The organism is Aeromonas sp. S2(2024) (genome assembly GCF_041402505.1).
Taxonomy (GTDB): Bacteria; Pseudomonadota; Gammaproteobacteria; order Enterobacterales; family Aeromonadaceae; genus Aeromonas; species Aeromonas media.
In genome coordinates, this window is the sequence record NZ_JBGLRL010000012.1 from 1 (window position 1) to 57671 (window position 57671).

The 57671-nt window shown below is 62.6% G+C and carries 46 protein-coding genes (1 of these 46 running past the window's edge); 25 read left to right on the plus strand and 21 right to left on the minus strand.

Features of this window, described 5'->3' with window-relative positions:
- Positions 1-839: 839 nt before the first annotated feature.
- Positions 840-1094, minus strand: a complete 255-nt coding sequence (locus tag ACB039_RS13295; RefSeq protein WP_371165893.1) for a hypothetical protein — start codon at positions 1092-1094, stop codon at positions 840-842.
- 204 nt (positions 1095-1298) lie between these two features.
- Positions 1299-1724: a CopD family protein gene (locus ACB039_RS13300; RefSeq protein ID WP_226172071.1), complete on the minus strand. Its 426-nt coding sequence runs from the start codon at positions 1722-1724 to the stop codon at positions 1299-1301.
- A gap of 1040 nt (positions 1725-2764) precedes the next feature.
- Here ACB039_RS13300 and ACB039_RS13305 point away from each other — a divergent pair.
- A complete protein-coding gene (locus ACB039_RS13305) occupies positions 2765-5089 on the plus strand; it encodes an Ig-like domain-containing protein (protein WP_041205355.1) in 2325 nt (774 codons plus the stop codon).
- Positions 5090-5286: 197 nt separating this feature from the next.
- Here ACB039_RS13305 and ACB039_RS13310 read toward each other — a convergent pair whose 3' ends face one another.
- Complete coding sequence (locus ACB039_RS13310; protein WP_005328918.1) at positions 5287-7173, minus strand: PTS fructose transporter subunit EIIC; 1887 nt, start codon at positions 7171-7173, stop codon at positions 5287-5289.
- A 674-nt stretch (positions 7174-7847) separates the two neighbouring features.
- On the opposite strand from ACB039_RS13310, the gene ACB039_RS13315 reads away from it, so the two are divergent.
- Entirely contained in the window at positions 7848-7997 is a 150-nt protein-coding gene (locus ACB039_RS13315) for a hypothetical protein (RefSeq protein ID WP_005328920.1), read from the plus strand.
- Between the two features lie 139 nt (positions 7998-8136).
- On the opposite strand, the gene ACB039_RS13320 is transcribed toward ACB039_RS13315, so the two are convergent.
- On the minus strand, positions 8137-8685 hold the full coding sequence (locus ACB039_RS13320; RefSeq protein WP_005328921.1) for a YgjV family protein: 549 nt from the start codon (positions 8683-8685) through the stop codon (positions 8137-8139).
- A 188-nt stretch (positions 8686-8873) separates the two neighbouring features.
- Complete coding sequence (gene manA / locus ACB039_RS13325; protein WP_005328923.1) at positions 8874-10073, minus strand: mannose-6-phosphate isomerase, class I; 1200 nt, start codon at positions 10071-10073, stop codon at positions 8874-8876.
- Positions 10074-10202: 129 nt separating this feature from the next.
- Here manA and ACB039_RS13330 point away from each other — a divergent pair, with 129 nt between their 5' ends.
- The gene (locus tag ACB039_RS13330; protein ID WP_041205357.1) at positions 10203-11078 is read left to right on the plus strand and encodes a helix-turn-helix transcriptional regulator; all 876 of its coding nucleotides are present in this window, start codon (positions 10203-10205) and stop codon (positions 11076-11078) included.
- Between the two features lie 195 nt (positions 11079-11273).
- On the plus strand, positions 11274-12527 hold the full coding sequence (gene icd, locus ACB039_RS13335; protein ID WP_005328927.1) for an NADP-dependent isocitrate dehydrogenase: 1254 nt from the start codon (positions 11274-11276) through the stop codon (positions 12525-12527).
- 94 nt (positions 12528-12621) lie between these two features.
- On the opposite strand, the gene ACB039_RS13340 is transcribed toward icd, so the two are convergent.
- The 3 genes from ACB039_RS13340 to dsdX form a co-directional block, all read right to left on the minus strand.
- On the minus strand, positions 12622-12798 hold the full coding sequence (locus tag ACB039_RS13340) for a hypothetical protein (protein WP_005328937.1): 177 nt from the start codon (positions 12796-12798) through the stop codon (positions 12622-12624).
- Positions 12799-13128: 330 nt separating this feature from the next.
- Entirely contained in the window at positions 13129-14460 is a 1332-nt protein-coding gene (locus tag ACB039_RS13345) for a D-serine ammonia-lyase (RefSeq protein WP_005332623.1), read from the minus strand.
- A gap of 17 nt (positions 14461-14477) precedes the next feature.
- The gene (dsdX, locus tag ACB039_RS13350; protein WP_005332620.1) at positions 14478-15815 is read right to left on the minus strand and encodes a D-serine transporter DsdX; all 1338 of its coding nucleotides are present in this window, start codon (positions 15813-15815) and stop codon (positions 14478-14480) included.
- A gap of 230 nt (positions 15816-16045) precedes the next feature.
- Between dsdX and dsdC the strand changes: the two genes are divergently transcribed.
- Positions 16046-16990, plus strand: a complete 945-nt coding sequence (dsdC, locus tag ACB039_RS13355) for a DNA-binding transcriptional regulator DsdC (protein ID WP_043132497.1) — start codon at positions 16046-16048, stop codon at positions 16988-16990.
- A gap of 408 nt (positions 16991-17398) precedes the next feature.
- Positions 17399-17806, plus strand: a complete 408-nt coding sequence (locus ACB039_RS13360) for an H-NS family nucleoid-associated regulatory protein (RefSeq protein ID WP_005332615.1) — start codon at positions 17399-17401, stop codon at positions 17804-17806.
- Between the two features lie 475 nt (positions 17807-18281).
- Here ACB039_RS13360 and ACB039_RS13365 read toward each other — a convergent pair whose 3' ends face one another.
- The 8 genes from ACB039_RS13365 to recN all read right to left on the minus strand — a co-directional run bounded on the left by ACB039_RS13365 (position 18282) and on the right by recN (position 29365).
- A complete protein-coding gene (locus ACB039_RS13365; protein ID WP_041205359.1) occupies positions 18282-19388 on the minus strand; it encodes a 3-deoxy-7-phosphoheptulonate synthase in 1107 nt (368 codons plus the stop codon).
- A 257-nt stretch (positions 19389-19645) separates the two neighbouring features.
- Entirely contained in the window at positions 19646-20452 is an 807-nt protein-coding gene (locus ACB039_RS13370) for a siderophore-interacting protein (protein ID WP_005332611.1), read from the minus strand.
- 131 nt (positions 20453-20583) lie between these two features.
- Positions 20584-21933 carry an efflux transporter outer membrane subunit gene (locus ACB039_RS13375; protein ID WP_180344977.1) on the minus strand — a complete coding sequence of 450 codons (1350 nt, stop codon included), beginning with the start codon at positions 21931-21933 and terminating at the stop codon, positions 20584-20586.
- A 71-nt stretch (positions 21934-22004) separates the two neighbouring features.
- Positions 22005-24044 carry a MacB family efflux pump subunit gene (locus ACB039_RS13380; RefSeq protein ID WP_139751138.1) on the minus strand — a complete coding sequence of 680 codons (2040 nt, stop codon included), beginning with the start codon at positions 24042-24044 and terminating at the stop codon, positions 22005-22007.
- Entirely contained in the window at positions 24041-25204 is a 1164-nt protein-coding gene (locus ACB039_RS13385) for an efflux RND transporter periplasmic adaptor subunit (RefSeq protein WP_139751139.1), read from the minus strand. Before ACB039_RS13385 ends, ACB039_RS13380 begins: the two co-directional genes overlap by 4 nt.
- 243 nt (positions 25205-25447) lie before the next feature.
- The gene (locus ACB039_RS13390; RefSeq protein WP_139751140.1) at positions 25448-25888 is read right to left on the minus strand and encodes a universal stress protein; all 441 of its coding nucleotides are present in this window, start codon (positions 25886-25888) and stop codon (positions 25448-25450) included.
- A gap of 395 nt (positions 25889-26283) precedes the next feature.
- Entirely contained in the window at positions 26284-27165 is an 882-nt protein-coding gene (locus tag ACB039_RS13395) for a DHH family phosphoesterase (RefSeq protein ID WP_139751141.1), read from the minus strand.
- Between the two features lie 535 nt (positions 27166-27700).
- Positions 27701-29365 (minus strand): DNA repair protein RecN, encoded by a 1665-nt coding sequence (gene recN, locus ACB039_RS13400; RefSeq protein WP_139751142.1) that lies wholly within the window; start codon positions 29363-29365, stop codon positions 27701-27703.
- 323 nt (positions 29366-29688) lie between these two features.
- Here recN and ACB039_RS13405 point away from each other — a divergent pair, with 323 nt between their 5' ends.
- On the plus strand, positions 29689-30849 hold the full coding sequence (locus ACB039_RS13405; RefSeq protein WP_371165853.1) for a diguanylate cyclase: 1161 nt from the start codon (positions 29689-29691) through the stop codon (positions 30847-30849).
- Between the two features lie 39 nt (positions 30850-30888).
- Here ACB039_RS13405 and nadK read toward each other — a convergent pair whose 3' ends face one another.
- Positions 30889-31773 (minus strand): NAD(+) kinase, encoded by an 885-nt coding sequence (gene nadK, locus ACB039_RS13410; RefSeq protein WP_025327679.1) that lies wholly within the window; start codon positions 31771-31773, stop codon positions 30889-30891.
- Between the two features lie 265 nt (positions 31774-32038).
- On the opposite strand from nadK, the gene grpE reads away from it, so the two are divergent.
- The 8 genes from grpE to ACB039_RS13450 all read left to right on the plus strand — a co-directional run bounded on the left by grpE (position 32039) and on the right by ACB039_RS13450 (position 42858).
- Positions 32039-32614: a nucleotide exchange factor GrpE gene (gene grpE, locus ACB039_RS13415; protein WP_025327678.1), complete on the plus strand. Its 576-nt coding sequence runs from the start codon at positions 32039-32041 to the stop codon at positions 32612-32614.
- A gap of 334 nt (positions 32615-32948) precedes the next feature.
- Positions 32949-34877: a molecular chaperone DnaK gene (gene dnaK / locus ACB039_RS13420; RefSeq protein WP_371165854.1), complete on the plus strand. Its 1929-nt coding sequence runs from the start codon at positions 32949-32951 to the stop codon at positions 34875-34877.
- Between the two features lie 112 nt (positions 34878-34989).
- Positions 34990-36126: a molecular chaperone DnaJ gene (dnaJ, locus tag ACB039_RS13425; RefSeq protein WP_005330311.1), complete on the plus strand. Its 1137-nt coding sequence runs from the start codon at positions 34990-34992 to the stop codon at positions 36124-36126.
- 262 nt (positions 36127-36388) lie between these two features.
- On the plus strand, positions 36389-37879 hold the full coding sequence (locus ACB039_RS13430; RefSeq protein WP_371165855.1) for a carbohydrate porin: 1491 nt from the start codon (positions 36389-36391) through the stop codon (positions 37877-37879).
- Positions 37880-37991: 112 nt separating this feature from the next.
- Complete coding sequence (locus ACB039_RS13435) at positions 37992-38969, plus strand: aminoimidazole riboside kinase (protein ID WP_290071718.1); 978 nt, start codon at positions 37992-37994, stop codon at positions 38967-38969.
- 71 nt (positions 38970-39040) lie between these two features.
- On the plus strand, positions 39041-40405 hold the full coding sequence (locus tag ACB039_RS13440; protein WP_290071717.1) for a sucrose-specific PTS transporter subunit IIBC: 1365 nt from the start codon (positions 39041-39043) through the stop codon (positions 40403-40405).
- Positions 40405-41820 carry a glycoside hydrolase family 32 protein gene (locus ACB039_RS13445; protein WP_371165856.1) on the plus strand — a complete coding sequence of 472 codons (1416 nt, stop codon included), beginning with the start codon at positions 40405-40407 and terminating at the stop codon, positions 41818-41820. Before ACB039_RS13440 ends, ACB039_RS13445 begins: the two co-directional genes overlap by 1 nt.
- 27 nt (positions 41821-41847) lie before the next feature.
- On the plus strand, positions 41848-42858 hold the full coding sequence (locus ACB039_RS13450; RefSeq protein WP_371165857.1) for a substrate-binding domain-containing protein: 1011 nt from the start codon (positions 41848-41850) through the stop codon (positions 42856-42858).
- 86 nt (positions 42859-42944) lie between these two features.
- Here ACB039_RS13450 and ACB039_RS13455 read toward each other — a convergent pair whose 3' ends face one another.
- The 3 genes from ACB039_RS13455 to ACB039_RS13465 form a co-directional block, all read right to left on the minus strand.
- Entirely contained in the window at positions 42945-43673 is a 729-nt protein-coding gene (locus ACB039_RS13455; RefSeq protein WP_042649827.1) for an MgtC/SapB family protein, read from the minus strand.
- Between the two features lie 238 nt (positions 43674-43911).
- Positions 43912-44316, minus strand: coding sequence for a hypothetical protein (locus tag ACB039_RS13460; protein ID WP_290071715.1), 405 nt, complete (start codon positions 44314-44316; stop codon positions 43912-43914).
- A gap of 365 nt (positions 44317-44681) precedes the next feature.
- The gene (locus ACB039_RS13465) at positions 44682-44867 is read right to left on the minus strand and encodes a DUF2892 domain-containing protein (RefSeq protein ID WP_043132505.1); all 186 of its coding nucleotides are present in this window, start codon (positions 44865-44867) and stop codon (positions 44682-44684) included.
- Between the two features lie 92 nt (positions 44868-44959).
- Between ACB039_RS13465 and ACB039_RS13470 the strand changes: the two genes are divergently transcribed.
- Genes ACB039_RS13470 through ACB039_RS13510 form a run of 9 tightly spaced genes read left to right on the plus strand, consistent with a single transcriptional unit; the run spans position 44960 to position 54676 of the window.
- Entirely contained in the window at positions 44960-45274 is a 315-nt protein-coding gene (locus tag ACB039_RS13470; RefSeq protein WP_171268779.1) for a helix-turn-helix transcriptional regulator, read from the plus strand.
- The gene (locus tag ACB039_RS13475) at positions 45274-45687 is read left to right on the plus strand and encodes a YeeE/YedE family protein (RefSeq protein WP_371165858.1); all 414 of its coding nucleotides are present in this window, start codon (positions 45274-45276) and stop codon (positions 45685-45687) included. The genes ACB039_RS13470 and ACB039_RS13475 overlap by 1 nt, the downstream gene beginning before the upstream one ends.
- 13 nt (positions 45688-45700) lie before the next feature.
- A complete protein-coding gene (locus tag ACB039_RS13480) occupies positions 45701-46147 on the plus strand; it encodes a DUF6691 family protein (protein WP_371165859.1) in 447 nt (148 codons plus the stop codon).
- A gap of 41 nt (positions 46148-46188) precedes the next feature.
- Positions 46189-47244, plus strand: coding sequence for an efflux RND transporter periplasmic adaptor subunit (locus tag ACB039_RS13485; protein WP_371165894.1), 1056 nt, complete (start codon positions 46189-46191; stop codon positions 47242-47244).
- Positions 47237-50413, plus strand: coding sequence for an efflux RND transporter permease subunit (locus tag ACB039_RS13490; RefSeq protein ID WP_371165860.1), 3177 nt, complete (start codon positions 47237-47239; stop codon positions 50411-50413). Before ACB039_RS13485 ends, ACB039_RS13490 begins: the two co-directional genes overlap by 8 nt.
- A 27-nt stretch (positions 50414-50440) precedes the next feature.
- Complete coding sequence (locus ACB039_RS13495) at positions 50441-51580, plus strand: efflux RND transporter periplasmic adaptor subunit (RefSeq protein ID WP_139751152.1); 1140 nt, start codon at positions 50441-50443, stop codon at positions 51578-51580.
- Complete coding sequence (locus ACB039_RS13500) at positions 51573-52262, plus strand: ABC transporter ATP-binding protein (RefSeq protein WP_182788302.1); 690 nt, start codon at positions 51573-51575, stop codon at positions 52260-52262. Before ACB039_RS13495 ends, ACB039_RS13500 begins: the two co-directional genes overlap by 8 nt.
- A complete protein-coding gene (locus tag ACB039_RS13505; protein WP_290071710.1) occupies positions 52263-53477 on the plus strand; it encodes an ABC transporter permease in 1215 nt (404 codons plus the stop codon).
- On the plus strand, positions 53477-54676 hold the full coding sequence (locus tag ACB039_RS13510) for an ABC transporter permease (protein WP_371165861.1): 1200 nt from the start codon (positions 53477-53479) through the stop codon (positions 54674-54676). Before ACB039_RS13505 ends, ACB039_RS13510 begins: the two co-directional genes overlap by 1 nt.
- Here ACB039_RS13510 and ACB039_RS13515 read toward each other — a convergent pair.
- Entirely contained in the window at positions 54673-57129 is a 2457-nt protein-coding gene (locus ACB039_RS13515) for a diguanylate cyclase domain-containing protein (protein ID WP_371165862.1), read from the minus strand. The two genes, ACB039_RS13510 and ACB039_RS13515, sit on opposite strands and share 4 nt — an antisense overlap.
- A 355-nt stretch (positions 57130-57484) precedes the next feature.
- Between ACB039_RS13515 and ACB039_RS13520 the strand changes: the two genes are divergently transcribed.
- Positions 57485-57671 carry the start of a lipoate--protein ligase A gene (locus ACB039_RS13520; protein ID WP_371165863.1) on the plus strand. Its footprint extends 830 nt past the window's final position, so only the first 187 of its 1017 coding nucleotides appear in the window; its start codon is at positions 57485-57487; its stop codon lies off the right edge, out of view.

Genomic DNA, 57671 nt, shown 5'->3' on the forward strand with positions numbered 1-57671 from the left:
CTGATGGATTACTACAACTGGCGGCGTCCACATCAACACAATGACGGGATCGCGCCAGCAAAAGCCGAGGATCGGCCTAACCAAGTGTCCGGATTTAGTTGACCACTACAACCTGACAATTGCCCACAAAAGGGAGTAGTCATACGGTGACTCCAGATAACACGGTAGGGGTACCGTTTTGTTATCCAGTTTGAGGCCGGTGTCAGGCGATAACTAGATCTGTACATCTCTAAAATCATTCCTTATACATGTTTTTTTGTGCAGAGAGTCATCGTGGTTTCTGACACTGATTCTCCATTAATGCGATAAAAATCAGATGCTTAACCTATTATTTTGAAGCCACACCTCAAATACAAGCTCTTTGCGGGAATGTTGTTTGAAAGGACGTTTAAATCTAATCAGTCAATACTGTCAGTTTCTTGGCAAAATCGGAATGCTGATTCTAATACACTCGGTTAAGTGTCGCTCCGATTAGAACTGTAGGTTCGATTAGCGCAGCGTAATCGGACTTTCGCGAAGACATATTCAAGACCTTCACCTTTGCATCAGACTAAGCTACCGCCCCTGGATCTCAGCCTCCAACTTGCTGCTTTTCATCTGCGATTGACCTGAAATGGCGTGATAGATCTGTGTCATGGATGCGACTCCACAAAGGCATTGGTATCCAAGTGGAACATTTTAATCAAAGCGGTGCGGTAGTAACACAGGGAGCCGATAAAAACCGGCTCGGGATCAACAAATGGCTTGTTCAGGGGGGCGGCCAGCGCAGAATTGGCGGGGCTGACTCGAGTTACCGCAGAGGCGCCAGCCACTTTGTGACATGGCGCTAGGAACAGGGCTCAATACTCGAGAAAGGTCTCGCCGCAGCGTTCGCAGATAAGATGTCGCACATTAGGGTCCAGGTAGGCGAGCTTGTCTCCAAATACGGTGTTGGTGAGCAGGCTGGCGCGAAAGGCTTGCCAGAAGGCCTTGCGCGGCTCTTTGGGCATCACGTCCTGGCTGTGGTCGCGAGGGACCAGCACCACTATATGGCGGGTGCGCTCGCCGCAGCGGTCGCAACGATGGATTTCGCACGGTTCGCTCAAGGTTGTCATACTGGCGTCGCTCTCGAGGTGGGGGGCGCCCATCATAATCTTTTCCACTTGGCTCTCAACTCCCCGTTCAGGGGCTGTGTCACGGCCTAACCGACTTGGGTGGCGTCGGGTTCAACGATTCGGCCCACCCGGCAGTATTGGGGGAGTTAAAGCCGGGATGCTATACCGGGGAATGGATATTTTAGTCCTGCTCATTCCCAAGCATCAATAGAACCACCCGGTTCTGAACGACACGCCGGTGATGACAAACAGGATGGAGATAATCGTCACCGGGATGATATGCCAGGCCATGGTGGTGAGGTTTTTCTCGGACAGATGGGGGATGACTCTAAACCGTGCACTCATGGCGAAGCAGAGCGTCAAGGTCAGCAGCGACAGTTTCAACAGGATCGGGTGGGAGAGGGGATTGGAAAAGTCCAGCCACTGGCTGACATCCGGCAGCATTCGATAGGCCAGAAACAGGCCCGTTATCACCTGGATGATCAGTGCCGGCATGCCGATCTTTTCGTAAACCGACTCAAACTCCAGCAACCTGGCGGGTGAGCGTTCTCTCAATACCTTTGGCAGTACGACCACCGACAGCACTATGTGTCCCCCCGTCCAGATGGTGGCCGCCAGTATATGTAACAACAGTGCCAATCCGTACATCGTCTACCTCAGCTATCTAGTGCCAATAAATCGAGCCATTGATACCGAACATATGGTGACCCTGCGGCACTCTTCGAGCCGTGGCGCCCCCCCCCATGGACATTCCCTCGCCATGGCTGGCGATGAGGTAAACATGTTAACCAATGGCATGATTTTGCAAAACGCCATACTGGATAAATCCTGTTCAAGATCAATAAATTCCCCGAGACAAGGGCCCTTGGTTGCGAGGGGCGCGGACGGCGTCTGCACCGGGATGCCTTATCGATGGCAAGTGCAATCCTCTTTGTGACAAGGGACGGGGGGCTGGCGGGGCAGCAGAGGAGGGCAAGCGCGCCAAGCCGATCGTGCCGGGCTCAGGGCTGCCCTGGGGACAGTATGCCCATGCTGGCCAATACCCGGGCGGCGTTCTCCTCGCACGACATCTCGTCGGGGTTGGGCTCCTCCGGCGGGAGCAGGCCTGCAACGGCAGCTTGTTCTGACGCAGTCGAGCCTCCCGTGCCTCGATATCGCTCACCTTGCTGAGCAGGCTTCTGGATTCGTAGAAACGGATGGCTGATGTCGCCATCTCTGTCTGGCCCTGTGTTCTCATGGGATGGCAGATGTCACCTATTCACATGCCCGATGAGGTCAGAGGCTTTGTCTGTCTGGAACCCCGGAGTCACGCAGCCAATGCCCACCACCTGGCCGGTCACCCCGGCTTGCGCCTGCTCGGCCGAGGGGATCGCATGAGCCTTGGTATGACACTCAGCCTGCGCCCGGCGCCATGAGTCCTGATTGGCAATGACAGGGGCCCGAAAGGGCCTCATTCATTGGCGTACGCCGGGGGCGGCGATGGACCAGGGGCGGATTGCCTGGTTTCATCGCGGTTTTCTTAACCCAGCCTGTCTTCGCCGTGGCTTTCGGTGGACGGCAAAATGCCCCGTTGTTCTACTCCCCGCCAGGTTCAAACAGCCGTAGCGACAGGCGGCCCCGGCTCACTCTGGGCGAGTCGGACAAGGGAATGGTTTAGGGAGAAATGGGTAATGGCATTGGGCAAGTTTTTGATAGCAGGATTGGCAGCCCTGGCGCTGTTGGGGTGTGGCGGCGATGACGATGAGGGTTCAACGGGGGAGGGTTCCTCCCTCGCCTCGCTGCAGATAAGTCCCAAGGAGGCCAGGTTTCCCGTCGGCGTCGAGCAGCAGTTCCAGGCGCAGGCGACCTGGGATGATGGTGCTGTGCAGGACGTGACCCGTCATCCTGACATCGTCTGGACCAGCAGCGACACCGCCGTGGTCACCGTGGATGAGCAGGGCCTCGCCACCGGGGTTGGCCCGGGCACGGCCACCATTACCACGACGGGCACTGTCAATGGTGAATCTCACAGCGCCACCGCCAGGGTGGAGGTGATCGATGCCTATGTGACCGAGCTGCAACTGACCCCGACCATGGCCAGAGTACCGGTGGGATTGAGTCAGACCTTCGTGGCCATCGCCACCTTCTCCGACGGCCAGTCGCGAGACGTGACCAACGCAGCAGGCCTGCAGTGGCGCAGCAGTGACGAGGGCAGCGCCCTGGTCAGCAACGACGCCGGCAAGAAGGGCGTCGCCACCGGGGTAGCAGTCGGGGAGCCGAACATTGAGGCCAGTGGCACCCTCAACGACGCGTCCTTCCAGGCTTCTGTCCCGCTGGCGGTGACGGATGCCGTGATCACCGGGCTGGATATCCATACGCCGGAGGATCCGTTACCCATGGGATTGAGCGCGCAGGTGCACGCATTTGCCGCCCTGTCCGATGGCAGTGACCCCATCGAGGTGACCGGACATGACGCCTTGACCTGGAGCAGCAGCGATCCGGCGGTGGCGAGTATCAGCGAGACCGGGCTGGTCACCGGGCTGACACCGGGGAGTGTCACCATAGGAGTGAGCGGCATGGTGAACGGAGTTTCTCTCGAGGCGACCGAGTCGCTCAGGGTGAGCTCGGCCGCCGTCATCGGGATCGAGGTGCAATTGATGGGGGGTGACATTGCGGTCGGTCTGCAAACACAGGTTGCCGCCACGGCCTATCTCACCGATGGGACCTCGTTCGATGTCACCGACAACCCCCTCATTCAGTGGCAAAGCAACCAACCCGGGATTGCGAGCGTCAGCAACCAGGCGGGGAGCAAGGGGCTGGTGACCGGCCTGGCGGTGGGAACTGCCACCATCATGGCGAATGGCACGCTCGACGGTGCAGCCTTCACCGATTCGGCCCCGGTGACGGTATCATCCGCCGTGGTGACCAGCCTGGACGTGACGCCACCGGATGCCTCCGTGATGGTGGGGGACAAGGTGCAGTATCAGGCCATGGCCACCCTCTCCGATGGCAGCAACCAGGATGTGACGGACGACGAGGCCACCTTCTGGTCCTCCGATGCGTCTGCCGTCGCGCCCATCAGCAATGCCTCTGGTAGCCGGGGGGAGGCGATCGGTCTGAGCGAGGGGATGGCGCTCATTACCGCCAATCTGGGCGGTGTCACCAGCACGTCGGCGCAGCTCACCGTGATGCCGATGGCCCCTGAGGCCCCCATCGTCATCGAACCGCGGCAAAACCAGATAGCCTCGTTGCAACTGAGCCCGGAGGCGTTCGCATTCTGGAATGCGACCTCCATCAACTCCCCCGAGGGGCAGGCGGCGCTGAAAGATCTGACCGGGCGGGTCTATGGCCAGTTTCAGGACCAGTTCGACTTTATCACCGTGCTGATGAACAACGAGGCGAAGCCCCTGGGTATGCCCACCGGCGAGTTCACCCACATCAAGAACGACGTCTCTGGTATCGGGCTCTCTATGTTTGATAACACGGCGGTGTTTCACTCGGACGGCAAGCTGCAGGGCATTTCCTTCTTGTACAAGAAGCAGTATCTGTCGACCTCCACCTACGGGCCCATCCTGCATGAGATGACCCATCGCTGGGCAAACTGGGTGGTGCCGACCAGCTATCCTGGCCACTGGGGAAACGAGCTTGGGATCAAGGGGCAGTTGAACGATGTGAGTGCGAATTACGCCGATATCGAGCTCTACCTGATGGGGTTGATGGACGCCTCCGAGATGACGGATCCCGCCAGTCTCTATGCCTATGCCCTGATCCCGGCCGACCAGAAACCCAGGGTGCCGAGCGCCGTTAACTCGCGGAAGACGTTCCGTGTTCTGCTGCTGATCCTGTCTGATCGGCCACTCACCGCCACCGAGATCCAGAACTACAACAACGGGGCCACCCTGCTGGCCAGGACAGACAATCCATCCCAGCAAGGCACCAACTTCCACAAGATGACCCGAGGCAGAGGCACCCTGGTGGTGAGCGGACTCGATACCCTGGTCAAGCCGACCCCCTGATCCTGCGGCGCATAGACCAGACAAGCCAGCCTGGCTGAGCAGTCACCACGACCTATCCGGCGCCCACCATTGGCGCCGGATTGCTTATGGGGATGGCAAGGCGTGGTGCAGGGGCGGTGAGCTCGCAACCGCATCTCCTGCCACGGCAAAAAGGGGCCTCGGGGCCCCTTATGTTCAGCACGGCTAATTCAGCCTCGTCAGGCTACCTTGCTGCTGCCTTCCAGGGTGCGGGCCAGCAATCCATCTGGATTGTGGATAGCATCCTTCGTTTTGACATCGATGATGTCGATATTGGCGAAGCGATCCCGGTGCTTGATGGCCACGTCATGGGCCAGGATGACGCAGCGGGCGTTGGCCACGTCCTTTGCCGTGATGCGGTTGATGATGCCGTTGGCGCCCTGGGTCTCCACTTTCAGCTTGATCCCCGCCTTGGCGGCCGCCTTTTGCAGGCTCTTGGCGGCGAGGAAGGTATGGGCGACGCCGGAGGGGCAGGCGGTGATGGCGAGTACGTCAGCTTCTCCTTCTGCTTCGATGGCCTCATAGCCGCCATCCGGGGTGGTGACCTCTTCCTCGTCGGTCACCGGCTTTTTCAGCAGGTTGACGACAAGGGCCGTGGTCAGGGCACCGAGGATGGTGCCGAGGATATAGCCCATCTTGCCTTCCACCACCGGCAGTACTATCCAGCCGCCCCAAGGGGCGTGGTTGATGCTGTGCATCATGAAGCCGGTGACGTTGCCGACGATGCCGCCCGCGACGATGGCCGGGATGACGCGCACCGGATCGGCGGCGGCAAAGGGAATGGCCCCCTCGCTGATGCCGATCATGCCCATGATGGCGGCCGCCTTGCCTGCTTCACGCTCCTCCTTCTTGTAGCGCTTGGGCGAGAGCAGGGTCGCCAGCGCCATGCCGAGCGGCGGCACGCAGATGGCGATGCCGACACCCCCCATCAGCCAGGGTTGGGTGTTGACCTGGGTCTGGGCGAACAGGGTGGCGACCTTGTTGATGGGGCCGCCCATGTCAAAGGCGGTCATGCCGCCGAGGATGGCGCCCAGCATCACCTTGCCGGAGCCCGCCATGCTGGAGAGCCAGTGGTTCATCCCCTCCATCATGGCGGCGATGGGCGCCCCGATGACCCACATGACGATGCCGCACACCAGGAAGGTGCCGATCAGCGGGTAGATGAAGATGGAGCCGAGCGAACTCATGGAGTCCGGCAGCTTGATGCGTTTGAGCTGATTGACGATGAGGCCGGCGATAAAGCCCACCAGGATGGCGCCGAGAAAGCCAGTGTGGAACTGCTGCACCGCAATCCAGGAGCCGATCATGCCGGGGGCCAGGCCCGGTTTGTCCGCCATGGAGTAGGCGATATAGCCACCGAGCACGGCGGTAAACAGGGTCAGCCCCGCGATCCCCATGTCGGCCATGTCCTTGAGTACCCCGGCCTCGGGTACGGCACCCTTGCCGCTCATCATCACCGAGAGTGACAGCAAGACGCCCCCCGCGACGATGAAGGGGATCATGTGGGAGGTGCCGAACAGCAGGTGCTGCTTGAGGGTATTGAGCTGGCCCTTGAGGCTGCGATCGACCGGCTCTGACGGCTGGGGTTGAACTTTTGTCTGTGGTCGGAGGCTGGTCGGAGGCGCCGCCGCCAGCAGCTTGAGCACCTCTGCCTTGCTGGTGGCAGCCTGCATTCCGGCAATGAAGCCGGGCTCCAGCAGCTTGGTGGAGAGCTCGGCCAGCACCTCGATATGGTGGTTGGCGCCCCCTGCCGGGGAGGCAATCATGAAGAACAGCCTGGAGGGCAAGCCATCTTCGGCGCCGTAGTCGATGCCCTGACGGCTGATGCCGATGACGATGGCGGGCTGCAGCACCGCCTCGCTCTTGGCGTGGGGCAGGGCAACTCCCTGTTCAAACCCTGTGTTGTCGAGGTTTTCTCGCGCCCAGAGGTCGCGCACGAATTGATCCTGATTGGCTATCTTGCCGCTGGCCTTGAGCCGGGCAGCCAGCTCCACAAAGAGCCCCTGTTTGTCATTGGCCGCTATGTCAAGGCAGATCAGTCCTTCGTCTATCAAGGAGGTGAGCATAGGTGTCTCCTGGCTCCTTCTTGGAGCCGTTGTGATGAGTAACAATTGACCCGCCTATTGTTTCGCCCTTACCCCCGGGTCGAAATCGGACATATGTGCCCTTTACTGGATTTTTGTGTCGCCCACCTCATCCTGTGACCCCGTTCGCATTTTGATATCGTCTTTCCAGAACGGAGGATTATTTTTTATTTCTTTTTAAAACAGATGGTTGATTTGTTTTTTGACGATCTTATCAGAAGGTGGCGGCGACATGCCGACCCAAAGTCAGGCGAGAGGATTGGAGATTTGTGCGCCATGGCCGCGCCCTGAAATGTGAGCCATCCGGCAAAAGTGTGGCCCGGGAGCGGTTGTGCACCGGCAAGGCGGAGTTGAGCGGAGGGCGTGAAAAAATATGTGCATAACCAGATGGCCTCGAAAAGGGCGGCGGAAAGGTCGGGTGTTGTGAATTCAAGTAATTGATAATTAAGCTAAATGTGTGTTTTTGTCGCGCCTGTTCTGGAGGGTTTAATATGGTCTCACAAGAGGCTTTTTGCTGTTTTATAGATTGGCTTTTGCATAATAAATCGTTTATTTAGTTGGACAATCGGGGAATAATTGGTGTCCAATCGAATAGAGCAGGTTGGCCAACAGCGCCGTCAGCCAGTGTGTAACCCGAGATACAAGGAGACATCCTGATGGAAAAACTTGACCAAGAAATCGACACCATGCGCCAGGAATTCGAGTCACAAGGGCAAAAACAGGCCCATGACAAATGGCAAGCCAGGGTCGATGAACTGCAGCGGGAACGCTCGGAAGCTCCCCAGCCGGAAGCGGCAGAACACTAGCCCCCGACGGCCGTGATGGCCATCGGTTGAGCAGATAATGAAAAACCACCGCCCTGACTCAGGGCGGTGGTTTTTTTCAAGGCCGCTATCGGCCTTCCTCATTCCTTGACTGCGGCCAGCGACACCTGAGGGCAAGGGATCAGGCAGGGCTCGACTGCGGTTGTCGCCACATGCGGTACATGGTGTGGCAGTTGACGAACAGGAAGCTCAGCTCAATCAGGCTGCCGCCGATGGAGCCGATCAAGATGTTGTGGCTGGTCCAGCACAGGCCACCCGCCAGCATGCTGAGTCGCAGCGTGATGCCCTGGGCCCGAAACAGTCCCCAGGTGCCGATGGTGGTACCTATGATGGGCAGCCACTGTACCGCGCTGGTGATCCCGGGAATGCCGAGCCCCCAGACCAGAAGCAGGAACAACAGCATCACCCAGGGGCTGCGGGTGTACCCAGAGGCGGTGGTGCGAATGCAACTGAGGCCTGCACTGAGGGCCGCGGTGCCGGCCCCCATCAGGAAGAAGTGGAGGGCGATGGCCGCCTGATAGAGGCAGAGCCGCAACCGAAAGCGCCCGTCATCCCGTTGCCGGAAGGCGCTGATCCCGACCAGCATGGCGGCGAGGCCGATGCCCTGTGCCAGAGGTTGTTGCTGGAACAGCGTCCAGAGCGGCATCAGTCCGCCGAGATCCAGGCTCACAGGCCACCCCGGCGCAGGAACCGTGTTCGCACCCAGCGTTCATTGCGCGGGCTAAGAATTGGCTGCGCCTTGGGAAGCTGGGCGGTGAGCGGGACTGATGGAGTCAAGGGATCATGCATGGGGAAGCCTTCGAAGCGAGGGCCATCAGAAGATGGCCCTCGTCTATTCACGATGTTGCTGATGATGTCTTAGCAGCGGTTGCCAGCACGGGCGACCCGGCCATCGGCCAGCAGCTGGTAGCTGCCGGTGGCGGCGGGGATAAAGGCGGATTGCCCTTTCTCCAGGCGCAGTGACTGCTTACCTTGCTGAAGGATGACGGTGCCATCGATGGCAAACAGGATCTCGGCGCTGGCGGTGGTGAGTGCATGCTCACCAGCCGGGTAGACGCTGAAGGTGAAGTCCGGTACGGGGACGTCGTAGTGCTGCACGGCGCCTTCCATGCGGGGACTGAGCAGGATCTGGTCGTCCGGCTTGGCCAGGCAGCGGGTGCAGTCCAGCAGCTCGGCCACGTCTATGTACTTGGGGGTCAGCCCGGCGCGTAGCACGTTGTCGGAGTTGGCCATGATCTCGAGGCCGGTGCCGCGCACATAGGCGTGGGGGGTGCAGGCATCCAGATACATGGCCTGACCCGGCTGCAGGGTCACCACGTTCAGCAAGAGCGGCGAGAAGAGGCCCACATCCCCCGGATACTGGGCGGCCAGACTGGTGACGAGGGCAAAGGTCTCCTCGTCCTGATGGGCGGCGGCATAGGCCAGCAGACCCGCCAGGGCGTCTTCCTTGCGTGGCCCGGTCAGGATCAGCAACTGGTGGAAGAAGTGTTGCAAGCCCGCTTCGTTCTGATTGGCGGCAAGGTCCGCGACCAGATCGGCGATGGTCGCCAGCTTGACCCGCTCGAACAGCGCCAGGATGGCGGGAATGGCGCGAAAGCCGTTCATCGCCTGATAGGGGGTGAGGGCAAACACCAGCTCCGGCTTGTGGTTGGGGTCCTTGTAGTTGCGATTGCTCGCCTTGATATCGATGCCGGCGGCCTCTTCCCTGGCAAAACCGGCTTCAGCCTGGGCCTTGCTTGGGTGCACCTGGATGGAGAGGGCATTTTCGGCGCACAGCACCTTGAACAGGAAGGGCAGGCTGCCGAAGCGGGCCTGGGTGGCGTCCCCCAACACGGCGGCGGGGGCGCTGTTTATCAGGGTCGAGAGTTTCTGCACATCCCCCGCCAGCACCACCTCGGAGCAGCCGTTGGGGTGGGCCCCCATCCAGAGTTCCGCCTGGGGTTTGCCAGTTGGATTGGGGATGCCAAACAGGGTGGTCAGGGCGTCATGGCTGCCCCAGTCGTAGCCTTGAATCGGATTTTGCATCAACAAAAAGGAGGGCAGATCGCGACTGCTCATAAGGGACGCCTCATTTGGTGTGAAGAAAGTCGGGTGAAGAAAAGGGTGGAATTGACGGTCCGGCCCGGACTATAACATGGGCGGCCTTTGCCGCCGCAATCGCTTGCCTCTCTCTTGATCGGGATCATCATGTCACTCATCTTCAGCCAGCTGCTCGACGGCGCTCTCCACGACCAAGTTCCCTTCGAGCAGATCTGGTTCGCCCAGGATCAGGGGGTGCCCCCCGGCTTCAGCTATCAGGTCAACTTCCCGCGCCTCGAGCTGGTGTTCAGCGGTGAGTACCTCAACCAGATCTGGGACAGGGAGTCGGGTTGCCAGGAGGTCAGCGTGTTGCCGGGGCAGGCGCTCTACATCCCCCCCAACGGCTGGAACAAGCCGCTCTGGACCACGGACTGCTCTGTGCTGAGCCTGCTGTTTGGCAAGCGTCAGCTCGGTTTCAGCCTGGTGAGCAAACGGCGGGAGGACCCGGATTTCTTCGACGTGCAAAAGCACAGCATCATGGCCCGGGCCGGTCATGTGAACGAACACATACTGGCGGCCCTCAACGTGCTGGTGGAAGATCAGGGCCGCTCCCCCACCGACAACCACCTGTTGCAGGCGCTGCTCACCAGCGCCCGTCAACTGCTGACGGAGTCCGCCTTCGAGCGGCCGCGAGGGGCTGAGCTGTTTCACGGCATCTGCATCTATATCCAGGAGAATTTTCACCGCCCCATCAGCCGTGATTCCATTGCCCACCGCTTCAACGTCTCGGCGAGCCACCTCTCCCACCTGTTTCGCGAGCAGGGCCACATGCGCCTGGCGGACTACATCAGCTGGGTACGCATCGATAGGGCCAAGTTCATGCTGAAAAAATACCGCTTCCGTCTCGAAGAGGTGGCGAGCCGCTGTGGTTACATGGATGTGAACTATTTCTGCCGGGTGTTCAAGCAGAAGACCGGGCTCACCCCCTCCCAGTACCGCGCCCTGAGCCAGCCCCAGGGGCAGAGCGAGAGCCTGACGCCATGACAAAGGCGGGCGCCATGCCTCGATGGCAATGGCAGGATCCTCATCCCGGGGGGAGAGGGTGGGCATTGTGATCCAGTACTCGACTATGGTCGGACATGCACGCCCGCCATTTGATTATGCAAATGGATGGGCTAAGATGGCCGCGCGCAACGATCAACGATCAGATTGATAACAAACGGAAGTTAGGAGATGCCGATGGAAAGCAAAGTAGTTATCCCGACCCAGGGTCAGAAAATCACCGTCGATGCCAGCGGCAAGCTGCAGGTTCCCCACAATCCCATCATTCCGTTTATCGAAGGGGATGGTATCGGTGTGGACGTGACCCCGGCCATGCTGAACGTGGTGAACGCTGCGGTCGAGAAAGCCTACAAGGGCGAGCGCAAAATCGCCTGGATGGAGATTTATACCGGCGAGAAATCGACTCATGTCTATGGCGAAGGTGCCTGGCTGCCGGCCGAAACCCTGGATTTCATTCGTGAATACTGCGTGGCCATCAAGGGCCCGCTGACCACCCCGGTCGGTGGCGGTATTCGCTCCCTCAACGTGGCCCTGCGTCAGGAGCTGGATCTCTACATCTGCCTGCGTCCGGTTCGTTACTACGAAGGGACCCCGAGCCCGGTCAAGCACCCCGAGCTGACCGACATGGTGATCTTCCGCGAGAACGCCGAAGACATCTACGCCGGCATCGAGTGGAAGGCGGACAGCGATGAAGCCAAGAAGGTGATCGCCTTCCTGCAAAACGAGATGGGCGTGAAGAAGATCCGCTTCCCCGAGTCCTGCGGCATCGGCATCAAGCCCATGTCCAAGGCCGGTACCGAGCGTCTGGTCCGTGCCGCCATCGAGTACGCTATCGACAACGATCGCGACTCCGTGACCCTGGTGCACAAGGGCAACATCATGAAGTTCACCGAAGGTGCCTTCAAGGATTGGGGCTATGCCCTGGCCCAGAAAGAGTACGATGCCCAGCTCATTGACGGCGGCCCCTGGTGCTCCTTCAAGAACCCGAAGACCGGCAAGACCATCATCGTCAAGGACGTCATCGCCGATGCCTTCCTGCAGCAGATCCTGCTGCGTCCGGCCGAGTATGACGTCATCGCCTGTATGAACTTGAACGGTGACTACATCTCCGACGCCTTGGCCGCTCAGGTCGGTGGTATCGGCATCGCGCCTGGCGCCAACATCGGCGACGGTGTGGCCCTGTTCGAGGCGACCCACGGTACCGCGCCCAAGTACGCCGGTCAGGACAAGGTCAACCCGGGTTCCCTCATCCTCTCCGCCGAGATGATGCTGCGCCATATGGGCTGGGTCGAAGCGGCCGATCTTATCGTCAAGGGCATGGAGGCAGCCATCGCCAACAAGACCGTGACTTATGACTTCGAGCGTCTGATGGAAGGTGCCACCCTGCGCTCCTGCTCCCAGTTCGCCCAGGACATGGTCGACCAGATGTAATCCGGTTCTCTTAATGCAAAAAATGCAAAACCGGCGCCCTGAGCGCCGGTTTTTTTATGGGTGACAGGCCGCTGGCCTGAAGGTGCACCTGTAATCAGGTGGTCTTTTCCACGTGCTGTTGATAGAGCTGTTGCCACTTGCTGCTTTCGGCTTCATCGCCCTGCGTCTGCCAGAACTCGCAGATGGAGTTGGCGAGCTCGGACGCCATGGCGTGATCGCCATCGCGACGGCTCATCAGATATTGTCCAAGCCAGCTTTGATACTGTTTCATAGCCCGATCTCCTTATCTAAGGTGCCCCTGGTGTCGTGTCGCTCGCTGGCACAGGTCGCCAGCATTGACTCAACCGGGTCACTTGTGGTGCTGCGCCGCCGCTCGCTGTGCCCACCGGACTAGGTGGTGATCTTGCAGGATCAAGGCGACAACGGGGCGCAGATGTCAAAAAACGGCCCCTATCGTATCACAAAATAACCAACTTGGGGGGATTGACGGCAGGAGGAGGGGTGAGGGGGACGGCAAAGCTTGGGCAAAGAGCATGCCATCTTGCTGATCCCAGAAGAGAAAAACCCGCCAGGGTGGCGGGTTTTTCAGTTGAAAAAAAGATCAGAGATGGGCAGTGGCGAGGTATTTTTCCATCTCCTCGGCGGGCACCATGCCACCGCCGGTGGCCCAGACCAGGTGGGTGGCCTGCATCATGCGTCGGGCATCCAGACCGTGCGATGTCTGCCACTCGCCATCGGCACTGACCCGCCAGGGGCCCGGCATGCCTGCCAGGGCGGAAGGCTCGAGCTTGATCTGTTCGTCCCGCGCCAGCAGCCCCAGCAGGTCATACATCTCCTGATCGCTCAGGGTGTAGAAGCCTGACAGCAGCCGCTCCATGGCGCGGCCGACGAAACCGGAGGCGCGCCCCACCGCGAGACCGTCGGCGGCGGTGAGGTTGTCGATCCCCAGATCCTGCACTGCAATGGCATCGTGCAAGCCGGTATGGACCCCGAGCAACATGCAGGGGGAGTGGGTCGGCTCGGCGAAGAAGCAGTGCACATGGTCCCCAAATGCGAGCTTGAGGCCAAAGGCCACGCCGCCCGGGCCGCCACCGACGCCGCAGGGCAGGTAGACGAACAGCGGATGCTCGGCATCCACTTTGATGCCCATCTCGTCGAACTGCTTCTTCACCCGCTCACCGGCCACCGAGTAGCCGAGGAACAGGGTGCGGGAGTTCTCGTCGTCGATGAAGAAGCAGTTGGGATCGCGCTCGGCTTCCTTGCGACCCTGCTCTACCGCTACCCCGTAATCTTCGGCATATTCCACCACGATGACGCCATGTTCGCGCAACTTGCGCTTCTTCCACTCCCGTGCATCGGCAGACATGTGGACGGTGACGGTGAAACCGAGCTTGGCACTCATGATGCCGATGGACATGCCGAGGTTGCCGGTCGAGCCCACCGCAATGCTGTACTGGCCGAAGAACTGGCGGAACTCGTCCGTGAACAGCTTGCGATAGTCGTCCTCTTCGCAGAGCAACCCGGCCTTGATGGCCAGCCGTTCGGCGTGGGTCAGCACCTCATAGATGCCGCCACGGGCCTTGATGGAGCCGGAGATGGGCAGGTGGCTGTCTTTTTTCAGCAGCAACTTGCCGGTTACCTCGATGCCGTAACGCGCATTGAGCGTTGCCTGCATGGCCGGGATGGCCGCTATCTCGGACTCCAGAATGCCCTTGCTGACGCGGGTCTCGGGGAAGGCGTCGCACATGTAGGGGGCGAAGCGGGCGAGGCGGGCGGAGGCATCCGCCACATCGTTGCCATCCAGGCCCACATAGGGCAGACCGATCGCCAGCGTGGTGGCCTTGGGGTTGAACCAGGTCACGGGTTCGAGTGCGATCAGGGAGCGAACCAGCGGGAATTGGGTAATGAGTTGTTGGACGTCGATGTTTTTCATGGGATGTCTCGGTCTTGTTACACGATATAGGAGAGCAGGAAGGTACCGGCCAGCGCCATCAGGGAGGCGACAAAGGTGGCACTGGTGTAGTACTTGAGCGTTTCGTTCAGGGTGGCACCGCAATACTGTTTGACCAGCCAGAACAGGGAGTCTGTCACCATGGTGCAGCCGATGGCGCCTGAGCCGATGGCGAGCGTCATGATCTCGGGGCTTATCTCGGGGTAGTGCACCATGATGGGGGAGACGATGGCGGTGGCCCCCATCATGGCGACGGTGGCCGAGCCCACGGCGGCGTGCAATATGATGGCGACCAGCCAGGCCAGCAGTATGGGGTGCATGTCCAGCTGGGAGAGGATGGTCGCCAGGCTGTCCCCCAGGCCGCTGGCCTTGAGTACGCCGTTGAAGGCGCCACCCGCGCCGATGATCAGCAAGATGTTGGCAATGGAGGAGAAACACTGCTCTGTTTGGTCCAGCAGCCCTTCCATCTTCATACGCTGACGGATTCCCAGCACGTAATAGGCGGTGAAGGCGGCGATGAACATGGCGGTGATGGGGTTGCCGATAAACTCCAGCACGGTATAGAGGTGGCTTGCGTGATCCATGTTGAGCTCGGCCACCGTCTTGGCCAGCATCAGCAGTATGGGCAGCAGCACGGTGAACAGCGAAGCGCTCAAGGTAGGGAGGCTTGCCTCATCGCGGGCCTGGATGTCGGCAAAGGCGGCGGGCACCTCCTTGAATGGCACCCGCTTGCCGAGCAGCTTCAGAAACAGCGGGCCGCCCACCAGGGAGGCAAAGAGTCCGACCGCGAGACCATAGACGATGACGGATCCCACATCGGCACCCAGCTGGTTGGTGACATAGAGGGCGGCCGGGTGGGGCGGCACTATGCAGTGCACGGCCATCAGGGCGGTACAGAGCGGAATGGCCAGGGTCAGCAGCGAGGTTCTGGTCTTGCGGGCGATGGAGAAGGCCAGCGGAATGAGCAGCACCACCCCGACCTCGACAAACAGCGTGATGCCGCACACCAGACCGACCAGCACCATGATCACCTGGGGCGAGAGCCAGCGGCATGTTTGCAGGGCGAGGCCGATGCGCTCCGCCGCCCCTGACACCTCCATCATCTTGCCGAGTATGGTACCAAGGCCGATGACGGCGGCGAGAAAGCCCAGGGTGCTGCCTATGCCCTCTTCCATGGCATTGACCATCTTGACGGGGTTCATTCCCATCATGGTGCCCACATAGAAGCTCGCCAGCAGCAAGGCGAGGAAAGGATGTACCTTGCCCTTCACTATGGTGACGACAATCAGAATGATGCTAGTCAGCAAGGTACCGACGACCCACACTTCAGAATTCATACTGCGCCTCGACAAGGATGATTAGAGATAAATGATGGGCCTATTGAACGGGAAGGGCGTCGGGCTGACAAATGATGAAAATGGCCTCTTGGATGAGCTGAGTTGATGCAAATGTGCCACATTCATCACATTTAGCGGTATTTATGTGACTTGGGTTCGGTTGCCTCACCCTGAATCAGGTCATCCGGGATATCATGACGGCGATGTTGAGCCTGTGACGGGGAAGGCGGATGTATACCGAAGACAACTACGTATCGAGAAACAAGCTGCTCAGCGGCTATCAGCTCTCCAAGCTGCACACCTTCGAGGCGGCGGCCCGCCACAGCTCCTTTGCCCTGGCGGCGGATGAGCTGGCGCTCAGCCCGAGTGCGGTGAGCCACAGGATCAGCGCGCTGGAAGAGGAGCTCGGCTTCAAGCTGTTCCAGCGCTTTCATCGCAAGGTGGTGCTGACGACGGAGGGGCAGCGGGTGTTCTGGGCGCTCAAGTCATCGCTGGAGTTCATCAACCAGGAGATCCTGGAGATCAAGAATCAGGAGCTGTCCGGTTCCCTGACCGTCTACTCCCGTCCCTCCATCGCCCAGTGCTGGCTGGTGCCGCGGCTCGCGGATTTTTCTCGCCTGCATCCCCAGATCGATCTCAACATCATGACAGGCAACGAGAACGTCAATCTGCACGGCTATGGTATCGATCTGACGATCTATTTCGATGACAAGGTGCCGGAGCGGCTCGCCATCCACCCGCTGATGGATGAATACATGGTGCCGGTGTGCAGCCCCGAATATGCCGAGCGACACCAGTTGCTGAATAACCCGGATAACTTGAACCACTGTCGCCTGCTGCACGACAGGCAGGCCTGGGGATATGACTCGGATACCGACGAGTGGTGCAGCTGGGCTCGCCAGGCCGATGTCTCCCTCGATGGCTGCCAGTCGAGCATGGGCTTCGATCGTTCCGATCTCGCCATCATCGCCGCCATGAATCACGCCGGCGTGGCCATGGGCCGCAAGAACCTGGTGCGCCAGCGGCTGGAGCGCAACGAACTGGTGGAGCCCTTCCCGGGCAAGGCGGTTCGCTGCAATCAACGTTACTACATGGCCACGCTCCCCCATCGCCAATGCCCCAAGATCCAGGCATTCATCGAATGGATAAGCGCCCAGGCAAAGGAAATTGGCTGAGCCAGGGAGAAGAGTGCCCTTGATGCATGGCGCTGCACGGTTTGGCTATGGTGCTTTTTCATCCGATGCCCGGATGGTGCGGCCAATATTTGTACATGGAACACCGAGCTGTGTTGATGGCGAAATGGGGTGGGATATATACATGGCGGTGCTTGGATGGCACCTCTTTTATCTGGCTGATGAATACTTTGGGAAACTGGCACCGATTAAGCTGTGTTGAAGAAATAATGTCTGTTGAGTGGACCATCTGATAAGAGTGACGGCGTGAATTAACCACAGGGAATAATGACATCCAGGTGCCAGGAATTGCTCCGGCACTATAAAATCATTATGTTGTTATCGAGCGGACATGCTATTCTCAGAATGTGTAATCCCTGTGACATACAAAAATAATTCTGTGAGGAAGTAATGAACGAGTTTCTGAAGGTTCTGCTGAACATTCGCAGCTTGCGTGCTGCCATTCGTGAACTGCCGTTTGAGCAACTGCAAGAAGCGAAAGAAAAGTTTGATCTGGTATATAACGAGCGTGCCGAGTCCGTAGAGCAAGAGCGGGCCGAGCAGGAAGAGCGTCAGCGCAAGCTGAGCGAGTTTACCGAGATGCTGCAACAGGCTGGCATCGATCCGCGCGAGCTGATCGGCAGCGTGGCCGCTCCGGCAGCTGCTGGCGCGACCAAGAGCAAGCGCGCTCCGCGCCCTGCCAAATACAAGTATCAGGAAGATGGCCAGGAGAAGACCTGGACCGGCCAGGGCCGCATGCCCAAAGCCATTGCCGAGCAAGTTGCGCTGGGCAAGGATCTGAACGACTTCCTGATCTGATTGCCAGGATCGCTTCATCAATAATGCCGCCCAAGGGGCGGCATTATTATTTTCAGGATCCTGTTGTTCTATTGTCCAGAGAAGATGACACCGAATTACGATTACCTATCCGGAATAGCCATGACCATCATGGGCCAATAAAAAGGATCCATTAGCGGGAAGCTAATCTCTGTGGCGTGTTGTCAGCCACACGATGAGGACTCATACAGCCCATTTGTTATCTCTGATGGCACAAGACAACAAATTAGCGGGCGTCACGATGGGATTAAATAGGTGGGGTTGCCGGTGTATCTCTCGCTCTGCCTGTCTGCCCATTTTTCTATCATGGGGAGACATTGTCCCTCTTGTACCAATTTCTTCCCTCATGACTGCTCTATTTGGCACCCTTGCCAGGACAATATGTGAATGTCATTTACCCAGGCCGAAGATGTGAATCGGGGTCTGGCGACCCCGCTGTGGAGAAATAGGCAATGTGTTAGCTGACAGGCTGGCTGACTTCATTGCGAAGGGGAATGGCGCGCCTGTTTGAACATTGACGACGCGCCTCGATGGCATCGGCCAGCATGGCCAGCAGGGTTTCACTCTCCTCCCAGCAGAGGCAGGCATCGGTGACCGACAAGCCATATTGCAGCTCACTCAGTGGCGCCGGTTTCTGGCTGCCCCCCTGCAGGAAGCTTTCGACCATGACGGCGGCGATGGTATTGCTCCCGCCCCGCAATTGGCGGCAGAGCTCCTCGGCGACCCGAAGCTGGTTCTGGTGCAATTTCTGGCTGTTGCCGTGGCTGCAATCCACCATCAGCCGAGGGTTGAGCCCCTGGCGCACCAGGCGCTCGGCCGCGTCCATCACGTCGCTCTGGTGGTAGTTTGGCAGGGTACCGCCACGCAATATGATATGGCCGCTTGGGTTGCCCTCGCTCTTGATCACCACCATGCCCCCCTGGCTGCCGGGGGCGGTGAACAGATGGGAGGCCTCGCTGGCCAGGATGGCATCGATGGCCACCCGGATGTTGCCATCCGTGCCGTTCTTGAAGCCGACCGGACAGGGCAGGGCCGAGGCCAGTTGTCTGTGTACCTGGGATTCTGTGGTGCGAGCACCGATCGCTCCCCAGCTGACGAGATCCGCCAGATAGAGGAAGCTGGTGGTATCGAGAAACTCGGTGGCGGTGGCCAGCCCCAGCCGGTTGATGTCGAGCAGCAGCTGGCGGGCCAGGCGGAGCCCGTGACCGATGTCGTTGCTGCCATCGAGATGAGGATCGAAGACCAGCCCCTTCCAGCCGACTGTGGTGCGCGGCTTCTCGAAATAGGTGCGCATCACTATTTGCAGCCTGTCCTCATAGGCGACGGCGAGCCGTGCCAGCCTCTTGGCATAGTCGAGGGCGGCGACGGGATCATGGATGGAGCAGGGGCCTATCACCACCAGCAGGCGATCGTCTGCCCCACTTAGGATCTGGCGCACCTGGTGGCGGTGGTGGTCAATGTGCTGCGCCATGTCGGCCGAGCAGGGATGCTGTGCCAACAGGTCGGCAGGGGTGGGGAGCGCCTCCACCGCGAAGGCGCGCATTACCGAATTCAAAACAGCCATCTGGGATTACCTTGCTGTGCAAATGGGGTCGACGACGTGTCTGGAACGCTCGGGCGTTTGGATCTGGGATCTGCGTCCGGCACACATCATCATTGTTGAGAGTGATTATCATTATCTTGCTGTCCGTCTCAAATGCAAGCACTACCGAGAGGATCACCAGAGATGGGGGGCGGGCCGTAAAAAGGAGGGGCGAATGGCAACCAGGCCCGCTCCCGAGCGGGAGAAGGCCTGATAAGTGCAAGGAATACAGGGTGTTATCAGCTATCCATCACGACGTGACGATCCTGATGGTAGGCGTCTTCATCCTTGCCGCTGCGCCAGTAAGGCACCGCATAGACCTGTGAACGATCTATCTCCAGCGCACGCCTGACATGACGGCGCAGAGGCACCACCAGACCCTCTTCCCCCCCGAACCAGAAATAGCTCCCCTCGGCGGCCATGGGCAGGGTGGTGAAGTGCTCCACCAGAGGGCCGGTCTGGTCCGGCGTGCCGACAAACCAGCGCAGGCTGACCCCTTCGGGCAGCGACAGATCCTGCACATCTTCCTGATGGGGCACCAACAGCGCGATATGGCCCCGGGCCTCTGCCGGCATCACCTCGGCCATGGCGCTGATGGCGGGCAGGGAGGTGAGATCGCCTGCCATGTAGTAGTGCTTGGCCACCTGCAACATGGGGTCCGGGCCGCCCGGGCCCGAGATGGCGAGCCTGTCCCCCGGCTTGGCGTGGAGGGCGAAACGGCTGGCGGGGCCGACATCGCCGTGCAGGGCGAAGTCGATGTCGATCTCCAGGGTCTCGCGGCGGAAGGCGCGGATGGTGAAAGTGCGGATCACGGGTTTCTGGCTCGGATCTTCCCAACGGGGCCCCTTGGGGGTCGGGGTTGGCAGCACTACCTCGCTCTGGCCCGGCCGGGGCAGCATGATCTTGATATGGGCACCGCCACAGCTGAAGGGGTAATCCGCCAGTTCAGGGCTGGTCAGGCAGACTCGGCGCAGATGAGGGCTCACATCGTGGACATGCTTGACGGTGAGCAGGCGAGGGCGATTGACCGGGGCGGACTGTGACATTTGAGTACTCCTGACAGACGAGAGCGCTCATTTTTCATTAAATGAAAATTATTATCAATTGCTTTGTGGCGGGTGAGGGCAAGGGTAGCCAGCATGGAGGCCATGCTGGCTGCCGTGGGGTTGACCTGGCTCTAGCTCCGATCGCTGCCTCCCAGCGCCCGGTAGATCCCGGCCATGGTCTTTAGCTGGCTCTGTTGCTGGGCCAGCACGCCGAGCTCGGCATCCCACAGTCGATTCTGCTCGTCCAGCCAGGGCTGAACCCCGGTGGCGCCTGCCAGGAAACGGGCCCCCGCCAGCCGCTCGGCCTCTTTGGCATAGGCCAGCTGCTGCTCGAGATAGCGCAGACGCTGCTCCCCCTGCTGGCGAGCGGCCAGGCCGTCTTCCACCTCCAGCAGGGCCGTATAGAGCTGCTTGCGAAACTCGGTCTCGGCTATCTGATAGTCAATCTCGGAGCTCGCGATGGAGAGCCGGGTCTTGTTGTACTCGAGGAAGGGGAGCGCCAGGGTCGCACCCAGGGTCCCCACCGGGTTCTGCAGCACCTGGGTCAGGGTGTCCGAGGTGGTGCTGGCGCCGCCGGTGAGGCTGAGGGTGGGGTAGAAACCGGTACGGATCTCGTCCCCCCTGGCCAGCGTCTTGCGAAGGCGCAGCTCGGCGGCCCGCACGTCTGGGCGCCTGCTCAGCACATCGGCCGGTATGCCGACCGCCAGCGTCGGAATGGGACCCATGGCGAGGGAGGTCGGGGCGAACTCCAGCGGACCGCTGCTGCGGCCGAGCAGCAGGCGCAGGGCATTGCCGGCCTGCTCCCGTTGCAGGGTGAGGGAGGAGAGATCCGCCTGTTTGCCGGCTTTCTGTTGGCTGGCCTGCACCAGATCGAGGCGGGTGACGGCCCCGGCGTCATATTTTGCCCGGGTCAGCCGCTCTATCCGCTCGTAGTTGGCCAGCTGACGCTCGCCCAGGGAGATGGCCGAGCCGAGGTAGGCCAGCTGCCAGTATTGCTCCAGGGTCTTGCCGATGAGCAGCAATCGGGTGGCGGCCAGATCCTGTTCGCTGGCTTGTGCCTCCCAGCTCACCTGATCCCTTGCCGCGGCTAGTCTGCCCCAGAGATCCACTTCATAGCTCAGGTTGAAGGAAGGGCCAAGGTTGCTGCTGGCGCTGCCATCCTTCATGTTCTTGTTGCCGCTCGCCCCCAGGCTGGCGTTGACCGACGGGGTGAGGTTGGTGTCGGCGAGATCGGCACCGAGCAGGGCGCTCTTGAGCCTGAGCCCCGCGACCTGCATGTCCGGGTTGGCCGCGAGCACCTTATCGACCAGCTGGTCGAGGGCGGGATCCCGGAACCCCTGCCACCAGAGCCCGGCCTGCTGGCCGCCAAGATCCCGGGCATCCTGCTGCCACGCTGGCGCCACGTCCAGTTCGGGCCTGTGGTAGGTGCTCTGCTGGCTGCAGGCACCGAGGCAGGTGGTGAGCACCAGGCTGAGCGCCATTCTCGACAAGAGGCTGCGCTGTTGGTTGGATGAGAGGCGAAGCCTCCTCGGGCCGGACAAGTTGTGCATCATCATTCCCTCGCCAGTGCCTCGACCGGATCGAGCCGGGCCGCATTGCGGGCGGGCAGGTAACCAAACAGGATCCCGATGAGCGAGGAGCAGCCGAAGGCCATCAGGATGGAAAAGAGCGAAAAGCGCATCTGGAAACTTTCCACGAGCAGGGAGAAGACAAACCCGATGAACATGGCAAGGCCGATACCGAGCAGGCCCCCCAGCAGGCTGACCATCACAGCCTCGATCAGAAACTGCTGCAGGATGTCGGACTGGCGGGCGCCGACGGCGATGCGGATCCCTATCTCGCGGGTGCGCTCCACCACGGACACCAGCATGATGTTCATCACCCCGACCCCACCGACGATGAGGGAGATCACCGCAATGGCGGAGACCAGCAGCGTCAGGGTGGCCGTGGTCTTCTCCACCGACTTGACGATGCTGTCGCTGCTGAAGGTGAAGAAATCCTTCACCCCGTGGCGCTGGGTCAAGAGCGCCACGGCGGCCTGCTCGGCCAGCGCGGGCTGGACCCCGTCCTTGACCCTTATGGTGATCTGGCTGAAGTGGCTCTGGGAGATGAGGCGGCTCATCACGGCGCTGTAAGGCAGCCAGACATTGACCGACTGGCTGCTGCGGCCGAAGCCGGTCTCCTGGCTGACGACCCCCACGATGCGCACCGGTAGGGTGCCGACCAGCACCACCTGGCCGACGGGATCCGTCTTGCCGAGCAGGCTCGTGATGGTCTTGCCATCCACCACGGCCACCGCCGCCCGGCTGCGGATGTCCCGCTCGTCGAGCAGTCGGCCCTGGGTGAGGGTCATCCCCTTGACCCGAAAGAAGTCGCTGCCGACCCCCACCACGCTGCCGCTGCTGGTCTTGTTGCGATAACGGAGCTGACCCGAGGTGGCGATCTGGGGGCTGGCCCCCTCCAGATAGGGCTGGCCGAGCAGGGCGTCGAGATCCCGCTCGTTCAGGGTCTGGATGCTGGCGGCCTTCTCGTCACCCCAGTCCCTGCCGGGGAAGATGTCGATGGTATTGGTGCCCATGGCGTTGATGTCGTCGATCACCTTGGCGCGGGCCCCCTGGCCCAGCGCCACCACGCTGACCACGGCGGCGATACCGATGATGATGCCGAGCATGGTGAGGAAGGTGCGCATGCGGTGGGCCAGCATGGCGTGCAGGGCCATGCGACCCGCCTCCCGGTAGCGATCCCAGCCCTGACTGCCGCGTCTGGCGACTGAGGCCATGGGGATCCGGCCCTGCGCTGCCTCGTGGGCTTTCTGCCCGGCGGCTGGGTCGGTGGCGGCTTGTGCTATCTGCTGACGCTCTTCCACCCCGTGGGCCTTATCCGGGGAGATGGGGGAGCTGGCAGCCAGCCGGCCGCTGTCTTCCACCACGCGTCCGTCCCGCAGGGTGATGATGCGATTGGCGTGGTTGGCCACCGCCATGTCGTGGGTCACCAGAATGATGGTGTGACCCTGCTCGTGCAGCTCCTTCAGGATGGCCATCACCTCCTTGCCGCTGTGGCTGTCGAGGGCGCCTGTGGGCTCGTCCGCCAGGATCACCTCGCCGCCATTGGCCAGCGCCCGGGCTATGCTGACCCGCTGCTGCTGGCCGCCGGAGAGCTGGCCCGGCCTGTGGTGGCTGCGATCGCTCAAGCCCAGGCGAGTCAGCAGGGTGCGGGCACGTATCTGGCGCTCGGGGCGGGAGGTGCCGGCATAGATGGCGGGGATCTCCACGTTGGCGGCCGCATCCAGATGGGGCAGCAGATGGTAGCGCTGGAAGATGAAGCCGAAGTGGTGGCAGCGCAGCCGCGCCAGGGCCAGGGCATCCAGGCCGGCGGTGTCCTGACCACGAAACAGGTATTGGCCGCCGCTCGGGCGATCGAGGCAGCCCAGCAGGTTCATCAGGGTGGACTTGCCGGAGCCGGAGGCACCGACGATGGCCACCATCTCCCCCGCCGCTATGGTCAGATCCAGCGGGTGCAGCACCGTTACCTCGTGCTCCCCGCTCTGGTAGCGGCGCTCTATGCCCTTGAGCCGGATCAGGGGCTCGCTCACGGTGCCATCTCACTCTCATCGTGCTGGACGGGCTTGCCCTGATCCAGGATGACCTTGTCCTGCTCGTTCAGGCCGCTCACCACCTCTATCTTGATGTCATCCTTCATGCCGGTCTTGATGCGGCGGGTCTCTTTCTGCCCGTCCTCCATCAGCAGGGTAACCTCATATTCGTGCTCCCCCAGCTTCTTGCCGAGGGCGGTCTGGGGGATGGCCAATACCTGTTTGCGTTCACCCAGCACTATGGTGACCTGGGTCGTCATGGCGACCCTCAGCTGATGGTCGGGGTTGGGCACATCGAACAGGGCGTAATAGTAGATGGCGGCATTGCTGGTGGTCGTGGTGTTGGCGCTCTGCTCGTTGATGTTGGTGGGGGCCAGCTCGACTGTGCGCAGGGTGCCGTGATAACGGCGGTCCGGGTCTCCGATCAGGGTGAAGTAGACCGGCATGCCTGCCCTGACCTTGGTGACGTCCGCCTCCGAGATCTGCGCCTTGACCGTCATGGTGTCCAGGTTGGCGAGCTTGAGCAGGGTCGGGACCGTCTGGCTGGCGGCCAGGGTCTGCCCTTGGCGGGTCACTATGCTGACGACGGTGCCATCCATGGGGGCCTGAATGCGGTTATAGCCGAGCTCCGTCTTGGTGCGCTCCACCTTGATTAGGGCGTTGTCGATGTCTGCCTGGGCGCTCTGCAACTCGGCCCGGGTGACGGCCAGCTGCGCTTCGGCGCTCTCAAGATCCGCTCGGGAGCTCGCCTCCTGCCGGAACATCTGCTGCTGGCGGCGCCAGGTCAACTCGTTCTGCTTGAGCTGGGCCTGCTTGATCTTGAGCTGGGCACGGCGGCTGACCAGTTCGGCCTCCGCGGTCTTGAGGTTGTTCTGGGCGATAAGGGGATCTATCTCTGCCAGCAGATCTCCCTGCTTGACCTGTTGCCCGGCTTCCACCGCCAGATAGGTGACCTGACCCGAGACTTGGGCTCCCACATCCACCTGCTCTATGGCCTGTAGTACACCGCTGGCCAGCACCGTCTGCTCCACATCCTGACGAGTCACTGTGGCGGTTAGCACCGGGCCCTGGGTCTTGCCGGGCCAGGCCAGCCAGACCACGAGGGCCAGCAGTGCCAGGGCAAGCAGGGCATATTTGCCTGGTTTTGGAAGAGTCTTCATTTATCACCTGAACGAAACGCGCGAAGGCGTGCAAGGGCGATATCCTGCAGCAAATGGCACTTAAAAAGAAGCGAGCAATGTGTAAGAAATCATGTAGATGAAGTTGTCAATTAAGGGGCCGGGTGACCGCCGGAGGAGAGGGGGAGACCGGCATGATACCCGCTGGGGGCAGTGCAAGGGGCCGTGAGGTCTACCGAGGGGAGAAATGCAGGGAGCCCGCTCATTGAGCGGGCTCCCGGGTACTCAGCCGACGGCCTTGAGCTGCTCGGCATAGGGCTCGTGGCAGATCTGGATATCGACGGGCAGCTTGTAGATGAGCAGACGCGCCAATGAGCCCTCCATCCAGTGGTGGCGGCTGCCGACCAGCAGGAGCGAAGTCGGGTGGGTGCTCAGCCACTGGCCCAGATCCCTGACCACGTCATCGACCACCAGGCAGTGGTAATCCACCGGATGGGGCAGCAGGGTGATGAGTTCGCTGATGATGGCCTTGGCATCCAGGGTTCCCTGGGCACTGCGCTCTTCCTCGGACAGCGACAGGCTCTTGCGGCGCACCTTGCTGCTGTGCGTCAGGTGCAACAGGGTCAGAGCGCACCCCAGCCCCTGTGCCAGGCGGCTCGCCTTGGCCAGCGTCTCCTGCTCGTAATCCTTGCCTTCCAGCAACAGCACTATGTTGGTGTGGGTCATCAGCAGTTCTCCTTGGCATGGCGCGGGTCACCGGGGACAAAGGATCTGCCCCCTACCACAATGATCCCGCCCTGTATTGCATGGTTCTCACTCGTCTGTCTTGAGCGCCAGACTTCATCCTTTGTCGGGGAGGGCGCGCAAGATCACCTTTGTTTACATCAGCATAACAGACGCAGTTGAATGGAAAATGAAGACATGCCGTCCATGGCCCCCTTGATGGAGGAATGAGATGGGTAAAGGGTCCATGGGTAGCACAGCCGTGGGGTTTGTCTTGGCTGTGCCTGGTGATCATGCTGCTCGCCCGGCTTCGAGCCAAGGTGCAGGGATCCGATGTCTAGGGGGAAATCCCAGTGGCGGTCGGCAGGCCGCCACTGGGACAGGGGCTGGCTGGGGGCTTATGACAGCTGTCGGGTCAACCAGGGAAGCCCCTCTTTCTTGCGGCTGAGGGCCCCCGCCAGGTGAACCGGCTCGGCTGGCAGTATGCCCCTGCTGGCAAAGTGGAGCTCACTGCTCCCCCTGGCCAGATCGGTCAGCATCAAGACATAGCCGTCCAGCGAGTCCAGGGTCAGCCTCTGTGCCATGGCGTGATGCAACTCCTCCATCCGGCTGTGGATCTGGCTCGGGTCCATCACGCAGATCTGGCTGACCATGAGGGAATGGCTCGCTATCTGATAGGCCTTCTCGTCGGCAACGATCAGCTCACACAGGGGGGTATCGCCCAACTGGGTGCGCCGCTCCAGCAGGGTCTGGGCAAAGGGGGCCAGGACCAGATCGGCGATGGGCAGCAGCCGCTCGACCGCGAGCCTGTCCTCTGCCGTGGTGGTGGGGGAGGTGAAGTTGAAGGTGTCGCTGATGATGGCCCCAAGCAACAACCTGGCCTGGGTGCGGGACAGATTGTCATGGCCCATCAGCTCCAGCAGCACTGTGGCACTGCACCCGACCGCCCTGATCCAGGCGTCGAGGGGGCTACGGGTGATGAGGGTGCCGATGCGGTGGTGATCGATGAGGCCTTGCACATCGGCCTCGGCCAGCCCCTCCGGCCCCTGCTCCAGTTCGCTGAAATCCACCAGAAAGACCGGCTTGTTGGCGACGCTGCCCGTCAGAACCGGGGGGGCCGCCACGCCCGCCGTCTCCAGGATGAAGCGGGTCTCGGCAATGGGTTCACCCAATGTATAGGCCTGGGCGGGACGACCCTGACGATTGAGCCAGTCGGCGGTGACCAGCGCGGTGCAGATGCTGTCGCTGTCGGGATTCTTGTGGCCAAAGACATGAAGCATGAGGTGGTTCCTGATGTCGGGTGATGGTCTCGGCCGCATGTCGCGGCGCCGGGCCAGAGGGGGCCATGGGGCCCGAGTCGGTTCCACTCTACTGTCTGGCGGCCAGGGGGGCAAATTCGGCCTCTCTTCGCTTGGGGCGCCGAGGGCTGGGGGAGGTGCCAGGTGCACGCCATCGACCCAAGCCCTTGGTGGCACTTGGCGCCTGGCTGCCAAGGCATAGGGTGGCCCTGTGCTAGTGCCGGGGCCCATCGCCCCCTGGCAGATTGCCGGGGGCGATGGCTCGGCGCCTCGGGCAGGCCGTGCAATGAGGCCAGGATCCGCTGCTTTGGGCAGGCAACCGGGGAAGTTGATCACTGACCCCCGTACCGGCAGCTGGGTGGCTCTCCCTCCGATCAGGTCACCATGAAGGTTGATGACATGCCACTTAGGGCTGGCGTCGGAAGGTTGATGACTCACTTACGCTCATGTCGACGAAGACTGGATGGCTCGCCGCCCCGGAGGCGGCGAGCGGCGTCGATGGCTTGCCGCACCGCCCTCAGGAGGCAAGCAGCTCGCGGGCATTGGCCAGGGTGTTGTCGGTGATCTGATCCCCACCCAGCAGACGGGCCAGCTCGTTGAGGCGGGCACCCTGGTTGAGTGCCTGCATCTGGGTCTCTGTGGTCTTGCCGTCCGTGTGCTTGCTGACCACCATGTGCTGGTGGCCCTTGCCGGCCACCTGGGGCAGGTGGGTGACAACCATCACCTGGGTGGATTCGCCGAGCTGGCGCAGCAGGCGGCCCACCACGGCCGCCGTCGGGCCGCTGATCCCCACGTCCACCTCGTCGAAAATCAGGGTGGGGGTGGAGATCTTGCGGGCACTGATCACCACTAGGGCGAGGCTGATGCGCGACAGCTCGCCGCCGGAGGCCACCTTGCCCAGCGGCTGGATAGGCTGCCCGGGGTTGGTGGTGACCATGAACTCCACCCGGTCTATGCCGAGGGGGGAGAGGCTGCTCTGGGCGTCGGGGCGGACCTCGATGGCGAAGCGGCCATCGGGCATCGCCAGTTCGTGCATGCTGGCGGTCACCTGGGTGGCCAGCTCCAGGGCATAGCGCTGACGGCTCTGGCTGAGCACCTCTGCCGCCTGGACAAAGGCCTGACGGGCCTCGGCCAGTTCATCCTCCATCCCCTCCAACCGCTCCTCATCTGAGTGGAGGCGGGCGAGATCGCTGGCCAGCTCCTGATGGTGCGACGGGAGATCCGCCGGCTTGACGTGGTGCTTGCGGGCCAGATTGATCGCCTTGGAGAGGCGGGCCTCCAGCTCGTTGAAACGCTCGGGATCCAGTTCCAGCAGATCCAGATAGCTGCGCAGCTCGCTGTGGCTCTCCTGCACGCCGATCAGGGCTTCGTTCAGCATGCCGAGCACGTTGCCAAGGCGGCTGTCCATGCCGACCAGGGTCTCGGCCCTGTCCACCGCCACCTGCAGCAGACCGGCTATGGTGGTCTCCTCGTTGTCATAGAGCAGGTCGAGGCAATAGCCGCACTCCTGCATCAGCTCGGTGCCGTTGGCGAGGCGCTGGTGCTCCTCTTCGATGGCCTCAAATTCCCCGGGTTGCAGGGCGAACTCGTCCAGCTCCTGCACCTGATACTCGATGAGCTGGCGACGGGCCTCCCGCTGCTGCTGCTCGGCCTTGAGGCGGTTGAGCTCGTTCTGCAGCTGGCGCCACTGCTGATAGTGCTGGCGCACCTCATCGAGCAGCAGGTGGTGACCGGCATAGCCATCCAGCAGGGCGAGCTGATAGTCAGGCTTGAGCAGCAGCTGATGCGCGTGCTGGCCGTGAACGTTGACCAGCAACTGACCCAGGCTCTTGAGCTGCACCAGGGGGACTGGGACGCCGTTGATGTAGCTGCGCGAGCGCCCCTCGGCGGAGAGTACCCGCCGAACTATGCACTCACCGTCGTTCTCCAGCTCGTTGGTGGCGAGCCAGGCGCGGGCGGCCGGGTTGCCGTCCAGCAGGAAACGGGCACTGACTTCCGTCTTGTCGCTGCCCGGTCGCACCATGCTGGCTTCGGCCCGCTCGCCGAGGCAGAGGCCGAGGGCGTCGATGGCAATGGATTTGCCTGCCCCCGTCTCCCCTGTGATGCAGGTCATGCCGGATTGCAGATCGAGTTCGAGAAACTTGACGATGGCGAAGTTGTTGACGGTCAGCTGGGTCAGCATGGTCTCATCCTGTATGGGTCAACATTACTGTGTATGCATCCAGTATATACTGGTCTTATATACAGTAAAGTGTGCGGGGCGGGATTTTTTGCCGGGCAAAGGGGGTGAGGGGCTGTGCGAGGTGCCACACCTAGCCGTCATGGCATCCCATGGGCGATGTGTCCTTAGGGGCCAGGTGCGCGATCAGCCTGTATTGGTTCACCTTTATGGGGTCTTGTCGAGGCAGTGAACTTGTGGAGTCGGGGTGGCTGAGACACACTCGAGACAGGCATGGCTCGGGTTCAACGGGCAGGCCACCATGCTTTCACCAAGGATGCATCTAGATGATCCACACCCCGACCCTGCTGTTGATCTCCCTGGCAATCAATCTGATGTCGGCACTGCTCATGTTGTTCATCCATTTCTTGAAGCCTGGTCGGCGCAACTTCCTGTTCTGGTCCCTGTCGGCCTTCCTCTTCTCCTTCTCCATCTTGCTGCTCAGTCTGGGGATAGGGAGTGGTTATCCGGCCCTGGGGATCAGGGTCGGTGGCCTGGTCTCCCTCATGAGCATATTGCTGTTGTTGGCCGGCTTTTATGCCCTCTATGGCCTGTCCTGGCGCCCCCGCACCCTGTGGGGAGGGGTTGCCCTGCTGTTGGTTGCCTATCTGGGGCTGTCGAGCCATTTCGAGGTGCGCATGGTGCTGGCCCTGATGGAGTCTGTGGTCTACCTCTGGTGTGCTTGTCTCATCGTCTCCCTCAGCCGGCACCAGAAGCGGGTACTTCATGCCGTCGCCGTCATCTACCTGCTGCATTTCACCATACTGCTGAGCCAGGGGTTGCTGCTCCTGCTGGGGGCCACTGGCCCCGTGAGTGAGGGAGACTGGCTGCTCGATGGGATCTTCTTCATGCACATGGTGTTGACCATAGGCTCGGTATTGCTGCTGCCCCTGGTGGCCTATGTGGAGGCGGAGCAGGCGCTGCTGGCCCTCTCGGAGCGGGATCCCCTCACCGGGGTGCTCAACCGGCGCGGCCTGTTCAGGCAGGGGGAGCGGGCGCGGCCAGGGCAGATGCGCTGCGTGGTGGTGCTCGACATCGATCACTTCAAGCGCGTCAATGACCGATTTGGTCACGGCTGCGGTGATGAGGTGATCCGGTACGTGGCCAGGGTGCTGGTGGCCGAGACGCGCAAGGATGATCTGGTGGGGCGCATAGGTGGCGAGGAGTTCGCCATCATCATGGGAGGGGTGAACGGCCAGATGGCCCATGACATTTGCGATCGGATCCGCCGCCAGATAGAGACTGGCTCCCGTCAGGGGACCTGCCCGCCGTGCGAGGGGGTGACGGTCAGTGTGGGGGGCGTCTGCGCGGGCGCTGAGTCAGGGCTGGCGCACTTGCTGACGAAGGCCGATGAGGCCATGTACAGGGTCAAGGCGGCGGGGCGAAATGGCGTGCATCTGCAGCTCGAGCCCGGACCGCTTCGGCTGGTTGAGGGCGGCGAGGGCTAGGCTCTCGCCGCCAGGCTTGCTGCGGCCCGGGCCCGCCTTCTAGAACAGCTTGCTGCCCCAGCCGAGCTTGTTGCGCAGCACGTGGAAGTAGCTGTAATCCAGCGGGTGCACCAGATGCAGCTTGTGCTGGCTCTTCTTGATGAGGATCTCGTCCCCCGGGTGGACCGCCAGGGTCACCTGGCCGTCGCAGCTCACCTGCATGGCGTCATCCTGATTGTCGGGGGAGACCAGCAGCCGCACCTCGCTGTCCGCGTCCAGTACGATGGGACGGCTGCTCAGGGTGTGCGGGAACATCGGCACCAGCGTGATGGCGTTGAGCTTGGGGGTGAGGATGGCGCCCCCCGCCGACAGGGAGTAGGCGGTGGAGCCAGTGGGGGTGGCCACTATGATGCCGTCCGAGCGCTGGCTGTACATGAAGCTGCCATCGATATAGACCTCGAACTCGATCATGTGGGCTATCTTGCCCGGGTGCAGCACCGCCTCGTTGACCGCCAGGTTGCTCGACTTGCGCTCGCCGTGGCGATAGACGGCGGCCTCCAGCAGGAAGCGGTGCTCGCTCTTGAAGTGGCCGGAGAGCACCTGCTCCAGGGGCAGCAGGTAATCCTGGGGGGAGAGATCGGTCAGGAAGCCGAGGTTGCCCCGGTTCACCCCTATCACCGCCACATCGAACCGGGACAGCACCCGGGCCGCCCCCAGCATGTTGCCGTCACCGCCGACGACGATGGCCAGATCCGCCTGCTCACCGAGCTGCACCAGATCCATCACGTTGTCACCCAGCATGCCAAGGGTCTGGGCGACCCGGCTCTCCAGCAGCACCCGAAAACCGCGGGTACTCAGGTATTGATACAGGCCGCTGAGGGTCTGGTTGGCCCCTTCATGATGGGGCTTGCCGATGAGGGCAACGGTTTTGAACGGAGAATCCATAGGTTATCGGGTCTGGGGGAAGTCTTGCGGGGAGTATACCGCGCTTTGCCGGGGATTTGTCTGTCTCCATGGCCCTTGGCGCAATCGGCCCCGAAAAGCGGCAAGCTGGCCGGCTGGCGGCAGGCATTGTGCCTGATATGGCCTTTTCCCCTTGAAAGCCGGGGCTGCGTCCCCATAATAGCGCCAACACAGGGTCCGTTGACGCGTGTCGCTTACCTGAACGTCAGCAACCCCTCATAAGTAACCCCTGAATATTGGAGATGTCATGAGCCACGAAGAACAAAAGGTTGAAGCGATGGAGCAAGTGGAAGTCCAGCCAGTCGAGCCGACCGATGTAGACAGTGAAGTGACAGCCGAGCAGGCCCGCATTGCCGAGCTGGAGGCCCAGTTGGAGGCAGCCCAGCAGGCATCCCTGGAAGAGCGTGAGCGCGCCGTGCGTGCCGTCGCCGAGATGGAAAACCTGCGTCGCCGCGCCGCTCAGGACGTGGAGAAGGCACACAAGTTCGCGCTGGAGAAGTTCGCCGCCGAGCTGCTGCCGGTGCTGGACAACCTGGAGCGTGCCATCGAGCTCGCCGACAAGGAGAGCGAAGCGCTCAAGCCGATGATCGAAGGGGTCGAGCTGACCCTCAAATCCATGCAGAGCTCGGTGGCCAAGTTTGGCCTGGTCGCCCTGGATCCGCAGAACCAGCCGTTCGACCCCAACGCCCATCAGGCCATGAGCATGATAGAGAACGCCGAGCTGGCGCCCAACACCGTCATCGCCGTGATGCAGAAGGGCTATGAACTCAACGGTCGGGTGATCCGTCCGGCCATGGTGATGGTCTCCAAGGCCCCGGCCTGAGCTCCGTCCCTGTGCTGAGCCCGCCGCTCGGCGGGCTTTTTATTGGTAGCGGCGCCATCAGGGTATTTGTTGGCGCCATTTGGCAAGCACTCTTGCGCCCAAGGGGCAAGAATGCGCGGTTTTTTAAGGTCAGGGCTTGAAGCGTCGGCTTGAGACCCCATATAGGTGGCAAGGCCACGGCGGCATCTGATTTCAGTGGCATGGAAATTTAGGTGACACGGAAAGAATTTGATGTCGGGTGCTTGAAAGCCACAGTGGCAGGCCCCACCTAGCCGTTAACGTATTTAAGGCGAGCCCCTCGCCAGTTTATTCAAAGTATTTGGAGATTCGTCAAATGGGTAAAATCATCGGTATTGACCTGGGTACTACCAACTCCTGCGTTGCTATTCTGGATGGCGACCATGCTCGCGTGATCGAGAACGCGGAAGGCGACCGTACTACTCCGTCCATCATTGCCTATGCCGATGACGGCGAAATCCTGGTTGGTCAGCCGGCCAAGCGCCAAGCCATCACCAACCCGAAGAACACGCTGTTCGCTATCAAGCGTCTGATTGGCCGTCGTTTCGAAGATGAAGAAGTACAGCGCGATCTGAAGATCATGCCGTACGCCATCGCCAAGGCTGACAACGGTGACGCCTGGGTAGAAGTCAAAGGCAAGAAAATGGCACCGCCGCAGATCTCTGCCGAAGTGCTGAAGAAGATGAAGAAGACCGCCGAGGATTACCTGGGCGAGCCGGTGACCGAAGCGGTCATCACAGTACCGGCCTACTTCAACGACGCCCAGCGTCAGGCCACCAAGGATGCCGGTCGCATCGCTGGTCTGGATGTAAAACGCATCATCAACGAACCGACTGCTGCGGCCTTCGCCTATGGCGTGAACAAGGTCAAGGGCGAGCGCAAGGTTGCCGTCTATGACCTGGGCGGCGGTACCTTCGATATCTCCATCATCGAGATCGACGAAGTGGAAGGTGAAACCACCTTCGAAGTACTGGCGACCAACGGTAACACCCACCTGGGTGGTGAAGACTTCGACAACCGCGTCATCAACTACCTGGTAGACGAGTTCAAGCGTGAGCAGGGCATCGACCTGCGCAACGACCAGCTGGCTCTGCAGCGTCTGAAAGATGCCGCCGAGAAAGCCAAGATCGAGCTCTCTTCCGCCCAGCAGACCGACGTCAACCTGCCGTACATCACCGCAGATGCCACAGGTCCGAAGCACATGAACATCAAGGTGACCCGCGCCAAGCTGGAATCCCTGGTGGAAGACATGGTGAAAGACTCCCTGGAGCCGGTTCGTGTCGCCCTGAAAGACTCCGGTCTGGCGGTTGGCGAGATCGACGACGTCATCCTGGTGGGTGGCCAGACCCGTATGCCGCTGGTTCAGAAGACCGTTGCCGACTTCTTTGGCAAAGAGCCGCGTAAAGACGTCAACCCGGACGAAGCCGTGGCCATGGGTGCCGCCATCCAGGGTGCCGTACTGTCCGGTGACAAGACCGACGTACTGCTGCTGGACGTGACCCCGCTCTCCCTGGGTATCGAAACCATGGGTAGCGTGATGACTGCGCTGATCGAGAAGAACACCACCATTCCGACCAAGAAGTCCCAGGTGTTCTCCACTGCCGAAGACAACCAGTCTGCCGTGACCATTCACGTGCTGCAGGGTGAGCGCAAGCGCGCCAGCGACAACAAGTCCCTGGGCCAGTTCAACCTGGAAGGCATCCGTCCGGCACCGCGCGGTCTGCCGCAGATCGAAGTGACCTTCGACATCGACGCCAACGGCATCCTGCACGTCTCTGCGAAAGACAAGGAGACCAACAAGGAGCAGAAGATCACCATCCAGGCCTCCTCTGGTCTGTCTGATGACGAGATCGAACGCATGGTACGCGAGGCGGAAGCCAACGCGGCGGAAGACAAGAAGTTCGAAGAGCTGGTGCAGACCCGCAACCAGGCTGACGGTCTGGTCCACTCGGTACGCAAGCAGGTGACCGAGGCCGGTGACGCCCTGCCTGCGGACGACAAGACCAAGATCGAGACTGCACTGTCCGAGCTGGAAGCCGCCATCAAGGGTGACGACAAGGCTGCCATCGAAGCCAAGCAACAGGCCCTGATGGAAGCGTCCCAGAAGCTGATGGAGATTGCCCAGCAGCAGGCTCAGGCGCAAGGCGCCGCGGGTGCTGATGCCGGTCAGTCCTCTTCTTCCGCCAAGGCTGACGACGACGTGGTTGACGCCGAGTTCGAAGAAGTGAAAGACGACAAGAAATAAGCCCAACCCAGATGGGCAGAGCAGACTCTGCCCATCGGCTCAGTCAATGATTTCACGGGCGTTGGGTAACCAACGCCCGTCTGCATAACGGCTCAAGTAGAACAGGATGAGTATGTCGAAGCGCGATTTCTACGAAGTGCTCGGGGTATCGAAAGGTGCCGACGAGCGCGAGATCAAGAAGGCGTACAAGCGTCTGGCGATGAAGTATCACCCGGATCGCAATCAGGGTGATGCCGCATCGGAAGAGAAGTTCAAGGAGGTCAAGGAAGCTTACGAGGTCCTGACTGACGAGAACCTGCGTGCCCGCTATGACCAGTACGGTCATGCCGGCGTGGATCAGAGCCAGGGCGGCGGCCATGGCGGCTTCGGCGGTGGTGCCGATTTCGGTGACATCTTCGGCGATGTGTTTGGTGACATCTTCGGCGGTCGTGGCGGTGGTCGTCGCGGTCCGGCCCGTGGCTCCGACCTGCGCTACAACATGGAGTTGACGCTGGAAGAGGCGGTGCGCGGGGTCTCCAAGGAGATCAAGATCCCGAGCCAGGTCCACTGCGAGGTGTGCAACGGGTCCGGTGCCCACACCGGCAGCCAGGCCCATACCTGCCCGACCTGCCACGGCTCCGGTCAGGTGCAGATGCGCCAGGGCTTCTTCGCGGTGCAGCAGGCCTGCCCCCACTGTCATGGTCGCGGCAAGATCATCAAGGATCCGTGCCGCAAGTGCCATGGGGAAGGGCGCTACCAGAAGACCAAGACACTGTCGGTGAAGATCCCGGCGGGCGTCGATACCGGGGATCGCATCCGTCTCTCCGGCGAAGGGGAAGCGGGGGAGGCCGGCGCACCGGCCGGGGATCTCTACGTACAGGTCCACGTCAAGGAGCACGAGATCTTCGTGCGTGACGGCAACGATCTCTACTGCGAGGTGCCCATCAGCTTTACCACTGCGGCGCTGGGCGGTGAGATCGAAGTGCCGACCCTGGATGGCCGAGTCAAGCTCAAGGTCACGGCAGAAACCCAGACCGGCAAGCTGTTCCGCCTGCGAGGCAAGGGCGTCAAGTCCGTGCGCTCCGGCCAGGTCGGGGATCTGATGTGCAAGGTGGTGATCGAGACTCCGGTCAAGCTGACCGAGACCCAGAAAGATCTGCTGCGCCAGCTGGACGAGTCCTTCAGCGGTGCCGCCGCCAAGACTCACAAGCCGAAATCCGAAGGCTTCTTCGAAGGGGTGAAACGCTTCTTCGACGACCTGACCAAGTAACCGCGACCTGCGTGACCCAAGCCGGCCTTCAGTGCCGGCTTTCTTTTTGCCTGCGATTTGCCCCGGATCCGCCCTATTGAGTGGATCCCGATGAGGGATCCTCCTCACAACTCCCGTCGGTTTTCCCTGTGCAAACGTTACGCTGATCACAAGTGGCTGAAACGGTTTAGCTGGTATATTGAGTTAGCTAAAGCGGTTTAGCTATTCTCTGCTCGTCCATAACAACAGCGCCCGGACGGGCGGCAGATGACAGGTGAGGAAGATGACGATGTTCAAGAGCAAGTTGGCGCTGGCGGTAGCGCTGGGATTGGGGATGAGCAGCCCGCTGTGGGCGGCCGAGGGCGGTATAGAGGCGCGTATGGCGGCGCTGGAGGCGCGAGTGCAGGCGGCAGAGTCCCGCGCCGCCGCCGCCGAAGCGCGGGCAGATGAGGCCCAGAGCAAGGCGAGTGAGGCCCGGGAGACAGCAGTGGTGGCCAAGGCCCAGAGCGAGAAGGTGGACAAGCAGACCGCCGGTGCCCAAGGCTTCGAGTTTCACGGCTACGCCCGCTCCGGCCTGCTGGTCAACAGCAACGGCAACGGCGGGCGCGGCGGTCCCTACGTGACGCCAGCCGGCTCTGTGGGCGGGGCCGTGGGTCGCCTTGGCAACGAGGATGACACCTACATGGAGGCCAACCTGCTGAAGACCCAGACCTTCGACGATGGCAGCTGGGCCCGCTACAAGCTGATGCTGGCGGACGGGGTGGAGACCAGCAACGACTGGACCGCCAGCGATTCGAGCCTCAACACCCGCCAGGTGTTTGCCGAAATAGGCGACCTGGCGAGCTTCAGCGGCCCCTTCCAGCACTCGGTGCTCTGGGCGGGCAAGCGCTTCGATCGGGACAACTTCGACATCCACTGGCTCGACTCGGACGTGGTCTTCCTGGCCGGGACCGGTGGCGGTGTCTACGACGTGCAGCTGGCCGACAGCTGGAAGGCGAATTTCTCCCTCTACGGGCGCGACTACGGCGACATCAGCGCCAGCGGCCTCTCGGACATAGAGAGCTACATCCTCACCATGAACAACCGCTTCGGCAACTGGCAGTGGATGCTGAACGGCCTCTCCGCCAAGGACAACGAGGCGCGCATCAACGACGGCGGCGTTGGCAGCGAGGCGGCGAACAAGGGGGCGCACACCCTGGTGGCCTACCACGCCGACAGCTTCTTTGGCATCAACCCCGGCTTCTCCAAGGCGGCGGTGCTCTACGGTCATGGCCTGGGGGCCGAGCTCAAGGGGCTGGGCTCCGACAGCGAGTTGCTGCCGGACGCCGATGCGGTGCGCCTGGCAGTGTTCGGTGCAACCGATCTTTCTCCGCGCTGGCGTGTCGCCCCGGCCCTGCTGGCGGAGCAGAGCCAGGATCGCTACGTGAAGGGGGACGAGTATCAGTGGCTGACCCTCAACACCCGGGTGGCCCAGGTGCTGAGCCAGAACGTGGAGCTGGTCTACGAGGCCGCCTGGCAGTACATGGACCTGGATCCCAAGGGCTACAAGGGACGGCAGGCGGTGAGCGGCAACTTCACCAAGCTCACCTTCGCGCCCACCTTCAAGGCGCAGACCGCCGGCTTCTTCGAGCGGCCCGAGTTGCGGGTATTCGCCACCTGGATGGACTGGTCCTCCGAGCTCGACAACTACGCCAGCGACGACGCCATGGGCCAGAGCGATTTCACCGCCGGTGGTGAGTGGAACTTTGGCGTGCAGATGGAAACCTGGTTCTAGTTCGTTATCCCGATCACAAAAATGGCAGCCGGCGCCGGGATCTATTGGTTAGCTAAAACGGTTTAGCTGATAATGCCGACCAAGAGAACAGAGCCCGGCTCTGGCAAATCCTGTGCAGCAGTGGAGTAGCAAGGTGACGAATCGTGTGTGGGTAATGGGGGATGCGGTGGTGGATCTTATCCCGGAAGGGGAGGTGCACTACCTCAAGTGTCCGGGCGGTGCGCCCGCCAATGTGGCGGTCGGGGTGGCACGGCTTGGTGGCGATGCGGCCTTTATCGGCCGGGTCGGCGCCGATCCCTTCGGCCGCTTTATGGCCGAGACCCTAGTGGCGGAGGGCGTCGATATCCGTCATCTGACCCAGGATCCGGCCCATCGCACCAGCACAGTGCTGGTTGCGCTCGATGACGAGGGTGAGCGCAGCTTCACCTTCATGGTGCGCCCCAGTGCCGATCAGTTCCTGAGCCCCGCCGATCTGCCGGTCTTCCTGGCCGGGCAGTGGCTGCTGACCTGCTCCATCGCCCTGGCCAACGAGCCGGTGCGCACCAGCTGCCTGCACGCCATGGCGGCCATCAAGGCGGCTGGCGGGCGAGTCTGCTTCGACCCCAACCTGCGCCCGGAGGTGTGGGGCAACCCGGCCGAGATGCTGCCCGTGGTGCGCGAAGCCATCGCCCTGGCGGACGTGGTCAAGCTCTCGGTGGAGGAGCTGCAATTGCTGAGTGGTCTGGACGATCTGGCCGCGGGCTTGGCCACCATACAAGGGCCCGCCCTGGTGCTGGTGACCCGGGGGGCGGCCGGTGTGGTGGCCCGTTTGGATGGCGAGTTGCTGGAGTGGGTGGGGCCCAAGGTGACCCCGCTCGACACCACGGGGGCGGGGGATGCCTTTGTCGCCGGTCTCCTGGCGGCGCTGGCCGGGCGTTCGTCGCTGCCGACGCTGGTCGAGCTGCCCGCCATCCTGGCTCAGGCCCACGGCTGCGGGGCGCTCGCCACCACCGCCAAGGGGGCCATGACGGCGCTGCCCACCCGCACCCAGCTGGATGAATTTTTGCTATTGGGCGCGATCGAGCGCAAGCGGCCGTTGATCTGCGGCTAGAACCGCAGCTCAACAGCCCTTAATCTCATATGACAAGGGCCCGCCAACTGGCGGGTCATAAGAGGAATAATATGAATATCAGTGCGATAGCCAAGGATCTGGTGCCCCTGCTCGGGGGCAGTGAGAACATCGTCAGTGCCGCCCACTGCGCCACCCGGCTGCGGCTGGTGCTGGCGGACGACAGCAAGGTGAACAAGGCCGCCATCGACAAGCTGGACGGGGTCAAGGGGTGCTTCAGCAACGCGGGTCAAATTCAGGTGATCTTCGGCACCGGTCTGGTCAACAAGGTCTATGCGGAGTTTGTGGCGTTGACCGGCACAGGCACCGCCAGCAAGGCGGAGTTGACCGACATGGCGACGGCCAAGCTCAACGTGGCCCAGCGCCTGGCGCGGACGCTCTCCAACATCTTCGTCCCCATCATTCCGGCCATAGTCGCCTCGGGTCTGCTGATGGGGCTGCTCGGCATGGTGCGCACCTACGGCTGGGTCAATGCCGACAGCGCGCTGTTCGTCATGCTCGACATGTTCAGCTCGGCGGCCTTTATCATACTGCCGATCCTGATCGGCTTTACCGCGGCGCGGGAGTTTGGCGGCAACCCCTACCTCGGGGCAACGCTGGGGGGCATTCTGACCCACCCGGCCCTGACCAACGCCTGGGGCGTGGCGGGCGGCTTCAAGACCATGGACTTCTTCGGGCTGGATGTGGCCATGATCGGCTATCAGGGCACCGTCTTCCCGGTGCTGCTGGCGGTCTGGTTCATGTCCCATCTGGAAAAACAGCTGAGAAGGCGCATTCCGGACGCCCTGGATCTGATCCTCACCCCGTTCTTGACCGTCATCATCACCGGCTTCGTGGCGCTGCTCTTTATCGGCCCGGCGGGTCGGGTGCTGGGGGATGGCATCTCCTTCGGTCTGAGCGCCCTCTATGAGCAGGCGGGCTGGCTGGCGGGGCTGGTGTTTGGCGGGACTTATTCGCTTATAGTCATCACCGGCATCCATCACAGCTTCCACGCTATCGAGGCGGGGCTGCTCACCAATCCGGCCATAGGCGTCAACTTCCTGCTGCCCATCTGGGCCATGGCCAACGTGGCCCAGGGCGGTGCTTGCCTCGCAGTCTACTTCAAGACCCGCGACGTGAAGATCAAGGCCATTACCGTGCCGGCGGCCATGTCCTGCCTGCTCGGCATCACGGAGGCCGCCATCTTTGGCGTCAACCTGCGCTACATCAAGCCCTTCCTCGCCGGCCTGTTCGGCGGGGCCTGCGGCGGTGCCTACGTGGTGGCCGCCAAGGTGGGCATGACGGCGGTGGGTCTGACTGGCATCCCCGGCATGGCCATCGTCCAGCCCATGAGCCTCATCCACTACGTCATCGGGCTGGTGATCGCCTTTGGCGCTGCCTTCGCAGCCTCCTACCTGCTCAAGTACAAGGTGGAGTGATGAAGGAAAGCCATTTTCTCAACCAGGTTGTCCGGTCCCTGCTGGCCGGACAGCTCAAGGCGGCGGCCGATCCCCATCGGCCCCGCTGGCACCTGGCAGCTCCAGTGGGGCTGCTCAACGATCCCAACGGCTTTATCGAGCACAACGGGCGCTATCACCTCTTCTACCAGTGGAACCCGCTTGGCTGCGAGCATCGCAACAAGGGCTGGGGCCACGTCAGCTCCACCGATCTGCTGCACTGGCAGCACGAGCCGGTGGCGCTGTTGCCCACCGAAGCCTATGAGAGCCACGGCTGCTATTCGGGTTCGGCGGTCAGCGACGAGCAGGGGCGCCTGACCCTCATCTACACCGGCAACGTCAAATACCCGGATGGCAGCCGCACCGCCTTCCAGTGTCTGGCTCGCGCCGACGGTGAGGGCGGTTTTGCCAAGCTGGGACCTGTGCTCAATTTACCTGAAGGCTACAGCGGCCATGTGCGAGACCCCAAGGTGTGGCACGACGGCCAGCAGTGGCTGATGGTGTTGGGAGCGCGCACCCTGGACGACAAAGGGGAAGTGCTGCTCTATCGCGGTGATGCGCTGGATGCCTGGACGCTGGTGGGCCCCATCGCCGGCAGCGGGCGCGGCGGTCTTGGCGAGTTTGGCTACATGTGGGAGTGCCCTGATCTGTTCGCGCTTGGTGAGCGCCATGTGCTGATCAGCTGCCCGCAGGGGATTGCCCCGGTGGGCGAGGATTATCGCAACCTCTACCAGTGCGGCTGGCTGGCGGGCGACTTCGACGGCGAGCGCTTCGCCCACGGGGATTTCCACGAGCTGGACAGGGGCTTCGAGTTCTATGCGCCGCAAACCACCCTGGACAGTCAGGGGCGTCGCCTCTTGTTCGGCTGGCTGGGTCTGCCGGAGGAGAACGAGATGAGCCAGCCCACTATCCCCTATGGCTGGATCCACCAGATGAGCTGCCCGCGGGAGCTCTTCTGGCAGGACGACTGGCTCTGCCAACGGCCGGTGGTGGAGCTTGAGGCGCTCAAGGGAGAGCAGACCCATTTCGAGGGGACGCTCGGCGAATTTCCGGGGCTGGCCATCGACTCGGCCTGGCTCGATCTGGATCTGTGCGGGGAGGGTAGCCTCTGGTTTGGCGCCGTGGCCGAACTGGTGTGGCAGCAGGGGCGCATCAATTTGCGGCGCCAGAACTGGCAGAGCGGCGCATGGGAAACCCGCAGCAGCCCATGGGCTGGCGGGCGGATCACCGTGTTGTGCGATCGCTCCAGTCTGGAGTGTTTCATCGATGAGGGGCGTCACAGCCTGTCTGCGCGCTACTTCCCCGGAGAAAAGCCGCAACTTTCATCGGGTAACGGCGATGATGGCTGCAAAATTTGCCTTGATCACTGGCCGCTGGCGGCCTGCCTAGTACAATAGCCCGGTTCTAGTCAGCCGGGAGGCCAGGTGGAGAAGAAGAAACGGATCACGATTGCCCAGATTGCCGAACTGGCGGGGGTGTCCAAGGCGACCGCCAGTCTGGTGCTCAACGGCAAGAGTGCGGAGTACCGGATCGCCGACGATACCCGCAAGCGCATTCAGGCGGTGGCGGACGAGTGTCACTACCTGCCGAGCTTTCACGCCCGCTCCCTGCGCGAGACCCGCAGTTACACCTGGGGCTTGGTGATCCCCGATCTCACCAACTTCGGGTTTGCCAGCATAGCGCGCGCCCTCGAGGCCCACTGCCGGGAGGCGGGCATCCAGCTGCTCATCGCCTGCTCCGAGGATGATCCCGCCCTCGAGCAGCGGGTGGTGGACAACCTCATCAGCCGTCAGGTGGATGGGCTGATTGTTGCCTCCAGCGGCCACAGCGATGACATCTATGCCCGCATTCACGACCGCCTGCCGGTGGTGCAGCTCGACCGTCACATCGGCGAGTCGCGCCTGCCCATGGTCATTTCGGACGCCTGCAAGGCCACTGCCGAGCTGGTGCGGGACATGGCGAGCGAGTGCGGCAAGGAGATCTACTACTTCGGCGGCTTGCTGGATCTCTCCCCCAGCCGTCACCGGCTGGCCGGCTATGAGCTGGGGCTTCACCGCGCCGGGCTGGAGGCAGACCCGGCCCGGGTGCGCCATAGAGACTATCAGCCGAGCTCCGGTTATCAGCTGATGGCCGGGCTGGTGGCCGAGCTCGGCGCACCGCCCCGTGGACTATTCACTGCCTCCTTTACCCTGCTGGAAGGGGTGCTGCGCTATCTCAACGAGGCGGGATTGATGGAGACGGGGATGCGGCTCTGTACCTTCGACGATCACGACCTGCTCGACTGCATTCCCATGCGCATCGACTCGGTGGCCCAGGATTGTCCGGCGCTGGCCCGCGCTGCCTTCGAACTGATGCAGCAGCTGATTGTGGGTAACCCTCCTGCGCAGACTGCGCAGGTGATCACCCCCCGGGTGCGCTGGCGCAGTCGCCGCTAGTCACGCCGGCTCGTCAGTCCGATATGAAAAAGCCCCGCCAATCCTGGCGGGGCTTTTTGTTGGCCGACATGGCGGGGCTGCACCCTTCAATCCGTGGTGCTGGCACGCCAGAAGATCTGCTTGATGCGGGGATGCTCTCCCAGCGTCTTCATCAAGGCGTCGAGCTCGTCGCCGTCGATGGAGGTGGCGAGCAGCACCGCCGAAATCTCGATGTCCTGGTCCCCGAACGGCTCGATATCCAGCTCGCTCAGGGGGTAGTTGGCCTGCTCCAGCTTCTGCTCCAGCCAGGGCAGCACCTCCTTCTGATGAGTGCGGCGGATGAGTGCCGTGACGCGGTAAGTCACCTCGGTGTCGGTATTGTCCACCGGATGACGGTTGATCTGATTGACCAGAGGACGCAGCAGGGTGTTGGCGGCCAGCACAAACAGGGCGCCGAGCACCGCCTCCATGGCGAATCCGGCGCCGCTGGCCGCCCCGACCGCCGCCACGCCCCACAGGGTGGCGGCGGTGTTGATGCCGCGGATGTTGCCCGATTCGCGCATGATGACGCCGGCACCGAGAAAGCCGATGCCGGAGACGATGTAGGCCACCACGTGCACCACTCCGTAGCTGCCGCCGTACAGGTCATAGATGCGTTGGGCCAGGTTGACGAACAGGGCAGCTCCCACGGCGACCAGCACGTTGGTGCGAAGGCCGGCGGTACGCTGTCGGTACTGGCGCTCCAGTCCGACCAGGCTGCCCAGCACGAAGGCGAGCAACAGGCTGGCCAGGGTGTCGAGCAGGGCGAGAAAATCGAGTTGTTGCCACATTCTCATGAGGTACTCCTTCTGATCAGTGATGGCCTCGCGCAATCCATGATGGCACGCCAGGTGAGATGGCGGATGAATCGCAAGGATGTGCGTGCGACAGGCCTGCATGAAAAATGCACGCTGGGACGCGGTTCGAATGCCCCTTGGCTCTGGCTCCGGGCATGCCAAGGGGGAAGGGAGCCTGCCTGGCCGGCCCCCGATAGTGCCGATGACCCGGATTACTGCGTGGGCAAGGTGAGCGCCGTCAGGTGCGCTCGGGATCGCCGCCGCGGCGCGGACGCAGTTCCCAGCGTACCGGATGGTCTGCCCCGACCTGATGGACAAATTGCACCAGATAGCGCCGCTGGGGCGGGGTGCACTGGAGGTTGAGCACCAGCTCACGCCCGCCGCTGCGACCCGGTGTCATGGACTGCATGGGGTGCAGCCCGGCCGGTTGCAGGGTGTGGTTCACCATCTCCAATACCTGCTCCAGATCGGCGCGATCCTCGCAGCGGATCTGCAGCCGGTAGTGGTGCTGGCGCGGTTTGCCGCCCAGCCAGCGCGGCAGCATGCCAAGGCCGAGCTTGCTCAGCAGGGGATGAGCCCGGGTAGCAACGGAACCTGTTGCGACCGCGCGATCCGCAGCGGGTTTGATTGAGATAAAACGCATAGCAGCCTCCTTGTGGGAAGCAGAAACTATGCAGGCAAGGCGCCCGTGGCGGTTGGCCAGGGTCACCCGACGTCAAGTGTAAAAAGAGAAGAGGGGAGTGGATTTCCGCTTCTCGCAGGGTTGCGAGTTGCGGCAGAGGGACTCTGCGGCTAGCTCGCGACCGAGGTGCCGACGATGAGGGTCGGCGTGCATCTGTCACTTGATGAGTTGCCCACCGATGGTCTCCGCTAGTGATAAAGAGGCGATATGGTAGCCGATGTGGCAACTGGGGTAAACCCTGGGGCTCTGACAGCAACATATTGAAACAAAATGGGGTTTTACCACGAGGGAGCCATAGCTCCCTCGTTTTCATCGTCCGGTCTAGGCTATTTCATGCCCATGCGCTTCAGGATCATGGCGGCGGGGCAGAAGCCGGTGAACGCACTCTGTATCAGGTTGACCCCGACAAAGACGCTCAGCCAGACGAAGCCCGGGTGGACCCAGGCAGTGAGCAGCAGCGACAGCAGCAAGATGCAGCCTGCGACCACTCTAACTCCGTTATCGACTGTCATGTGTCTCTCCTCTTTTTTGGTTATTTAGTGGTTGCTAATTTAGTGTTGATTTATACAATAGACTAAATATCAGCAATTGCTAATTTATGCTTATGAGCCCATTCGACGAGATGCACAGACACGCGACGGCGGCCGCCTCCCTGCTCAAGGCGTTGGCCCACCCTGAGCGCCTGATGGTGCTCTGCCAGCTGGTGGAGGGGGAAAAGGGGGTCGGGGAGCTGTTGGCCCACAGCCAGCTCGGGCAATCGGCCTTCTCCCAGCAACTGTCGGTATTGAAGCGCCATGGCCTGATCCGTTCGCGCAAGGTCTCCCAGCAGATCTACTACTCGCTGGTGAGCGAGGCGGCCGCCGATGTGCTGGGGGCGTTGCAAACCCATTTTTGTCACTCAGAAAATAAGGAATCTTGATGATGGAAAGCCAATGGCTGCTCTCGTTGGGCGGCGGCATGCTGGCGGGGCTGTCGGTCCTGATCCTGATGTTGTTCAACGGCCGGGTTGCCGGGATCAGCGGCATTCTGGCCGGTGCGCTGCAACACCGGGCGCCCTGGCGGGTGCTGTTTTTGCTGGGGCTCGGGGCGGGCGCCTGGTTGGCGCTGACTCTGGGCTGGGCCAGCATGCCCGCATTCACCACCCTGCCCGGCTGGCCGGTGGTGCTGCTGGCCGGTCTGCTGGTCGGGGTCGGTACCCGTCTTGGCAATGGCTGCACCAGCGGCCACGGCATCTGTGGCATGGGGCGGCTCTCCCTGCGCTCCATCGTCGCCACCCTGACCTTTATGGCGGCAGGCTTCATCACCGTCTTCGTCACTCATCATCTGCTGTAAGGGGCTGATCGCCATGAAGTTGCTGACAAGTTTGTTTGCGGGCCTGCTGTTCGGGCTGGGGATGGCCATCTCTGGCATGGTGGATCCCGCCCGGGTCACCGGTTTTCTCGATCTGGCGGGGGCCTGGGATCCCAGCCTGGCCTTCGTGATGGGAGGCGCCCTGCTGGTCTTTATGCCGGGTTATTTTCTGCTGGTGAAACCCCGTCGACAGAGTGTGCTGGGTGAGCCCATCGTCGCCGTCCCCACCCCCAGGCTGGATCGCCGCCTGATCGGCGGGGCCGCGCTGTTTGGCATCGGCTGGGGGCTGGTGGGCATCTGCCCGGGGCCAGCCTTGAGTCTCATTTCCAGCGGGCAGCCCATGATAATGTTGTTTATAGCGGCCATGGTGGCCGGGATCTTGCTGGTCGACCGGGTGCTGGTTCCCGCATGGAACAAGGCTTGCCAGCCCCATACCGCCTGATCCCGTGAAGTGACTGATGACGCCAGGGAAGGAGAGTGATGATGGAAAAGATCCGGTTGCTGGGGATCACCTTGTTGGTGATGACATCGCAGGCCATGACATCCACCCAGGCCCTGGCCGCAGCAGGGGAGCCTATTGCCCCACTGACAGAGCCCCCGCTGACAGTGGCGCCACAGCCGGTGACCGACTGGCTGACGCTGGATGGCACCGTCAGCGCCATCCATCAGGGGACGGTGGCGGCCCAGACCAGCGGCCGGGTCTCCCGCATGCTGGTGGATGTGAACGATCAGGTGCAGGCGGGGCAACCGCTGCTGGAGATCAGCGGCAAGGAGCAGTTTGCCGCCGTCACGGGGGCCGAGGCGCGGCTGGCCCGGGCGCAGGCCCAGCAGGTGGAAGCAGAGCGCCAGCTCGCCCGCTTTCAGGCGCTGATCGCCAAGGGGGTGATCACCCGCGCCCAGCTCGATAATGCCCAGGCGACTGACCGCGCCGCTCGCGCCGAGGTGAATGCGGCCGATGCGGCCCTCACCCAGGCCCGCGAGGCCTACGGTTATACCCGCATTCTGGCCCCCTACGCCGGTGTGGTGACCAAGCGGCTGGTAGAGCTGGGGGAGACGGTGGCCCCGGGTACGCCGCTGCTGTCGGGCTTCTCCCTCGACACATTGCGGGTGGAGGTGGAGTTGCCACAATCCGCCCTGACGCTTGCTCGTGAGCCTGCGGATGTGCAGGTGCTGCTGCCGGATGGCAAAACCGTTACCCCCGCCAAACTGATCCGCTTCAACTATGCCGACAGCCAGAGCCACGCCTTCAGGTTGCGCCTCGACCTGCCGCCGCAAACCGCCGGGGTATTGCCCGGCATGTGGCTCAAGGTGCAGCTCAAACAGGGTGAACGTCAGGTGTTGCAGGTGCCGGTACGTGCCCTGCTGCGGCAAGGGGAGTTCAACGGCGTCTATCTGCAGCAGCCCGTTGGCTGGGCCCTGACGCCGGTGCTGGTCGGTCACTGCTTGGCGGGGCAGTGCGAGATCCTGGCCGGGCTGCAAGCCGGTGACAAGCTGGCCCCCGATGCCTGGGCGCAGCAGCAGGAGGCGGCCCATGAGTAGCGAGCTGAGCGGCAACAGGGAGAGGCTGGGGCCTGCCGGTCGGCTGGCTGCGCTGTTTCAGGGCTCGGCCATCACCCCGCTGCTGGCGCTCGTGGGGCTCTTGCTCGGTCTGTTTGCGGTGCTGGTGACCCCCAAGGAGGAGGAGCCGCAGATCGATGTCACCTTCGCCGATGTCTATATCCCCTTCCCGGGGGCCAGTCCGGCGGAGGTGGAGTCTCTCGTCACTACTCCTGCCGAGCAGGTGGTCTCCCAGATAAAGGGGATTGATACGCTCTACTCCTTCTCCCAACCCGATGGCGCCCTGCTGGTGGTGGTGTTCAAGGTGGGGGTGAGCCGCGAGCAGGCCATCGTCGATCTCAACAACCAGCTCGACTCCCACCGCGACTGGTTGCCACAGGGGATCGGGGTCGGTCAGCCGCTGGTGAAACCCCGGGGGATCGATGATGTCCCCATCGTCAGTCTCACCTTATGGAGCAAAGAGTGGAACAAAGAGGGGAGCAAGCAACGGGGTGCCCCCGAGCTGACTCGGGTCGCCCATGAGTTGGAGACCGAACTCAAGCACATTCCCGGTACCCGCGATATTTACACGCTGGGCAGCCAGAGCGCCGTGCTGCGGGTGATGCCGGATCCGGCGGCCCTCAGCGCCCACGGCATCAGCTGGGGCGAGCTGAGCAAGCGACTGGCGGCCGCCAATGAGGTGGGCACAACACAGACCATCGAGCAAGACAACAGTGAGATCAAGGTGCAGGTGGGGCAGTTCCTGCAAAGCGAGCAGGAGGCTAGAGAACTGGTAGTGGGGCTGCACGACGGCAAGCCGGTCTATCTGGGGGAGGTGGCCAGTGTCTCTCTGGGTCAGGAGACTCCGACCAAGCGCAGCTGGATGGGGATAGGGCAGGCCAGTTATCCGGCGGTGACACTGGCCATCGGCAAACAGCCTGGCCAGAACGCGGTCGAGGTGGCCAAGCGGGTGGAGGCGCGGGTCGAGAGTTTGCAGAACCGGCTTATCCCTGCCGGGGTCGAGGTGACGGTGACCCGTGACTATGGCGTCACCGCCGAGACCAAATCCAACACCCTCATCGGCAAGCTGATCTTTGCCACCACGGCGGTGGTGCTGCTGGTGCTGGTGAGCATGGGTTGGCGCGAGGCGCTGGTGGTGGGCGTTGCCATCGTCATCACCCTGGCACTGACCCTGTTTGCCAGCTGGGCCTGGGGCTTTACCCTCAACCGGGTGTCGCTGTTTGCGCTGATCTTCTCCATCGGCATTCTGGTGGATGACGCCATAGTCGTGGTGGAGAACATCCACCGCCATCGCGGTCTGGGCAAGGGGGCGCTCAAGGATCTTATTCCGGGAGCGGTGGACGAGGTGGGGGGGCCGACCATACTGGCGACCCTGACCGTCATCGCGGCCCTGCTGCCGATGGCCTTTGTCAGCGGCCTGATGGGCCCCTACATGAGCCCCATCCCCATCAATGCCAGCATGGGGATGCTTATCTCCCTGCTGGTGGCCTTTATCTTCTCACCCTGGCTGGCGAGCCATTTGCTCAAGGGGGAGGTACACGGTGCCCACGGCGAGGCCAAGGTCGGTCTCTTTCACCGGCTGATGACCCCTTTCCTGATCGGTGACGGCGCCAAGCGTGCCAGACGCAAGCTCTGGCTGGTGGTGTTGCTGCTGGTCGGGGCGGCCGCCGCCATGCCGGTGGTGCAGTGGGTGGTGCTCAAGATGCTCCCCTTCGACAACAAGTCGGAATTCCAGCTGGTGCTCGACATGCCGGAGGGGGCGACCCTGGAGCAGACCGAGCGCACCCTGCTGGCGGTCGGGCGAGAGCTTGCCAAGGTACCGGAGGTGAAGGATTACCAGATCTACGCCGGCACCGCCGCCCCCATCAACTTCAACGGGCTGGTGCGTCACTACTTCATCCGCAGCGGTGCCAACGTGGGGGATATTCAGGTCAATCTGGTGGACAAGCATGAACGGGATCGCAGCAGCCACCAGATTGCCCAGTCGGTCCGGGCGTCGCTGCAGACCATCGCCAGCGCGGTGGGGGGCAACCTCAAGGTGGTGGAGGTGCCCCCCGGTCCGCCGGTCTGGTCACCCATAGTCGCCGAAATCTATGGCCCGACGCCGGCCGCCCGTGAAGCGGCTGCCCGCGCCGTACAGGCCCGCTTCGTGGCCACCGCGGATCTGGTGGATGTGGATATCTATCTGACCGACCCCCAGCCCAAGTGGCGGCTGGTGGTGGATCGCAGCAAGGCGGCCCTGCTCGCGGTCGATCTCGGGGATTTGGTTAGCACCCTCAATGGTGGCGTGGGCTATCAGGATGCCAGCTGGCTGCAGGGGCACGGCGCCAAGTATCCGGTGCCGATCCGCATCGAACTGGCTCCCGGTGACAAACGGGATCTGGCGGGCGTACTGGCCCTCAAGGTGCGCAGCCAGAGCGGCCAGCTCATCCGGGTATCCGAGCTGGTGAGTCGCCGCGATGAGGTGGCTCCCAGCTATATCATGCACAAGAACATGCAGCCCATGGTGATGGTGGTGGCCGACATGGGCGGCCATGCCGACAGCCCGCTCTACGGCATGTTTGCCGCCGGTGCCGACATCTCGCTGCCCCAGTATTACGTGCAGCAGCCCGACAAACTGGGAGAGGTGGCGCTGTTGTGGGACGGGGAGTGGAAGATTACCTACGAGACCTTCCGCGACATGGGCATCGCCTACGGGGTGGGGATGATCCTCATCTACCTGCTGGTGGTTGCCCAGTTCCGATCCTATCTGGTGCCGCTCATCATCATGGCCCCCATTCCACTCACCCTCATCGGGGTGATGCCGGGTCACGCCCTGCTGGGGGCCCAGTTCACCGCCACCTCGATGATCGGGATGATCGCCCTGGCCGGGATCATCGTACGCAACAGCATCCTGCTGGTGGACTTTATCGAGCAACAGCGGGCGAGTGGTGTGGTGTTCGAACAGGCAGTGATTGTGGCGGCCCAGGTGCGGGCCAAACCCATCATGCTGACGGCGTTGGCGGCGATGATCGGGGCCCTGTTCATCCTCGATGATCCCATCTTCAACGGCCTGGCCATCAGCCTGATTTTCGGGATCCTGGTCTCCACTCTGCTCACCCTGGTGGTGATACCCTTGCTCTATTATGCCCTGCTCTCCCGACGCTCATGACGGGAGTGAACAGCGAAAGGATGCGCGATGAAGAGAGGTTGGCTGTGGTGGGGAAGTGGCGCCGTGCTGGCGGTGGCTGCCGTGGCATGGTGGTGGCGACCGCAGCCGACGCCGATCAGGCTGACTGAGGTCGGGCGCGGGGATGTGCTGGTCACTGTGGTCAACACCCGGGCCGGCACCATCAAGTCGTGCCAGCGGGCGGGGCTCAGTCTGCCCGGCGGCGGCGTGGTGGCGCAGATCGCCGTCAAGGCCGGAGACAGAGTGGCAAAGGGGGATCTGCTACTGACCCTCTGGAGCGACGATATCCGCGCCGATCTCAGCCGCGCCCTCGCCCAGCAGGCCCTTGGCAAGACCCAGCGCGAGGAGCGCTGCAGCGAGGCGGCCTACTACGAGCGAGAAGCCAGTCGGCTGGCCACCTTGCTGGCCAAGAACCTCACCTCCCGCACCCTGGCCGAGCAGGCCCAGAACCTGGCCGATACCCGCCGCTATATCTGCCGGGCATCCCGTCAGCAGGAGCGGGTCGACGAGGCGCTGGTCGCCCAGGTCGAAGCCCGCCTGAGCGAGCGCCGCCTGCAGGCGCCGTTTGCCGGTGTGGTGGCCGAGGTCAACAGCAAGCTGGGCGAATACATGACTCCTTCGCCCCCCGGGGTGGCCATGCCCCCCGTCATCGATCTCATCAACGATAACTGCCTCTATGTCTCCGCCCCCATCGATGAGGTGGATGCTGCTCGTCTCAAGGTGGGCCAGAGCGCCCGGGTACTGCTCGATGCCATGCCCGGGCGCGACTTTGCCGCCACCGTCACCCGTATCGCCCCCTATGTGAAGGAGCTGGAGAAGCAGGCTCGCACCGTGGAGGTGGAGGCGGTACTCACCGCTCCGCCCGACGACGTACCTTTGCTCATCGGCTACAGCGCCGACCTTGAGGTCGAGGTGACCCGTGCCACCGAGGTGTTGCGGGTGGCGGCCAGCAGCCGGGCCGACGATGGCAGCGTGCTGCGGCTGGAGGGGGAGCGGCTGGTGCGGGTGCTGCCCCGCTGGGGCGTGGAGAACTGGAACTGGATTGAGGTGGCAGAGGGGCTCGCCGCCGGTGATCGGCTGGCGGCCCAGCCCGGTCAGATTGTCGGGGAGGGGCCTTTCAGCGCCGCCACGGAGCCGGCGGATGAGTGAGCTCATTCGCTTCGAAGCCGTCAGCCGTCGTTTCACTCTGGGGGGGAGCGAAGTGGCCGCCCTCGATCGCGTTTCTCTGCGGGTTGCCGAGGGGGAATATCTGGCTGTGATGGGCCCCTCGGGTTCGGGCAAATCGACCCTGCTCAACGTGCTGGGGCTGCTGGACAGGCCCGACGAGGGGTGTTACTGGCTGGGGGGCGAGGACACCGCCACCCTGCCAGAGCCGGCGCTGGCCCGACTGCGCGGCCATCGCATCGGCTTCGTGTTCCAGTCGTTTCACCTTGTCTCCCGCCTCACCGCCCGTGAAAACGTCGAGTTGCCGCTGATGCTGTGCGGGATTGCCCCCGCCGAGCGTCATCGCCGCAGCCAGCGCCTTCTGGAGGAGCTGGGGCTGGACAACCGGGCCGACCACAGGCCCGCAGAGCTCTCAGGCGGTCAGCGTCAGCGGGTAGCCATCGCCCGGGCCATGGCGATGGCACCGCGGCTGATCCTGGCGGACGAGCCCACCGGCAATCTGGACTCCCGCTCCGGGGAGGAGGTGATCACCCTGCTCGAGGGGCTCAACCGGGAGCAGGGCATTACCCTGGTGGTGGTAACCCACGATCCGCGCCTCGGTGAACGGGCGGGCAGGCGGATCCTGATGAACGATGGCCGTATCAGCAGCGACAGCGGTGGGGACTGAATGCGGCGCCCCGATGCCATCCGCTTCGCCGCCGTGGCGTTATTGCGTCAGCGTTCACGGGCACTGGTGCTGATCCTGGCGGTCAGCCTGAGCGTCACCTCGGTGCTGCTGCTCACCGCGCTGGGGGAGGGAGCGAGACGCTACGTCGCCGACCAGTTCAGCTCCCTTGGCAAGGATCTGCTGGTGATGTTCCCGGGCCGCAAGGAGACCACCGGCGGGCTGCCGCCGGTCACCGGCAACAGCCTGCGGCAGATCACCCTCGACGACATGCACTACCTTGGCCAGCATCAACCCCAGCTCAGGCTGGTGCCGCTGGTGATGGGCTTTGCCGAGGCCAAGCAGGGGGCGCGGTTGCGCCAGACCATGCTGCTTGGCAGCAGCAACGGGCTGCGTGATACCCACGGGCTGGAACTGCTCTCCGGCCGCTGGCTGCCGGGAGATGCCGCAGAGGATCGACCGGTCGTCCTGCTCGGGGCCGTGGCGGCCCGGGAGCTGTTCGGTCAGGCGGATCCGGTCGGCCAGTGGCTGCGTTTTGACAATCGCCGCTTTCGGGTGGTGGGAGTCTTCACCAGTCAGAGCAGCAATCTGGGGATGGACATGGCCGAGGCGGCGCTGATCCCGGTCGGCAGCGCCATGCGGCTGTTCAATACCGAGGGGCTGTTTCGCCTGCTGATCCAGCCGCTGGCGGGGCAAGCAGTGCCCCCGCTGGTCAAGCGACTGGAGCAACTGATGCAGGCGCGCCACGGGGTGCTCGATGTGACCGTGGTGCGCCGTGACGCCATGCTGGCCACCTTCTCTACCATTCTGGCCACCCTCACCCTGGCGGTCGCCGGCATCGGCGCCATCAGCCTGCTGGTCTCCGGCATCATGATGATGAATCTGGCGCTGATCAGCACCCGTCAGCGCACCGGCGAGATCGGCCTGCTCAAGGCGCTGGGGGCCGACAGTCGCCAGATCCGCCAGCTGTTCTTGTGGGAGGCGCTGCTGCTGAGCGGCAGTGGTGCGCTTTTTGGCACGGCCCTGGGCTATGCCCTGGTCGCTATCGCCGGGTTGATCTGGCCCAGCTTCCCGGCGGCAGTCCCTCTGCTCGCGACCCTCTGTACCCTGCCGGCGGCTCTGCTGACCGGGCTCTTCTTCAGCTGGCTGCCCGCCTCCCGGGCGGCACGGCAAGATCCGGTCAGCAGCCTGCGCAGCGGGCAATGGAGCGGTGGCTGATGCGCCTCGCCGATCTGCTGTTCTGGCTCTGGCGCGCCCTGCTGGCCGGGCGCAGTCGCAGCCTGCTGTCGGCGCTGGGTATCGCCATCGGGATTGCCTCGGTGACCCTGCTCACCGGTATCGGCGAGGGGCTCAGGCTCTATCTGCTCGACAGTTTCTCCCAATTTGGCACCCGGCTGATCGCGGTGACCCCGGGCAAGACCGAAACCGCCGGCGGGCCGCCCGGCATCCTCTCCAGCAGCCGTCCCCTGCTGCTGGAGGATGCCGATGCCCTCGCCAGATTGCCGGGGGTAGAAGCGGCGCTCCCTGTGGTGCAGGGGCAGGGGGAGGTGCGCAGCCGCGGGTTGACCCGCAGCACCGCCATTCTGGGTACCGGCCCGGCGGCGCTCTCCGGCTGGCGGCTCACCCTGGTGCAGGGGCGTTTTCTGCCCGCGGATGACAGCGCCATGCCCCGCGCCTATGCGGTGCTGGGCGCCAAGGTGGCGGCGGAGCTCTTCCCTGGCGGCGATGCGCCGGGGAGTCTGCTGCGCGCCGGTGATCGTCGTTTTCGGGTGGCGGGGGTGCTGGCCCCCAAGGGGCAGTTTCTCGGCTTCGATCTGGACGACATGATCTATCTGCCCGCCGCCCATGCCCAGGCGTTGTTCAACAAGGAGGGGTTGCAGGAGATCGACGTCATCTATCGCGCCGGGCAGACGGAGGCCGACATCTCCGCCCAGATCCGGCGGGTGCTGATCGCTCGCCACGGCGCCGAGGATTTCACCCTCACTTCCCAGCAGGACATGCTGGCCAGCCTCGACAAGATCCTCTCCATCATCAAGCTGGCGGTCGGTGGGCTCGGCATCATCTCGCTGCTGATCGGGGCGGTTGGCATCTTCAGCATCATGAGCATCGCCCAGCAGGAGCGGATCCCCGAGGTGGGCTTGCTGATGGCGCTGGGCTGCCCACGGCGGCGCATTCTATTGTTGTTCCTGCTCGAAGCCGTGGTGCTGGCGCTGCTGGGCGGAGCCATGGGACTGGCCCTGCTCGGCGGGCTCAAGCTGCTGCTCGCCTTGCTGGCGTCTGGGTTGCCGCTCACCCTCCATCCTCTCTATCTGCTGCTGGCGCTCGGTTGCAGCGCGCTGGTCGGCCTGCTGGCCGGGGTCGCCCCCGCCTTGCGGGCGGTGCGCCTCGACCCCGTGGTCGCCCTGCGGGGGGACTAGGGGATGGCCTCTGCAATCTGTTGGGGGTCGCCAGCCTTGAACAGCGGGAAATAACGCCTGTCCGCCTGGCTCATGTGGCCGACCACCAGCTCCTGAATGATGAAGTTGAGCAGCTCGTCGTTGCCGAGCGTCCCCGCCCTGGCGGCGGTCATCAGCTGGGAGGCCTTGTCCAGCAATCTCTGGTGATCCAGTCGATGGCTGGCGAGCTCCCCGTAGTCGCACGCTGCCAGCATCTGCTCCTCGAAGGCAAAGTGCTGGCGGGTCATCACGAACAGGCTCTCCAGACTCTCCAAAAACTGCCCGGATTGTTCGCCCTGATCCTTCATGTGCTCCAGCAGGCGATTGGCCAGCATGAAGAGCCGATGATGCTCGGCATCGATACGGGGATGGCCGCATGCATGGCCGGGATGCCACAGCAGGGTTCCCTGCGCCGGATCCCAGGTGGCCGTGAACAGGCAAACCCGGCCACGCCCCTGGTTCTTCGCCTGATACATGGCTTGATCGGCGTGGTGCATCAGGGTCTTCGGGTCGGCACCGTGTTCCGGATAGAGGGCGACCCCAATGCTGCTGGAGATGCGCAGCGCCTGCTGTTCAATCTGGAATGCATGGTGCAGGCTCTGGTGCAGCTTGTCGGCCACCGCCAGCGCGCCATCGCCGGTATCGGGCAGCAGAACCACGAATTCATCGCCGCCGAGCCGCACCACCAGGTCGTCCTCTCGCACGCAATGGCCCATGCGCTCGGCCACCAGCTTGAGCAGCCGGTCTCCGGTCTCGTGGCCGAAGGTGTCGTTGATCGGCTTGAAGTGATCGAGATCGATGAAGATGAGGGCCAGGGGGCGGTCGGGCTCCTGCTGCAGCCTCTCTTTCAGCCGCTGTTGCAGCAGGCGGCGATTGGGCAGGCCGGTGAGGGGATCATGGAAGGCGAGGCGGCGCATCATCTCCTCCCGGGCCGCCCATTCGGTGACATCCCGGGTCACCCCCAGAATGGCATCCGGCCGCTCCCGGGCGTTGCCGTGCAAGGTGGTGATCGTCTCGATGGCCACCAGATGGCCATCCTTGTGGCGCAACTGGGAGTGGATGACGCAGCGGGTCTGGGCCTGTTCACCCCGTTGCCAGGCGGCCAGGGCGGCGGTGATCTCGTCGCGCAGCTGCCTTCTGGATTCGTCGGGCAACAGTTGCTTGAGGGACATAGTGAAGAGCTCGGCGGGCTCATAACCGCTGAGGGGGCCGATGGCCGGGCTGACGTAACGAAAGCGCAGGGAGGCGGTATCCATGGTCCAGATCACGTCGGCGCTGTTCTCCGCCACGAAGCGGTAGTGCTGCTCGCGCTGGGCCAGTTCCCGGGTGAGCCGCTGGCGATCCCGCGCCTCCTGGCGCAGCCGCAGATGGAGGTACAGGAAGATGCCGAGCAGCACCAGCAGGCTGAAGGTGATCAGGATGGCCACCGCCACGCTCCTGTCGAGTAGTTGCCGCTGCTGGTGCAGGCGGGCCTGGGCCGGGTCGTAGATGAAGGGGGCCAGGCTGGGCATGGCCTTGAGCATGCCCGCGTCCAGATAGGTTCTGGCGATCTGTTGCCAGCGCTCCTGCTGCATGTAGCCAGGCTCGATGAGATCCGGCTGCATCAGCGCCCGGGTTTCGCGGGCCTCGAACGCCAACCGCTCACGACCAGCACCACTCGGGTACTGCACCATGATCAGGTCGATCATCTCTTCGGGATGGTCCATGGCATAGCGCCACCCCTTGAGGCTCGCCTGCAGGAAGGCATGGACCCGCTCCTGACGGGTGACGAGCTCGTGTTCGGAGGTGAACAGGTTGTCCCCGTAGAAGTCAAAGCCCATGGCGCGCGGGCTGAAGACCCGATAGGGGATCCCTCTCTGTTGCAGATAGAAGGGCTCGGTGGAGCTGTAGGCACTGATGGCATCCACCTTGCCTGTCAACAGCGCCTGCACGCCCTGTTCGTAGGGGAGGGTGTTCCACTGTCTGGTCTGCGTATAGTGGTGAAGATAGGTCAGCAGCTCGTTGGAGCCCGGCTCCAGCATCAGGCGCTTGTTGGCCAGGTCCGCCGGGGTGCGGATATCGGGTCTGTCCAGGGTGAGCAGTACCAGGGGAGAGTGCTGCAACATGGCGGCGAGCACCACCACGGGTCGCCCTGCGGCCCGGGCCAGCAGCAGATCGCTGCCCCGGATGCCGAACTGGGCCCTGCCCGTGGTCACCTCGTTGATCACATCGGTGTGGGGGCCTGCCTCGCGCAGGGTGACCCGCAAACCGGCGTCCCGATAAAAGCCCTTGGCGATGGCGGCATAGTAGCCGGCAAACTGGAACTGATGCTGCCATGGCAGTTGCACTATGACGTGCTCGTCTGCTCGGAGGGGAAGCGTGATCAGGGTGGATATCACCACCCAGATGGACAGGAGCCAGCATCTACGCTGGCAGGGGGCATCGGACTCCGTCATACCGCGATTCTCTCGGGAGGTGCTCTGCTGGCTAGAGTCAAACAATTTCTGGTTATCCGCAAGGGGAGAGAAGCCCATAAAGAGGGGCGATGCGTGGCATTAAAAGTCATTTTTGTGTCATTCATCACGCGCAATGAGGAAATGGTACATTTTTGAGCCTTATCCGACCTTGTCACGGGCCCTGTCATGGGGGCAAACCGTCATCCTCCCTCCTTGCGGCTGTTATCGCGCCGGTTGCTGCTGGGCTGCATCTTCAGGCCTTCTGTGCCACCTCGTATTGCCACTGTGGCCAGGAGAGGACGCCCCGTGGGGACGGTGGTATGGTAGTCTCCCCTTTTTCCAATGAGGTCCCCCCATGTCTTCCCTGCGCCTGCTGGTCTCCGACTCCCACGCTCCCCTGTTCAACCTGGCGGTGGAAGAGTGCATCTTCCGCCAGATGGATCCCGCCCAGCGGGTGCTGTTCCTGTGGCGCAACGCCAATACCGTGGTGATCGGCCGGGCCCAGAATCCGTGGAAGGAGTGCAATACTCGCCGGATGGAAG

Bases quoted from the DNA above. Each gene is read 5' to 3' on its own strand.
- ACB039_RS13295 (WP_371165893.1), bottom strand. From the start codon at position 1,094: ATGACAACCTTGAGCGAACCGTGCGAAATCCATCGTTGCGACCGCTGC.
- ACB039_RS13305 (WP_041205355.1), top strand. From the start codon at position 2,765: ATGGCATTGGGCAAGTTTTTGATAGCAGGATTGGCAGCCCTGGCGCTG.
- ACB039_RS13310 (WP_005328918.1), bottom strand. From the start codon at position 7,173: ATGCTCACCTCCTTGATAGACGAAGGACTGATCTGCCTTGACATAGCG.
- ACB039_RS13315 (WP_005328920.1), top strand. From the start codon at position 7,848: ATGGAAAAACTTGACCAAGAAATCGACACCATGCGCCAGGAATTCGAG.
- manA (WP_005328923.1), bottom strand. From the start codon at position 10,073: ATGAGCAGTCGCGATCTGCCCTCCTTTTTGTTGATGCAAAATCCGATT.
- ACB039_RS13330 (WP_041205357.1), top strand. From the start codon at position 10,203: ATGTCACTCATCTTCAGCCAGCTGCTCGACGGCGCTCTCCACGACCAA.
- icd (WP_005328927.1), top strand. From the start codon at position 11,274: ATGGAAAGCAAAGTAGTTATCCCGACCCAGGGTCAGAAAATCACCGTC.
- ACB039_RS13340 (WP_005328937.1), bottom strand. From the start codon at position 12,798: ATGAAACAGTATCAAAGCTGGCTTGGACAATATCTGATGAGCCGTCGC.
- ACB039_RS13345 (WP_005332623.1), bottom strand. From the start codon at position 14,460: ATGAAAAACATCGACGTCCAACAACTCATTACCCAATTCCCGCTGGTT.
- dsdX (WP_005332620.1), bottom strand. From the start codon at position 15,815: ATGAATTCTGAAGTGTGGGTCGTCGGTACCTTGCTGACTAGCATCATT.
- dsdC (WP_043132497.1), top strand. From the start codon at position 16,046: ATGTATACCGAAGACAACTACGTATCGAGAAACAAGCTGCTCAGCGGC.
- ACB039_RS13360 (WP_005332615.1), top strand. From the start codon at position 17,399: ATGAACGAGTTTCTGAAGGTTCTGCTGAACATTCGCAGCTTGCGTGCT.
- ACB039_RS13365 (WP_041205359.1), bottom strand. From the start codon at position 19,388: ATGGCTGTTTTGAATTCGGTAATGCGCGCCTTCGCGGTGGAGGCGCTC.
- ACB039_RS13370 (WP_005332611.1), bottom strand. From the start codon at position 20,452: ATGTCACAGTCCGCCCCGGTCAATCGCCCTCGCCTGCTCACCGTCAAG.
- ACB039_RS13375 (WP_180344977.1), bottom strand. From the start codon at position 21,933: ATGGCGCTCAGCCTGGTGCTCACCACCTGCCTCGGTGCCTGCAGCCAG.
- ACB039_RS13385 (WP_139751139.1), bottom strand. From the start codon at position 25,204: ATGAAGACTCTTCCAAAACCAGGCAAATATGCCCTGCTTGCCCTGGCA.
- ACB039_RS13390 (WP_139751140.1), bottom strand. From the start codon at position 25,888: ATGACCCACACCAACATAGTGCTGTTGCTGGAAGGCAAGGATTACGAG.
- ACB039_RS13395 (WP_139751141.1), bottom strand. From the start codon at position 27,165: ATGCTTCATGTCTTTGGCCACAAGAATCCCGACAGCGACAGCATCTGC.
- recN (WP_139751142.1), bottom strand. From the start codon at position 29,365: ATGCTGACCCAGCTGACCGTCAACAACTTCGCCATCGTCAAGTTTCTC.
- ACB039_RS13405 (WP_371165853.1), top strand. From the start codon at position 29,689: ATGATCCACACCCCGACCCTGCTGTTGATCTCCCTGGCAATCAATCTG.
- nadK (WP_025327679.1), bottom strand. From the start codon at position 31,773: ATGGATTCTCCGTTCAAAACCGTTGCCCTCATCGGCAAGCCCCATCAT.
- grpE (WP_025327678.1), top strand. From the start codon at position 32,039: ATGAGCCACGAAGAACAAAAGGTTGAAGCGATGGAGCAAGTGGAAGTC.
- dnaK (WP_371165854.1), top strand. From the start codon at position 32,949: ATGGGTAAAATCATCGGTATTGACCTGGGTACTACCAACTCCTGCGTT.
- dnaJ (WP_005330311.1), top strand. From the start codon at position 34,990: ATGTCGAAGCGCGATTTCTACGAAGTGCTCGGGGTATCGAAAGGTGCC.
- ACB039_RS13430 (WP_371165855.1), top strand. From the start codon at position 36,389: ATGACGATGTTCAAGAGCAAGTTGGCGCTGGCGGTAGCGCTGGGATTG.
- ACB039_RS13440 (WP_290071717.1), top strand. From the start codon at position 39,041: ATGAATATCAGTGCGATAGCCAAGGATCTGGTGCCCCTGCTCGGGGGC.
- ACB039_RS13445 (WP_371165856.1), top strand. From the start codon at position 40,405: ATGAAGGAAAGCCATTTTCTCAACCAGGTTGTCCGGTCCCTGCTGGCC.
- ACB039_RS13455 (WP_042649827.1), bottom strand. From the start codon at position 43,673: ATGAGAATGTGGCAACAACTCGATTTTCTCGCCCTGCTCGACACCCTG.
- ACB039_RS13460 (WP_290071715.1), bottom strand. From the start codon at position 44,316: ATGCGTTTTATCTCAATCAAACCCGCTGCGGATCGCGCGGTCGCAACA.
- ACB039_RS13465 (WP_043132505.1), bottom strand. From the start codon at position 44,867: ATGACAGTCGATAACGGAGTTAGAGTGGTCGCAGGCTGCATCTTGCTG.
- ACB039_RS13470 (WP_171268779.1), top strand. From the start codon at position 44,960: ATGAGCCCATTCGACGAGATGCACAGACACGCGACGGCGGCCGCCTCC.
- ACB039_RS13475 (WP_371165858.1), top strand. From the start codon at position 45,274: ATGATGGAAAGCCAATGGCTGCTCTCGTTGGGCGGCGGCATGCTGGCG.
- ACB039_RS13480 (WP_371165859.1), top strand. From the start codon at position 45,701: ATGAAGTTGCTGACAAGTTTGTTTGCGGGCCTGCTGTTCGGGCTGGGG.
- ACB039_RS13485 (WP_371165894.1), top strand. From the start codon at position 46,189: ATGGAAAAGATCCGGTTGCTGGGGATCACCTTGTTGGTGATGACATCG.
- ACB039_RS13490 (WP_371165860.1), top strand. From the start codon at position 47,237: ATGAGTAGCGAGCTGAGCGGCAACAGGGAGAGGCTGGGGCCTGCCGGT.
- ACB039_RS13495 (WP_139751152.1), top strand. From the start codon at position 50,441: ATGAAGAGAGGTTGGCTGTGGTGGGGAAGTGGCGCCGTGCTGGCGGTG.
- ACB039_RS13500 (WP_182788302.1), top strand. From the start codon at position 51,573: ATGAGTGAGCTCATTCGCTTCGAAGCCGTCAGCCGTCGTTTCACTCTG.
- ACB039_RS13505 (WP_290071710.1), top strand. From the start codon at position 52,263: ATGCGGCGCCCCGATGCCATCCGCTTCGCCGCCGTGGCGTTATTGCGT.
- ACB039_RS13510 (WP_371165861.1), top strand. From the start codon at position 53,477: ATGCGCCTCGCCGATCTGCTGTTCTGGCTCTGGCGCGCCCTGCTGGCC.
- ACB039_RS13515 (WP_371165862.1), bottom strand. From the start codon at position 57,129: ATGACGGAGTCCGATGCCCCCTGCCAGCGTAGATGCTGGCTCCTGTCC.